General features: G+C 56.1%; 42 protein-coding genes, 2 tRNA genes and 3 pseudogenes (1 of these 47 cut by a window edge). 20 read left to right on the top strand and 27 right to left on the bottom strand.

The features are described 5' to 3' along the window. From Q1W70_RS22305 to Q1W70_RS22285, 5 genes are all read left to right on the top strand, one after another. Window positions 1–232, top strand: the 3' portion of a protein-coding gene (locus Q1W70_RS22305) for a hypothetical protein (protein WP_166593080.1). The gene continues 53 nt to the left of window position 1, outside the view; 232 of the gene's 285 nt are visible here — the last part of the coding sequence; the start codon falls outside the window, past its left edge; it ends in the stop codon at window positions 230–232. 337 nt (window positions 233–569) lie between these two features. Next, window positions 570–2,315: a caprolactamase subunit beta gene (capB, locus tag Q1W70_RS22300; RefSeq protein WP_166593081.1), complete on the top strand. Its 1,746-nt coding sequence runs from the start codon at window positions 570–572 to the stop codon at window positions 2,313–2,315. A gap of 38 nt (window positions 2,316–2,353) precedes the next feature. Next, on the top strand, window positions 2,354–4,444 hold the full coding sequence (capA, locus tag Q1W70_RS22295) for a caprolactamase subunit alpha (protein ID WP_302097968.1): 2,091 nt from the start codon (window positions 2,354–2,356) through the stop codon (window positions 4,442–4,444). A gap of 97 nt (window positions 4,445–4,541) precedes the next feature. Continuing rightward, entirely contained in the window at window positions 4,542–5,498 is a 957-nt protein-coding gene (locus Q1W70_RS22290) for an AraC-like ligand-binding domain-containing protein (RefSeq protein WP_302097966.1), read from the top strand. Window positions 5,499–5,608: 110 nt separating this feature from the next. Then, window positions 5,609–6,121: a PaaI family thioesterase gene (locus Q1W70_RS22285; protein ID WP_182340545.1), complete on the top strand. Its 513-nt coding sequence runs from the start codon at window positions 5,609–5,611 to the stop codon at window positions 6,119–6,121. A gap of 43 nt (window positions 6,122–6,164) precedes the next feature. Here the strand turns inward: Q1W70_RS22285 and Q1W70_RS22280 are convergent, their stop codons facing one another. The 4 genes from Q1W70_RS22280 to Q1W70_RS22265 form a co-directional block, all read right to left on the bottom strand. Further along, window positions 6,165–6,494: a hypothetical protein gene (locus Q1W70_RS22280; protein WP_185817898.1), complete on the bottom strand. Its 330-nt coding sequence runs from the start codon at window positions 6,492–6,494 to the stop codon at window positions 6,165–6,167. 76 nt (window positions 6,495–6,570) lie between these two features. After that, window positions 6,571–7,425 carry a phytanoyl-CoA dioxygenase family protein gene (locus Q1W70_RS22275; RefSeq protein ID WP_166592845.1) on the bottom strand — a complete coding sequence of 285 codons (855 nt, stop codon included), beginning with the start codon at window positions 7,423–7,425 and terminating at the stop codon, window positions 6,571–6,573. A gap of 10 nt (window positions 7,426–7,435) precedes the next feature. Further along, window positions 7,436–8,215, bottom strand: coding sequence for an ABC transporter substrate-binding protein (locus Q1W70_RS22270; RefSeq protein ID WP_182340549.1), 780 nt, complete (start codon window positions 8,213–8,215; stop codon window positions 7,436–7,438). 46 nt (window positions 8,216–8,261) lie between these two features. Next, window positions 8,262–9,437, bottom strand: a complete 1,176-nt coding sequence (locus Q1W70_RS22265) for a M20 aminoacylase family protein (protein WP_166592849.1) — start codon at window positions 9,435–9,437, stop codon at window positions 8,262–8,264. A gap of 193 nt (window positions 9,438–9,630) precedes the next feature. Here Q1W70_RS22265 and Q1W70_RS22260 point away from each other — a divergent pair, with 193 nt between their 5' ends. Then, a complete protein-coding gene (locus Q1W70_RS22260) occupies window positions 9,631–10,545 on the top strand; it encodes a LysR family transcriptional regulator (protein ID WP_185817895.1) in 915 nt (304 codons plus the stop codon). A gap of 16 nt (window positions 10,546–10,561) precedes the next feature. On the opposite strand, the gene Q1W70_RS22255 is transcribed toward Q1W70_RS22260, so the two are convergent. Beyond that, entirely contained in the window at window positions 10,562–11,431 is an 870-nt protein-coding gene (locus Q1W70_RS22255; protein WP_166592842.1) for a sensor domain-containing diguanylate cyclase, read from the bottom strand. A gap of 305 nt (window positions 11,432–11,736) precedes the next feature. Here Q1W70_RS22255 and Q1W70_RS22250 point away from each other — a divergent pair, with 305 nt between their 5' ends. From Q1W70_RS22250 to Q1W70_RS22230, 5 genes are all read left to right on the top strand, one after another. Further along, a complete protein-coding gene (locus Q1W70_RS22250) occupies window positions 11,737–12,591 on the top strand; it encodes a MurR/RpiR family transcriptional regulator (protein ID WP_166592841.1) in 855 nt (284 codons plus the stop codon). 2 nt (window positions 12,592–12,593) lie between these two features. After that, complete coding sequence (locus Q1W70_RS22245; protein ID WP_302097964.1) at window positions 12,594–13,238, top strand: cysteine hydrolase family protein; 645 nt, start codon at window positions 12,594–12,596, stop codon at window positions 13,236–13,238. Beyond that, window positions 13,235–14,590: a glutamine synthetase family protein gene (locus Q1W70_RS22240; RefSeq protein WP_185817894.1), complete on the top strand. Its 1,356-nt coding sequence runs from the start codon at window positions 13,235–13,237 to the stop codon at window positions 14,588–14,590. Before Q1W70_RS22245 ends, Q1W70_RS22240 begins: the two co-directional genes overlap by 4 nt. Beyond that, a complete protein-coding gene (locus Q1W70_RS22235; protein WP_182340559.1) occupies window positions 14,574–15,326 on the top strand; it encodes an N-formylglutamate amidohydrolase in 753 nt (250 codons plus the stop codon). The genes Q1W70_RS22240 and Q1W70_RS22235 overlap by 17 nt, the downstream gene beginning before the upstream one ends. 148 nt (window positions 15,327–15,474) lie before the next feature. Next, on the top strand, window positions 15,475–16,818 hold the full coding sequence (locus Q1W70_RS22230; protein WP_166592837.1) for an APC family permease: 1,344 nt from the start codon (window positions 15,475–15,477) through the stop codon (window positions 16,816–16,818). A gap of 244 nt (window positions 16,819–17,062) precedes the next feature. Here the strand turns inward: Q1W70_RS22230 and Q1W70_RS22225 are convergent, their stop codons facing one another. Beyond that, window positions 17,063–17,824, bottom strand: coding sequence for an SDR family NAD(P)-dependent oxidoreductase (locus Q1W70_RS22225; RefSeq protein WP_166592836.1), 762 nt, complete (start codon window positions 17,822–17,824; stop codon window positions 17,063–17,065). A gap of 214 nt (window positions 17,825–18,038) precedes the next feature. On the opposite strand from Q1W70_RS22225, the gene Q1W70_RS22220 reads away from it, so the two are divergent. Continuing rightward, the gene (locus Q1W70_RS22220; RefSeq protein WP_166592835.1) at window positions 18,039–18,845 is read left to right on the top strand and encodes a glycosyltransferase family 2 protein; all 807 of its coding nucleotides are present in this window, start codon (window positions 18,039–18,041) and stop codon (window positions 18,843–18,845) included. Window positions 18,846–19,005: 160 nt separating this feature from the next. Here Q1W70_RS22220 and Q1W70_RS22215 read toward each other — a convergent pair. Further along, window positions 19,006–19,099 (bottom strand) — tRNA-Ser (locus tag Q1W70_RS22215). A 431-nt stretch (window positions 19,100–19,530) separates the two neighbouring features. On the opposite strand from Q1W70_RS22215, the gene Q1W70_RS22210 reads away from it, so the two are divergent. Continuing rightward, window positions 19,531–21,086, top strand: a protein-coding gene (locus Q1W70_RS22210) for an IS3 family transposase (RefSeq protein WP_436799864.1) whose coding sequence is annotated in 2 segments (ribosomal slippage) — window positions 19,531–19,987 and window positions 19,987–21,086 — 1,557 coding nt in all. Because the reading frame shifts where the segments join, the coding sequence is not laid out codon by codon here. A gap of 64 nt (window positions 21,087–21,150) precedes the next feature. Here the strand turns inward: Q1W70_RS22210 and Q1W70_RS22205 are convergent. The 3 genes from Q1W70_RS22205 to Q1W70_RS22195 all read right to left on the bottom strand — a co-directional run bounded on the left by Q1W70_RS22205 (window position 21,151) and on the right by Q1W70_RS22195 (window position 23,976). After that, on the bottom strand, window positions 21,151–22,140 hold the full coding sequence (locus Q1W70_RS22205) for a phospholipase D family protein (RefSeq protein WP_302097962.1): 990 nt from the start codon (window positions 22,138–22,140) through the stop codon (window positions 21,151–21,153). Window positions 22,141–22,245: 105 nt separating this feature from the next. After that, the gene (locus Q1W70_RS22200; RefSeq protein ID WP_302097961.1) at window positions 22,246–23,127 is read right to left on the bottom strand and encodes an HNH endonuclease; all 882 of its coding nucleotides are present in this window, start codon (window positions 23,125–23,127) and stop codon (window positions 22,246–22,248) included. A 243-nt stretch (window positions 23,128–23,370) separates the two neighbouring features. Then, window positions 23,371–23,976, bottom strand: a complete 606-nt coding sequence (locus tag Q1W70_RS22195) for a PH domain-containing protein (RefSeq protein WP_302097960.1) — start codon at window positions 23,974–23,976, stop codon at window positions 23,371–23,373. An 874-nt stretch (window positions 23,977–24,850) separates the two neighbouring features. Here Q1W70_RS22195 and Q1W70_RS22190 point away from each other — a divergent pair. Beyond that, window positions 24,851–25,960 (top strand): site-specific integrase, encoded by a 1,110-nt coding sequence (locus Q1W70_RS22190; RefSeq protein WP_302097959.1) that lies wholly within the window; start codon window positions 24,851–24,853, stop codon window positions 25,958–25,960. Next, entirely contained in the window at window positions 25,957–28,158 is a 2,202-nt protein-coding gene (locus tag Q1W70_RS22185; protein ID WP_302097958.1) for a DUF927 domain-containing protein, read from the top strand. Before Q1W70_RS22190 ends, Q1W70_RS22185 begins: the two co-directional genes overlap by 4 nt. Before the next feature lie 222 nt (window positions 28,159–28,380). On the opposite strand, the gene Q1W70_RS22180 is transcribed toward Q1W70_RS22185, so the two are convergent. The 3 genes from Q1W70_RS22180 to Q1W70_RS22170 all read right to left on the bottom strand — a co-directional run bounded on the left by Q1W70_RS22180 (window position 28,381) and on the right by Q1W70_RS22170 (window position 30,686). Next, window positions 28,381–29,535, bottom strand: a complete 1,155-nt coding sequence (locus Q1W70_RS22180; protein WP_302097957.1) for a tyrosine-type recombinase/integrase — start codon at window positions 29,533–29,535, stop codon at window positions 28,381–28,383. A 250-nt stretch (window positions 29,536–29,785) separates the two neighbouring features. Continuing rightward, window positions 29,786–30,154: a hypothetical protein gene (locus Q1W70_RS22175; protein ID WP_302097956.1), complete on the bottom strand. Its 369-nt coding sequence runs from the start codon at window positions 30,152–30,154 to the stop codon at window positions 29,786–29,788. Next, the gene (locus Q1W70_RS22170; protein WP_302097955.1) at window positions 30,132–30,686 is read right to left on the bottom strand and encodes a hypothetical protein; all 555 of its coding nucleotides are present in this window, start codon (window positions 30,684–30,686) and stop codon (window positions 30,132–30,134) included. The genes Q1W70_RS22175 and Q1W70_RS22170 overlap by 23 nt, the downstream gene beginning before the upstream one ends. Window positions 30,687–31,164: 478 nt before the next feature. On the opposite strand from Q1W70_RS22170, the gene Q1W70_RS22165 reads away from it, so the two are divergent. Beyond that, window positions 31,165–31,515, top strand: coding sequence for a hypothetical protein (locus Q1W70_RS22165; RefSeq protein ID WP_302097954.1), 351 nt, complete (start codon window positions 31,165–31,167; stop codon window positions 31,513–31,515). A 299-nt stretch (window positions 31,516–31,814) separates the two neighbouring features. Here the strand turns inward: Q1W70_RS22165 and Q1W70_RS22160 are convergent, their stop codons facing one another. The 8 genes and pseudogenes from Q1W70_RS22160 to Q1W70_RS22120 form a co-directional block, all read right to left on the bottom strand. After that, window positions 31,815–32,522, bottom strand: a complete 708-nt coding sequence (locus tag Q1W70_RS22160; protein ID WP_302097953.1) for a lecithin retinol acyltransferase family protein — start codon at window positions 32,520–32,522, stop codon at window positions 31,815–31,817. Window positions 32,523–32,962: 440 nt separating this feature from the next. Further along, window positions 32,963–35,245 (bottom strand): nSTAND3 domain-containing NTPase, encoded by a 2,283-nt coding sequence (locus Q1W70_RS22155; RefSeq protein WP_302097952.1) that lies wholly within the window; start codon window positions 35,243–35,245, stop codon window positions 32,963–32,965. Window positions 35,246–36,256: 1,011 nt separating this feature from the next. Next, window positions 36,257–37,105, bottom strand: a complete 849-nt coding sequence (locus Q1W70_RS22145; RefSeq protein WP_302097951.1) for a hypothetical protein — start codon at window positions 37,103–37,105, stop codon at window positions 36,257–36,259. A gap of 532 nt (window positions 37,106–37,637) precedes the next feature. Beyond that, complete coding sequence (locus Q1W70_RS22140; protein ID WP_302097950.1) at window positions 37,638–38,486, bottom strand: hypothetical protein; 849 nt, start codon at window positions 38,484–38,486, stop codon at window positions 37,638–37,640. 69 nt (window positions 38,487–38,555) lie between these two features. After that, the gene (locus Q1W70_RS22135; RefSeq protein WP_302097949.1) at window positions 38,556–40,382 is read right to left on the bottom strand and encodes an ATP-dependent nuclease; all 1,827 of its coding nucleotides are present in this window, start codon (window positions 40,380–40,382) and stop codon (window positions 38,556–38,558) included. Between the two features lie 1,153 nt (window positions 40,383–41,535). After that, a tRNA-Phe gene (locus tag Q1W70_RS22130) sits at window positions 41,536–41,611 on the bottom strand. A gap of 296 nt (window positions 41,612–41,907) precedes the next feature. Continuing rightward, window positions 41,908–43,464 (bottom strand): annotated as a pseudogene (locus tag Q1W70_RS22125) (IS3 family transposase). A gap of 200 nt (window positions 43,465–43,664) precedes the next feature. Further along, window positions 43,665–43,820: pseudogene (locus tag Q1W70_RS22120) on the bottom strand (IS5/IS1182 family transposase); the annotation flags it as partial. Between the two features lie 63 nt (window positions 43,821–43,883). Here Q1W70_RS22120 and Q1W70_RS22115 point away from each other — a divergent pair. Beyond that, window positions 43,884–44,171: pseudogene (locus Q1W70_RS22115) on the top strand (LysR substrate-binding domain-containing protein); the annotation flags it as partial. A 170-nt stretch (window positions 44,172–44,341) separates the two neighbouring features. Here Q1W70_RS22115 and Q1W70_RS22110 read toward each other — a convergent pair. Continuing rightward, window positions 44,342–45,871, bottom strand: a complete 1,530-nt coding sequence (locus Q1W70_RS22110; protein WP_302097948.1) for a GMC family oxidoreductase — start codon at window positions 45,869–45,871, stop codon at window positions 44,342–44,344. 849 nt (window positions 45,872–46,720) lie between these two features. Here Q1W70_RS22110 and Q1W70_RS22105 point away from each other — a divergent pair. Continuing rightward, complete coding sequence (locus tag Q1W70_RS22105; RefSeq protein ID WP_302097947.1) at window positions 46,721–47,176, top strand: methyltransferase family protein; 456 nt, start codon at window positions 46,721–46,723, stop codon at window positions 47,174–47,176. 110 nt (window positions 47,177–47,286) lie between these two features. On the opposite strand, the gene Q1W70_RS22100 is transcribed toward Q1W70_RS22105, so the two are convergent. The 4 genes from Q1W70_RS22100 to Q1W70_RS22085 all read right to left on the bottom strand — a co-directional run bounded on the left by Q1W70_RS22100 (window position 47,287) and on the right by Q1W70_RS22085 (window position 54,236). Then, window positions 47,287–48,399: a hypothetical protein gene (locus Q1W70_RS22100; RefSeq protein ID WP_302097946.1), complete on the bottom strand. Its 1,113-nt coding sequence runs from the start codon at window positions 48,397–48,399 to the stop codon at window positions 47,287–47,289. 119 nt (window positions 48,400–48,518) lie between these two features. Then, the gene (locus tag Q1W70_RS22095) at window positions 48,519–49,952 is read right to left on the bottom strand and encodes an efflux transporter outer membrane subunit (RefSeq protein WP_302097944.1); all 1,434 of its coding nucleotides are present in this window, start codon (window positions 49,950–49,952) and stop codon (window positions 48,519–48,521) included. Window position 49,953: 1 nt separating this feature from the next. Then, entirely contained in the window at window positions 49,954–53,163 is a 3,210-nt protein-coding gene (locus Q1W70_RS22090; RefSeq protein WP_166592830.1) for an efflux RND transporter permease subunit, read from the bottom strand. Then, window positions 53,160–54,236 (bottom strand): efflux RND transporter periplasmic adaptor subunit, encoded by a 1,077-nt coding sequence (locus tag Q1W70_RS22085; protein WP_166592829.1) that lies wholly within the window; start codon window positions 54,234–54,236, stop codon window positions 53,160–53,162. The genes Q1W70_RS22090 and Q1W70_RS22085 overlap by 4 nt, the downstream gene beginning before the upstream one ends. A gap of 468 nt (window positions 54,237–54,704) precedes the next feature. On the opposite strand from Q1W70_RS22085, the gene Q1W70_RS22080 reads away from it, so the two are divergent. Together Q1W70_RS22080 and Q1W70_RS22075 are read left to right on the top strand one after the other, a co-directional pair. After that, entirely contained in the window at window positions 54,705–56,435 is a 1,731-nt protein-coding gene (locus tag Q1W70_RS22080; RefSeq protein ID WP_302097942.1) for a SulP family inorganic anion transporter, read from the top strand. Window positions 56,436–56,632: 197 nt separating this feature from the next. Further along, entirely contained in the window at window positions 56,633–57,199 is a 567-nt protein-coding gene (locus Q1W70_RS22075) for a P-loop NTPase family protein (protein ID WP_166591123.1), read from the top strand. Here Q1W70_RS22075 and Q1W70_RS22070 read toward each other — a convergent pair. Continuing rightward, window positions 57,155–57,589 carry a GFA family protein gene (locus Q1W70_RS22070; RefSeq protein ID WP_166591122.1) on the bottom strand — a complete coding sequence of 145 codons (435 nt, stop codon included), beginning with the start codon at window positions 57,587–57,589 and terminating at the stop codon, window positions 57,155–57,157. The two genes, Q1W70_RS22075 and Q1W70_RS22070, sit on opposite strands and share 45 nt — an antisense overlap. Window positions 57,590–57,671 lie beyond the last annotated feature (82 nt).

Raw genomic sequence — 57,671 nt, 5'->3', positions numbered from 1 at the left:
GAACCTGGTTTCCACCACCGAGTTTGCCCGGGTCAAATGCCGCAGCTGCCGCAACACCGATGCGTTCAAGGACGCCCGCCGAGAAGCACGCAACGCCGCCCGCCGCGCCGCCCGCAAGGCCAAGGTGGCCCCTGCCGCCCTCAACTGGCGCGCCGCCTGGGTACAACGCCTGAGCGACCTGCCCGGCCGACAACGCCTACCAAGGGGATTCAGCGGACAGCCGTTCGTTTAAAGCGCGGCGTCATCGTTGCCGAGCATCGCGAGCAAGCCGCAAGCGGGCACTCGCTCCTACAGTCAATCTGGTTGCCCGCACATTTTGCGTACGGCCTCCACACCTGTGGGAGCGCCGCCCGGCCCGCTCCCACGGTGATTCTGGCTGCTCTCAGATCCTGCATACAGCCACCACATTTATGCGGGCCGCCAGGCCTGCACCTACAAGTACCCTCTGCGTCAACTACCAGTGCACTGCCCGACAAGCCAGCCACCCGCACGCCGGCGTAGCTTGGAGGTGTGGGCGAACGACGCGATAGGCGCTCCAACCTCAATAACAACAAGACCTCTGGTGACCCATGAGTACAGTAGATCCGATCACCCTGGCGGTGGTGCGCGGCGCGCTTGAGACGGCGCAGCGGGAAATGACCCTGACCCTGGAAAAGACCGGTCGCTCGAGCGTGTTCAACCTCGCTCACGACTATTCCAATGCCCTGTTCGACCACCTCCCGGAAATGATCCTGCAAGGCCAGGACATCCCCATCCACCTCGGTTCGCTCATCCCGGCCATGAAATGCGTCGCCGGGTTCTTCGGCGACGACATCCTCGAAGGCGATGTGATTTACCACAACGACCCGGCCTACAAAGGCAGCCATATTCTCGACTGCTGCATGTACAAACCGGTGTTCTACCAGGGCGAACTGGTGTTCTGGGCCGTGTGCAAAGGCCACCTGACCGACATCGGCGGCCCCGTGCCCGCCGGCTACAACCCCGACGCCAAAGAGATCTACGCCGAAGGCCTGCGCATTCCGCCGGTCAAGCTCTGGTCCCAGGGCAAACGTCGCGAGGACGTGATCAACCTGCTGCTGACCAACATGCGCGCCCGCGCCTACCAGGAAGGTGACCTCAACGCTCAATACGGCGCCTGCACCGTCGGCGAGCGGCACTTGCTGCAATTGCTCGAACGCTATGGCGTGGAGCAGGTGCGGGCCTGCATCGCTGAACTCAAGGACATGGCCGACCGGCACATGCGCGCGCTGCTGCGTGAAGTCCCCGACGGTTTCTACAGTGGCACCGCGGTGCTGGAGGATTCCGGCCACGGCCTGGGCGAGCTGGCAATCACCGCGCGGGTGGAGATTCGCGGCGATGAAGCCCACGTGCTCATCGAAAGCCCGCCGCAGGTGCCGTACTTCATCAATTCCTATGCCGGCAACTCGGTGTCAGGGGTGTACCTGGGGCTGATGATGTTTGCCCAGGTACCGCCGCCCTACAACGAAGGCCTGTACCGCTGCGTGACGGTGGACCTCGGGCCGCCCGGCACCCTGTGCAACGCCGCGGAACCGGCGCCCCACGTCAACAGCACCACCACGCCGATGGAAACCCTCGCCGACGCGGTGCGCCAGGCCCTGGAACAAGCGGCGCCAGAGCGGGTCACCGCGTCCTGGGGGCACGCCAGCGGAATCAACATTGCCGGCCACGACCCGCGCAATGGCAACGCCGAATACGTGACCATGGTCCTCGCCTCGATCATCTCCGGCGCGGGTGCCAACCAGGCCATGGACGGCTGGCCGGCGTGCGGGCCGCTGTGCTGCTTCGGCGCGCTGATGTCCGGTGACATCGAGTTGCTCGAGTACTCCTACCCGATCCTGATCCATCGCTACAGCCTGATGACCGACAGCGGTGGCGCCGGTGAATTTCGCGGCGGCTCAGGGACCCGCATTGAAATCGAACCGCTGGACCACGGGATGACGGTGGTCGGCTTCGGCGAAGGCCGGCAACTGCCCACGGCAGGCGCGGCAGGTGCCCGCAACGTTCTGCTGGAACCGAAACTGGGGCGGCTGATCCACCGCAAGGTCGATGGCGCAGAAGACCACTTCACCTACAACGCGCAACTGACGGCCCAGCCGGGCGAGCGGGTGATCAATATCAACCCCGGCGGTGGCGGCTACGGCAACCCGTTGCGCCGGCCCGTGAGCAGCGTGCTGGAGGATGTGCGCAACGGCCTGGTGTCCCCCGAAGGCGCCCGTCGCGAATACGGCGTGGCCATCGACGGCAATGGCCAGGTCGACGACGCCGCGACCCATGCCCTGCGCACCACCCATTGATCACGCCCAGTCCCTTGAGCCATCTGGAATCCGACACCATGAGCCAACCCCAATATCGCCTGGGCATCGACGCCGGCGGCACCTTCACCGACTTCATCCTCGCCGATCGCCAGGGCAACGTGCAGTTGTTCAAAGCCCCTTCCACACCTCAGGACGGCACGCTGGCGATCCGCAACGGCCTGGCGCAGATCGCCGATGCCATCGGCCGCACCCCGGCCCAAATCATTGCCGACTGCGACCTGTGCATCAACGGCACCACCGTGGCCCTCAACGCCCTGATCGAAAAGACCGGGGTCAAGGTCGGCCTGCTGTGCACCGAAGGGCATGAGGACAGCCTGGAAATCCGCCTCGGCCACAAGGAGGACGGGCACCGCTACGACGCCAGCTACCCGCCCGCCTACATGCTGGTGCCGCGCCACCTGCGCCGGCCCATCGGCGGCCGGATCATCAGCGACGGCCGCGAGCATACGCCGCTGGATGAGCAGGCGATCCACGCGGCCATCGAGTACTTCCGCCAGGAGCAGGTCAAGGCGGTGGCGATCTCCTTCGTCTGGTCGGTGCGCAACCCCAGCCACGAACAACGCGCCGCCGAACTGGTCCGCGCAGCGCTGCCGGACGTGTTCGTCTGCACCGGCAATGAAGTGTTCCCGCAGATCCGCGAATACACCCGCACCTCCACCACCGTGGTCAACGCCTACCTGAGCCCGGTGATGGGCCGCTACATCGAGCGCATCGACGCACTGTTCGAAGAGCTGGGGGCGCGACAGCCGACGCGCTACTTCCAGTCCAACGGCGGCCTGGCCCCTGGCCTGGTCATGCGCGAGCGCGCGGTCAACGCCATCAACTCCGGCCCCGCCTCCGCGCCCCAGGCCGGCCTGTGCGTGGCCCAACCGTTCGGCATCGACAACGTGATCACCGTGGACATGGGGGGCACCTCGTTCGACATCACCCTGAGCAAAGCCGGGCGCACTAACTTCAGCAAGGACACCGACTTCCTGCGCTACCGCATCGGCGTGCCGATGATCCAGGTTGAAACCCTCGGCGCCGGCGGCGGCTCGATTGCCTTCCTCGACGATTTCGGCATGCTCCAGGTCGGCCCGCGCAGCGCCGGGGCCAACCCGGGGCCGGTGTGCTACGGCAAGGGCGGCGTCGAGCCGACGGTCACCGACGCCAACCTGGCCCTCGGTTACCTGGCCGATGGCGCGTTGCTTGGCGGCAGCATCCGCTTGAACCGCCAGGCGGCGATCGAGGCGATCCGCAGCAAGATCGCCGAGCCCCTGGGCATCAGCGTGGAGCGGGCGGCCACCGGCATCATCACCCTGGTCAACCTGAACATGGTCAGCGGCATCCGCCGGGTCTCGGTGGAACGCGGCTACGATCCACGGGACTTCGCCCTGATCGGTGCCGGGGGCGCGGCAGGCATGCACGTCATGCGCCTGGCCGAGGAGATCGGCAGCAACGTGGTGCTGATCCCCAAAGTCGCCTCGGGCCTGTGTGCCTACGGGCAGATTCTCTCGGACATCCGCTACGACCAGTTGACCACCCTGCCCATGCGCCTGGACGACGACCGGGTCGACCTGCCCCTGCTCAACGGGACCCTGCGCGAGCTGCGCGAACGGGGCATGGACAACCTGCGTGAAGACGGCTTCGGCGCTGGCAACAATGTCGAGTGCCAGTACCACCTGGAAATCCGCTACCTGGGCCAGATCCACGAATGCAGCGTCGAACTGTCCTGCGACCAGCTCGACCCAGGTGCCCTGGCTGCCTTGCGCGATGCTTTCCATACCCGGCACAAGGCGCTGTTCTCCTACAGCGAACCGCAGAGCCCGATCGAACTGGTCAACCTCGAATGCTCGGTGATTGCGCGCCTGCAACGCCCGCCCATGCCCGAGTTGCCGCCAGCCACCGACGACACCCCGGCCCAGGCCAGCAGCCACCGCTCGATGCTGTTCGATGCCCAGGCGGCCTGGCAGCAGACGCCGGTGTACAACGGTGAACACCTGCAATCCGGGCAGACGGTCGAGGGGCCCTGCGTGATCGAGGAAGCCACCACCAACATCGTGGTCCCGCCGGGCTGGCGCGCAACGCTCGCGCCGTCGGCCACCTACCGGCTGACGCGTGGCGGTTGACCCCCTGTAGACATTGGCAAATGATGGCCTCCCAGCGGCGCCGCCGGTCCTTGACTGGCGGCGCCGCCCTCAGAATAACAACAACACGAGGGCAGCCATGGCACACACCGTCTCCACCCGCCACTGGTCCGACAGCGAACGCCAGCCCCGCTGGGCGCAAGCGATCGGCAGTGCCTATTTCCCGCTGTCGCTGGAGTTTGCCGCCAGCGACCGTTTCAGCGGCAACCTGCAGATCTGGGAAACCGCCAGCACCCCCTTGACCCTGTCGCGCCTGCGTTCCAGTCAGCTCGGCTATTCGCGCAGCAAGGCCCAGGTCAGCGAAGACCAGCAAGCCTGCTACCTGGTGACCGTGCCGCGGCGCAGTGAAGTGCATTTCGAGCAGGACGGCCGCGCCCTGCATTGCCAGCCTGGCGGATTCATTTTCGAGCGCGGTGACGCGCCCTATCGCTTTCACTACGCCAGCGACAACGACCTGTGGGTGTTCAAGCTGCCGGAGCAAGCGCTGCATGGCCAACTGCGCGGCGCCGAACGCTACACGCGCTTTTGCTTCGACGCCCGGCGGGCCCTGGGACGGGTCTTCGTCGATCAGTTGGCAATGTGCGCCGCGCGCTTTGACGAATGCGACGCCAGCGCGCGCCACATGCTGCTGGAGCAGGCCCTCTCGACCCTGCTGATGGCCCTGCGCGACGATGAGCGCGTGCTCAACAGCGAGAGTTCGAACCTCGCCGCCCTGCACCTGCAACGCATCGAACGCTACGTTGAACAACAACTGGGCAACCCCGACCTCAACCCGCAGCAGATCGCCCAGGCGTGTGGGGTGTCGGTGCGCTACCTGCACAAACTCTTCAGCAGCACCCCCTACAGCCTGGGCGAGTGGATTCGCCGGCGCCGGCTCGAAGCCGTACACCGGGGGCTGCTCGACCCCAACTGTCACCTGGCGATCGGTGCCCTGGCGATGCGCTGGGGCTTCAGCGACCAGGCGCAGTTCACCCGCAGCTTCCGCCAGCACTTCGCCTGTACCGCCAGCGAAGTCCGCGCCAGCCGACCCACCTGATCCTCCGGGCGCTGGCGGGAGGCCCCCTCAAGCCCACCCGCCCCAACCGGTTCTGCTTCAGGACGAAATCCGCTAGGCTTGGTTTTTTTATCTCCAGGATGGACCCAGGTATGCCCGTGCTCGACACCTCCCTGCAAGACTCCGCCGCCCCTGAAGGGGTTTGTTATGGCTGCGGCAGCCGCAACCCCCATGGCTTGCACATCAAGAGCCGCTGGCATGAGGATGGCGTGCACGTGGTGGCCGAGCACTTGCCCGACGCGAAGTATTGCGGTTGGCCGGACCTGGTCTACGGCGGATTGATTGCCATGCTGGTGGACTGCCATTCCAACTGGGCGGTGATGGCCTACCACTACCGCGCCGAACAGCGTGAACCCGACAGCCTGCCGCGCATCAACTGCGTCACCGGCAACCTGGGCATCAAGTTCATCAAGCCCACTCCCATGGGCGTACCGTTAACCCTGCGCGCGCGGGTCGAAGGTGAAGTCGGGCGCAAGACCCGGGTGATCTGCGAGGTGTATGCCGGCGAGGTGCTCACCGCCGTCGGCGATTCGGTGTTCGTGCGGGTCGACGCCGGACAACTGGCCGCTGCCGCCCACGGCCGCGAGAGCGCTTCGGACACCTGAGGAGGATGGGCGGGCAGCGCGATGGCGATGCCCGCCCCTGGCGTTACTTGTGCGCCATCTTGTAGCGCACGCAATCCTTGTAGAAGCTCTCGCGCACCGCTGCCGGCTTGAAGCGCGACGGGCTGTCGTAGGTCTGCTCGGTAATGCCCAGGGCCATCATGCGCATCCATGACTTGTTGAACGTGTAGGTCTGGATCTTCTTCCGCGCGGCATACAGGGAAACCCCCGACAGCTTGAGCTCCTGGGCCCTGGCCGCAGTGCCGGCCCCCCAACTGCAGACATACCGGTCGTTGGCCGGCAACTCCTTGGCCTGTGCCGGTGCCGCGACGCTGACCAGGGCAACCGGGATCAGCGCGCTCAGTAGATTTCGCATTAAGTATTCCGCCTAACCGCCTGAAATTTCGGCGATTCTGACGACACATCGAATGCTCAGGGGCCAGCAAATTGCCTTATCGCTGAAGCGGGCGCTGCCACAGGGGCGGAAACAGTTCGTGCTCCATCGGCACATCGGCGGCCAGCACCTCGCGCAGGCCCGGAAATTCCGGGGACGTCGCCCAGGGTCGCGGGGCATGGCGCACGTCATCACCGATGACCCGCACCGAGAACGCCCGACGCCGATTGTTTCCGCCCACACCTGAGGACGCATGCAGGGTCAGCATGTTGAAGCACACCATGTCCCCCGGTGCCAGTTCCCAGCCGAGGATCGGGAAGTCCTCGCGATGATTTTCGATGTCCGGCAGTTCGCCCAGGGTGCCCTCGGCAAACCACTTGGCCTGGCTGTCCATGAACGAGCGCGGCATCAGCCACGGGCCCTTGTGGGAGCCGCCGATGAACTCCAGGGTCGAAGCCCTGGGCACCGGGTCGACGGGAATCCAGAAGCTCACAGTGTCCGAACCACTGATGTTGTAGTACGGCTGGTCCTGGTGCCAGGGGGTGCGCTGGCGGGTGTTGGGCTCCTTGACCAGCAAGTGGTCATGGTGCAGGCGCACCTGCTGGCTGCCGAGCAAGGCCCCGGCGATTGACCCCAGGGCCGAGCTGAAGATGAAGTCCCGGTAGTCGCGGTTCTCCTGCCAGTTGCAGAAGTCCTCGAAGAACCAGCCCGGGTCGCTGGCACTGCTGGCGACCTTGGCCCGCGGGCTGGGATTGGCCAGGTTGGCCTCGATGCCCGCGGTCAACTGGCTGATCTGCTGCGGGGTGAACGCGTTGCGGATGCACACGGCGCCCTGGGTCTGGTAGGCCTGCACCGCCTCATCGCTGATGGGGCAGGTAAAACCGGCGTCGGCAAATCGGGTCATTTCGTTCATGACGTTGGCCTCACTCACCGTAGATGTCGAAATTGAAGTACTTCTTGGCGATCTGCTGGTACTCGCCGGACTCGCGGATGCTGGCCAGGGCGGTGTTCAGTTGCTGCTTGAGCTCGGGTTCGTTCTTGCGGATGCCGATAGCCACGCCATCGCCAATGATGCTTTTGTCGGTGATCGGCTCGCCGGCGAAGGCAAAGTCCTGGCCCTGGGGTTTTTGCAGCAGCCCGGCATCGGCCTGCACCGACGCCTGGAAGGTGGCATCCAGGCGCCCGTTGATCAGGTCGGAAAACACCTGGTCCTGGGTCTGGTAGGTGTGGATGTTGACGCCCTGGTTGCCCCACTGCGCGCGGGCGAAGGCTTCATGCAGGGTGCCTTGCACCACCCCCACGGACTTGCCCTTGAGGGAGGCGGCGGTGGGCAACAGCCCGCTGTCTTTCCGGGCCACCAGCGACGACGGCGCGGTGTAGATCTTGTCGCTGAAATCCACCTGCTGGCGGCGCGCGGCGGTGGCGCTGAAGGCCGACAGGATGGCGTCGAACTTGCGCGCCTTCAAGGCCGGGACCATGCCGTCGAAATTCTGCTCGACCCAGATGCACTTGACCTGCAGTTCGGCACACAGGGCGTTGCCCAGGTCGATATCAAAGCCGCTCAGCGAGCCGTCCGGCTGCTTTTGTTCGAACGGTGGGTAGCTGGGGTCGACGCCGAATTTGATCACCGGCTGGGCCTGGGCCAGGGGCGCGAACAGTACGCCGAGCAACAGGGCGCGGTAGCGAAGTTTCAAGAGTTGCATGTAGACCTCGTCTTTTATTGGTTTTCACGGTTGGGCAGGTCGTCATTCAAGGGTTGAGCGGTAAAAAGGCCTCGGTCAGCTTGACCCAGAAACCGGCACCCCGAAGCAGGATGTCGTCGTTGAAGTCGTAGCGCGGGTCGTGGGCCATGCAGCTTTTCTCCCCATCACCGTTGCCGATGATCAGGTAACAACCAGGGACTTGCTGCAGGAAATAGGCGAAATCCTCGCTGCCGTTGAAGGGCACGATGTCGTTGAGGACTTCGTCCTCACCCAGCCAGTCGGTGGCCACCTGGCTGGCGAAGCGGGTCATCTGCGGATCATTGACCAGCAGCGGGTAGTCGGCACTGTAGTGGATATCGGCGGTCGCGCCGAATGCCTGGGCCTGGGCGTGGATCAGTTGCTTGATCTGGCTTTCCAGGCGGTCGCGGACGGTGTTGTTCAGCGCTCGCACCGAAATCAGCATCTGCGCGCTGTCGGGAATCACGTTGGAGGCCTTGCCGGCGTTGATCGAGCCGACGGTGATCACGCTCATGTCCTGGGGTGAGACATTGCGCGAGACGATGGTCTGCAAGGCCATGATGATGCTCGCGCAGACCACCACCGGGTCCACGGTCAGGTGGGGCATCGCACCGTGGCCACCCACGCCGTGGATGGTCACCGTGACCTGGTCGGCGGAAGCCATGAACGGACCGGCGCGAAAGCCCATCTTGCCCACCGGGTAGCCGGGCATGTTGTGCGCCGCGAACACCGCATCACAGGGAAACTGTTCCAGCACCCCTTCCTGGATCATCCGCCGGGCACCCGCCAGGCCCTCCTCGGCCGGCTGGAAAATCAAATGCACGGTGCCGTCGAATGGGTGGTCATGGGCCAGGGCATAGGCCGCCGCCAACAGCATCACCGTGTGCCCGTCATGCCCACAGGCGTGCATCTTCCCCGGGATCCGGCTGGCATACGGCAGGCCGGTTTTCTCCAGGATCGGCAGCGCGTCCATGTCGGCGCGGATGCCGATCACCCGCGTGCTGGTGCCTTTTTTCAGGGTGCCGATCACCCCGGTCTCCGCCAGCCCGCGCGTCACCTGATACCCCCACTGGCGTAGGCGCTCGGCGACCAGGGCACTGGTCTCGACTTCCTGGTAGCCCAGTTCGGGGTTGGCGTGGATCTGATGGCGCAGCGCGCGCATCTCCTGTTCGATCTCTTGCAACAGCGGCAGGGGCTGGGTCATGGTCAGCAATTTCCTTGTTGAACGTCAGGCCGGGATTGCGCACAGTGCCAAGGCGTTTTCTGCCAGCTCCTGCAGCTCCCTGGCACAGGTGCAGGGCTTGGGCGCTATGGGTCCGAGCTTAGAGCCAGGGAGCCGGCGCCAACAGGCAATCGAAAGTCAACAGGGCAACCCAGGGTTAACAGCGGTGGACACCATGAAGTTCTATCAACTCAATGCACTGGTGGCCGTGGCCGACGCGGGCAGCATCCGTGGTGCCGCCAAGCGCCTGGACACCTCGCCGGCGGCGGTGACCAAGGCGATCCAGAAACTGGAGGCCGACACCGCGACCCAGTTGCTGATCCGCAACACCTCGGGGATCGTGTTCACCGAACTGGGCAAGAAGCTGTTGATCCAGGCCCGCCTGCTGGTGGCGCAGATGCTCAACGCACGCCAGGTGCTGGCCGACAGCAACGGCGAACTGGTGGGACGCTTGTCGGTGGCGGTCACCCCCTGGCTGGCGATGACGCTGATGCCCAAGGCGGTGGTGCGCTTTCGCCAGTTGTTCCCGCAGGTGCAACTGGAGTTGTATGAAGGGCTCTCGTCGGTAGCGTGCCCGCTGCTGCGCGATGCCAGCGTCGACCTGTTCATCGGGCGCCTGGACACGCGTTTTTCCAGCTCCGACCTGACCTACCTGCCGCTGTTTACCGCCGACTGTGCGGTGGTGGCCCGCCGGGAACACCCGCTGGCGGACAGCCGACGCATGGAGGACCTGGCGGCGGCCGACTGGATCATGGCGTCGCAGCAGGACGGCACGATCTCCACCCAGGGCCATGTGCACTTTGCCCATTCGCTGTCGATCATCCTCAGCCTGCTGCGCGAAACCGATATGCTCAGTGTCTTTCCCTGGCCGCTGGTGGAGCTCTGCGCTCAACGCGAAGGCCTGTGCGCCCTGCCCTTGCGCGAGCCGGTGGGCAGCGCCTCGGTCGGCGCCATCAGCCGCAGCGGACAACCCCTGCGGCCAGCGGCGGAGCGGTTCCTGGAATGCCTGATCGAAACCATTCACTTCGAGATGGGCCACGCCCACTCGCCGTATCGACGCATGTTGCAGACCGTCGATTTGCTGGTTTGAGGCGGCTCAAAGGGAATCAGGTGATGCCCGTTGCAGACCTGTGCCTTTTGACCCGGTACATCTCGCCGTCCGCATGACTGAGCAACGTATCGGCATCTTGGCCGTCAGCGGGATAGCAGGCCACGCCAATGCTGCACGACGGCATGTCGATCGCACCAAACTCGGCACCCAGCGGCTCGGCCATGACCGCGAGAATCTGCGCCACCTTGTGCGCCACCGCGTCCGGCGACTGGATGTCGGTCAACAGCACCGTGAACTCATCGCCCCCCATCCGGGCCACCGTGTCCGTCTCGCGGACACAGGCTTGCAACCGCCGGGCAACCGTACAGAGCACCCGATCGCCGGCGGCATGGCCATGGATGTCGTTGATCTGCTTGAAGTCATTGATATCCAGGAACAGCAACGCCAGTGTGCTCTGGTGCCGGTGGGCGGCGTGCAGCGCGGCGTCCAGCCGATCATTGAACAGCGAGCGATTGGTCAGTTGGGTCAGCGGATCGTGATGGGCGAGGAACCGTAACTCCTGCTCGGCCTGCCACAGGGCTGTCACGTCCCGAGCCACGCCGATCCGTGCCCCCACCTCCTCGGACCAGAACGCCGCCCACAGGATGTGGACGATGGCGCCATCCTTGCGCACATAGCGGTTGCGAAAATCCACATGGGGCTGACCATTCATGACCCGGACAATCGAAGCCCGCGTGGCCGCCAGGTCGTCAGGGTGCATATAGCCGGTGATCGGTGTGCCGATCATCTCGTCGGCCCGGTAACCGAGCAGCGTCTCGCAGGCATCGCTGACAAACGCAATCTGGTTATCCCGGTCAACGACAAACACGGTGTCCAGCATCAGGTGGATCAGTTTGGGATAGAGCGCTTGCAGGTCTAAGGGCATAGGTCAGTGCAACTTGGTTCGAATCGCTTGATCATGCCCGATCATCCGGGGCGCCGGCTAGGAATCCTTGAGCAGACAGATTCACGCACGGATGACCTACCCCGGGCGTACGCGGGTCGGGCACCTGCCACGCGGCAACCCCTCTGGAAAAGTCTCCTGCATTCAATGGACAGAGACAGCTCGAATGACGACCTTTTACGGTTTTCAGGGCGCACTACAAAAACACTAGACTGTAGTAAACACTACACATACACTCGATAGCGACAATGTGAAGCAAATCAAACAAACCCATAAGAACTGCACACATGACCAATTTGCGAGAACGCCTCACCGATCCTGCGCTGAACCCGACGCCTTCTGAACGCAAGGTGATCCGCGCATTGCTCGACCACTATCCGCGCAGCGGCCTGGGGCCCATGGCCAAACTGGCTGGGCATGCCGGCGTCAGTGATCCCACCATCATGCGCCTGGTCAAGAAGCTGGGGTTCGGTGGTTATGGCGACTTCCAGGAGGCGTTGCTCAGTGAGATGGACCATCGCCTGCGCTCCCCCGTCACCCTCTTGCAACCACGCGCGCACTCCTCCCAGGACGACTCCTGGACCAAGTACCTGGATGAGAGCAGTCGCAGCCTGCAAGAAACCCAGGCCCTGACTCAACCTGAGGATGTGCGCGTACTGGTTGAGCTGATACTCGATACCCGTCACCAGCTTTTTTGCTTCGGTGGACGCCTCAGCAGTTTCCTGGCCGGCTACCTGGTCGGTCACCTGCGTCTGCTGCGCCCAGGCTGCCATGCACTGGAAGACAACGCTCAACTGCCGGATCGCCTGTACGACGTCCAACGCCAGGACGTTGTCCTGCTGTTCGACTACCGCCGTTATCAGACCCAGGCCCTGCGCGTGGCCGATGCAGCCAAGGCCCGTGGTGCGCGCGTCGTCCTGTTCACCGACATCTATGCCTCGCCGTTGCGCGAGCTGGCCGACCTGGTCATCAGCGCCCCCGTTGAGTCGATCTCGGCCTTCGACACGATGGTCCCGGCCCTGGCGCAGGTTGAAGCCCTGATTGCCGCTCTCACACTGCGCACCACGGACCTGGAAGATCGCCTGGAAGGCATCGACAAACTGCGCACCCGTTTCGCCGCCCACCTGCTTGAGGAAAAATAACAATGTTCACCCTCCCTCATCATTCGCCACGCGCCCTTCCCTACGTGCACGGCCACACCGCCCTGCTGCTGGTGGACATGCAACGTGCCTGGCTGGACCCGCAGTTCGATCAACATTTGCACGGCCCTGAGGCGCAGTATTTCCTGACGCGCACGCAGGCCGAGGTCATCCCCAACCAGCAGCGGCTCCTCAAGGCGATGCGCGACGCCCGGCAGAATGTGCTTCATACCATCATCGAAAGCCTCACGGCCGACGGGCGTGACCGCTCCCTGGACCACAAGCTGTCGGAAATGCACTTGCCCAAGGGCAGCTACCCCGCTGGCATCATCGATGAGCTTGCCGCCAGTGAAAACGAAGTGATCCTGCCCAAGACCTCATCCGGGGTCTTCAACTCCACCAACATCGATTACGTGCTGCGCAACCTTGAGACCCGGCACTTGATCATCGCGGGCATCGTCACCGATCAATGCGTGGACATGGCGGTCCGCGATGCGGCGGATCGCGGCTACCTGGTGACGCTGGTCGAGGATGCGTGCGCCACCTACACATCGACCCGACACCAGGCCTGCCTGCAAGCCATCAAAGGCTATTGCTGGATCACTGACACCGAGACCGTGGTCCAGCGCCTGCAGGAGATGCAAGCATGAGCCGGCCCACAGCTGACACGGGCATGATCGGCCCTGTTGCGATGACCACGATCGTCACCACCGACTTGATCGGCATCACCCGCGGTCGCTCATTTCCCACCGACGAACTTGCAAGCTATCAAGCCAGCGGCTGTGGCTGGGTGCCCGCCAACAGCGCACTGACCCCACAGGATGCAGTGGCCGACAACAATCCCTGGGGCGCTTACGGCGACTTGCGACTGATCCCGGACATGCACACTCGCGTGCAGGTACCTAACGGTCCCGACGCCAATGCACCGGGCCTGGATTTCATTCACGCCGATATCTGCGAAACCGATGGTCGGCCCTGGGCGGCATGCCCGCGCACACTGTTGCGCAATGAAGTCGAACGCTACCGCGAGCAGTTGGGCCTGGAGGTCACGGCCGCTTTCGAACACGAGTTCAACCTCGGCGAGCTGGATGCGCCGCTCTCGCACCGGGCATTCTCGCTTGGCGCCCAGCACCACGCGGCCAGCTTTGGTGGCTGGCTGCTCAGTGCCTTGAGGGCCGGCGGGGTCGAGCCTGAAATGTTCCTGCCCGAGTACGGCAAGGCACAGTACGAAATCACTTGCCGCCCGACCCAAGGCGTTGCCGCGGCCGACCGGGCGGTGAACGTGCGCGAAATCACCCGCGAAATCGCTCGCCAGATGGGCCTGGCCATCAGCTTCTCACCCAAGCTGCAAGAGGATGGCGTCAGTAACGGGGTGCACCTGCATATCAGCCTGCAGGACCAACAGGGCAACCCGGTGATGTACGACCCCGACACCAGCAATGGCTTGTCGACACTGGGCCAGCATTGGGCTGCCGGCGTGTTGAAGTACTTGCCCGCCTTGTGCGCCTTCAGCGCGCCGACGCCGATCTCCTACCTGCGCTTGAAACCCCATCACTGGAGTGCCTCTTACGCCTGCCTGGGGCAACGCAACCGTGAAGCCTCGCTGCGCATCTGCCCGACGATCACCATTGGCGGCAAATCACCGGCAAACCAGTACAACCTTGAGTTTCGACCGCTGGACGCCACCGCTTCGCCGCACCTGAGCATGGCAACGGTGTTGATGGCCGGCCGGCTGGGCATCGAGCAGAAACTGGCGTTGAACGCCACCACCGACGAAGAGCCCGACACCCTGAGCGAAGCACAACGGCAGGCGCGCAACATCGTCGCGCTGCCGGGCTCCCTGGGCGAAGCTCTGGAGTGCCTGCGCCACCACGATGAGCTGTTCGACGCGCTGCCCAAACCGATGATGGAGACTTACCTCGCGATCAAGACCCAGGAGCTCAAGTCGACAGATTCACTCACCCCTACCGAACTCTGTGACCACTATGCCCGCATCTATTGAAACCCCGGAGCTGGGCTTGTACAGCGAGCCGGTTTACACCCTGAGCCAAGAGGATTCCGGGCATCCGGTGATTCTGGTGTGTGAGCATGCGAGCCCCTACATCCCGCAGCAACTGGAGCGCCTGGGGCTCAGTCGCGAGGCGGCACGCGAGCACATTGCCTGGGACATCGGCGCCCTGGACCTGGCGCAACAATTGTCAAAAGCCCTGGGGGCGACCCTGATTTCGGCGGGTTACTCGCGCCTGCTGATTGACCTGAATCGCCCCCTCGATGCCCCCGACAGCATTCCAGCGCGCAGTGAGATCTATCCGGTGGCCGGCAACCAGAACCTCGACGAGCGCACGCGCCAGTATCGACGGGACTGCCTGTTCAGCCCTTTTCATCAACGACTCAGTGCCCTGATCGACGCCAGGCTCGCCGCGGGTCGCGCCGTACGGGTCGTGGGGATTCACAGCTTCACCCCGATCTACTTCGGCCAGCCACGCCCCCTGGAAATCGGCGTGCTGTACGCCCGCGCCCAGGCCTATGCCCAGCGTTTGCTCGATGGGCTCGCGGCCCAGGGCCTCAAGGTGGCGGCGAACCAGCCGTATGAAATCAACCCTCTGGAGGACATGACCGTCCCCTTTCACGGCGACCGGCGCGGCATTGAGGCTGTGCTGATCGAGGTCAGGAACGACCTGCTACGCAGCCCGCAAGCCGTAAAGGCTTGGTCGGATGCCTTGGCTCCACTGCTCTGAACGCTGTTGCTTGGTAAATCGGTAATACAACTATAAAAACACCGCTTGGGCGCTTTTAAACCTGCCGGGTTCAAAAACTTGCTTCAGTCACCGCCGTTGCCCGGCAGTGACTGGACATCCGCCTTACTCGCTTACGGAGTACCCTGTCATGGCCGTCGAAAATTTTGGATATAAACAAGAATTAAAACGCAGTTTGTCGCTCGCCGACCTGGTGGTCTATGGAATGATCTTCATGATTCCCATCGCCCCCTTTGGCGTGTACGGCTATGTCAACCAGGAAGCCCCCGGAATGGTTCCGTTGGCCTACATCATTGGCATGGTTGCGATGCTGTTCACGGCATTGAGCTACGGCAACATGGCGCGGGCCTTTCCCATCGCCGGTTCCGTGTACTCCTATGCGCAACGGGGCGTGCACCCCAACCTTGGGTTCATTGCAGGCTGGCTGCTGTTGCTGGACTACTTGCTGATTCCACCGTTGCTATACATCTACGCCGCCATGGCGCTCAACCACCTCTACCCTGATATTCCGAAGTTCGGTTTTATCTTCGCCTTTCTGATCAGCGCGACCCTGGTCAACCTGCGTGGCATCACTTTCACGGCCCGCATGAACATCCTGTTTCTACTTGCCCAGCTCACGGTCCTGGGTATTTTCCTGGCCTGTGCCTGGCAGGCACTGCACGCCGGTGGCGGGAACGGGCAGCTCACGTTGGCTCCCCTGTACAACCCGGCGAACTTCAACTTTGGGTTGATGATGCAGGCGGTGTCGATTGCGGTGCTTTCGTTCCTGGGCTTCGATGCGATTTCCACGCTGGCCGAAGAAACCAAGGGCGATGCCGGGCGCAGTGTTGGCCGCGCAGCCCTGATCAGCCTGCTGATCATGGGGGGCATTTTCGTCGCACAAACCTGGCTCGCTGCGGACCTGGCCGCGGGCATGGGCTTCACCTCGGCCGACACCGCGTTCTACGAAATAGCCGCCATCGCCGGGGGTGATCGCTTGGCCTCCCTGGCCGCCATCGCAACAGCGCTGTCGTGGGGGGTGGCGGTGTCCATTACCTCGCAAGCCGCCGTTTCGCGGTTGCTGTTTGGCATGGCCCGGGACGGCAAGCTGCCAAAGGTCCTGGCGAACGTTCACCCCAAATACCACACGCCGCACGTCAGCATCTATCTGGTGGCGATACTGTCAGTGGGCATTTGCTACTTGTTCATCAATGCCGTCGACACGTTGACGTCGCTGGTGAACTTCGGCGCTTTAAGCGGCTTTATCATTCTTCATATCACCGTCATCAACTACTACTGGCGCCGCCAGAAAACCGGAAGAATCCTCGCCCACCTGATATTCCCGCTGACGGGGTTAATCATCACCAGTGCAATCATGTACAACATGGGCCTGGACGCACAAAAACTCGGCGGCGCCTGGATTGCTCTCGGCCTGGTCTACTTGTGCATCCTCAACCGCAAAGGTGCAAACCTGGTGTTATCCAAAGAGATTTGATGCACCTGCGCGGTGCGCTGCAGGATGAGAAACGGCGCAATCACACTGATCAAGCCCGCCACCCGTGCGGGCCCCTGCGAGGGGTCACACAGTGCCCCCAGCGTTGGGATCAGAGCGAGATGTCGGCTCAATGACCAGGCCCATGCATCCGCCCGATGCGTTGGCAGTCGGTACCCGGCCTTTGGGCAATTCGACGAAACACTGTGACTCGTCTTCTCCCCTGCTACACCGGAGCCCGCTAAACCTAGGTCAGGTTCAACCCGCCGTCCGAGAGGAGTATCTCGCCGGTTAAGTAGTCCGACTCGACCAGCAAAACAACCGCTTTTGCGATGTCGTCTGGGCTAGCGGCCCTGCGCATAGGTGCGCGAGTTCGCCACAACTCCTGGGCACCTGTCCACTCGGCGGTCATAGGCGTGTCGACCAAGCCAGGCGCCACTGCATTTACGCGAATTTCCGGTCCCAGCGTTACCGCGAGCAAGCGGGTCATGTGATTGAGCGCCGCTTTGCTGACCGCATAGGGAATCGATGCCCCCTTGGGACGGACACCGGCATGGGAGCTGATGTTCACGACGCAACCTGCTCGACGATAACGGGCGGCATCGCGCAATGCCGACTCGGCCAATGCGACCAGGTGGAACGGCGCCACGACATTGACCTCGTTGAGCTCGTGCCACACCGCCGAGTTGGCCGAGGCCAGGTCGTCGTGCGCAATGACTCTGCTAATACCGGCGTTATTGACCAATACGTCGAGCTGCCCCCACGCGGCAATCGCCTCGTCAATAAGCCTGACCCTGTCAGCTTCGCAAGCAAGATCCGCTTGCACGTAAACAGCCTGCTTCATTTCGGCCGCCATAGCGCGTCCCGTGTCCGCAGAATTTCGCGAATGCAGCACCACCGCATAGCCTGCCTGACTGAGTACACGTGCAATGGCTGCGCCGATACCGGAAGTGGATCCGGTCACCAACGCAACGCGTAATACGTTGTCGATTGTCGGATTGGGGTTCATTGGGATATCTCGAATGGGATGCTAGAAAGCCATCACCGTAGCACCAAGCGGGCAATGTCGGCATCAGGCGGCCACGATCATCCGGTCTCCATTTGCAAATCAGGGACGCCTGGAAGTCCTGACGATCGTTGGCCAACCCGCACCGGGAGAAATTAAGTTTGAAATAAGGTTGGCCCCTTATCTTGGGATTTTTTGGGATCTGAGCATTTCGAGCATGGGCACCTTTAACGCGGAGTCGAAACCACCTTTCAGCATCGTTCTGGTCAACTATAAAACCCTCGATTTGACCAGGGTATGCCTGGAGCTTTTGCATGCACATGCACAAAAAGCCGGCATTCCTGTTTGGGTAGTCGATAACGGATCGGCGGATGCCAGCACTGACTATTTGCGCTCACTCGATTGGATCAACCTGATTGAACGCAAGTCGCTCACCCCAGAGCCAGGTCACATTGCCCATGGCAACGCCCTGGATATGGCGCTGGAAAAGGTTGATAGCGATTATTTGTTTCTGATGCACACCGACACGTTCGTCTTTGATCCGCACGTATTTACGATGATGATGGAGCACTGCCGTCAAGATCCGGCCGTCGTCGCCGTCGGTTGCACCGAGCAACTCAATCGAGGCGTGCCCAGGACACTTTGGCGCTTCACTTCGCGCCTGTTGAAACATCATTTCAGACGTCTGAAGTTGTCGTTGGGTTTGCGATCCAGAGAACCGAAACCTTACAGGGAAACTCACCTGAAGAGCTTTTGCACGCTTTGGAACATCAACATCATGAAGCAGCACGGCTTGCATTTTCAGCTCGATGATCGAGTCCCTGGTTATGCATTGCAGGACTGGCTGACGGATATCGGCTACAAAGTTGTGTTTCTTTCACCGCGAAAAATCTTCAAGTATCTGGACCACATCCAGGCGGGAACAGTCGCCGCCGCCGGAGGTTATGGTCAGCACCACCGACGCACAAAAATGTACGAGAGTATTCTCAAACGGTTCAATACGTTGAACTCGCCCATCGCCTGAACTTCGCTCCTCCCGGCTATCGGCTGGGCGGAACGAAGGGGGGTAGCTGAATGTTGTGCCTGACACGACAACGGCAGGAAACCGTAGACAACAAAAAACCCGCACTAGGCGGGTTTTTTGGGTGTTTCGGATGGTATTGGAACCACCAGAAAACAAAAGGTGGTGCCCAGAGACGGAATCGAACCGCCGACACGGGGATTTTCAAAACCTGTGAAAGCCCGGCCGCATGTCAAAAGCGCCTGGATTTCCTGGGCCGATCTGGATTACGGGGCGGTCAATTCCGGCCAGAAACCGGCCAGATAGCTCGAAAGTGTTCCGTACGGTCCGGAGGAGTACCGGAGCGGGGCGGGTTGATTTCTACTACCTTTCGACCCACCGCGCGTACCGCGTGACATTCGGGTGAAGCAGATTTTCAGTTGCGTAAGGGCATACACGGGCGTGCAGGCGGTCGCCACCTTTTCAGATCGCGACTACTGCAATGGCTCAGCCTATGACGAGACAGGGTTAAGCGCCTGCCAAACACACCTTCCTGATTCCTGCGTTTAGGGCGATGGTGTCCAAACTTTGGGGGCAAATCAAATTGAGTGGACACCATTTTCAAGCGAGACGGCCCCCGGTGTCAGGATAGTTGTCGCCTCGCCAGACTTACCTGAAACCAGACCCCGGGGGCGGAAAGAGAGCCGTTGTGCCGTACTATTCCTCTGAGCGCAAAGCCGAACTGCTCAAGATGCTGGGCCCTCCACTCAACCTGACGATGGCCGAAGTCGCCAGGCGCGAGGGCGTTACTGAAATGTCGCTGTATACCTGGCGCAAACGAGCCAGTGCCGAAGGATGTGTGGTGGTGACCGATCCCAAACACCCGACCGAGAGTTGGTCGGCAGAAATGAAATTCGCGGCTGTCGCCGAATGTGCCAGCTTGTCCGAGATTGAACTGGGTGAATACTGCCGTCGCAAAGGCTTGTATCCCGAGCAGATTGCTGCCTGGCGGCAAGCCTTCCTGAGTGGGATGGCCCCTCAAAAAGCGCAGCCCAAGGTTGATCGGGAGCAGGCCCGTCAGGATCAGAAACGTATTAAACAGCTTGAGCGCGAACTGCGCCGTAAGGATAAGGCGCTGGCTGAAACAGCCGCGTTACTGGTGCTGCGAAAAAAGCTCAACGACTACTGGGGAGTAGACGACGAGGACAATTGACCGCTCTGCCGGAACGGCAACTGCTGGTGGCGTGGCTGACAGAGGCGATCAATACCGGCGCTCGAAAATCGATGGCGTGCCAAGAAGTTGGATTGACGCTCAGAACGTTGCAGCGTTGGACTCAAACGGAAGAGGTGGTGGCGGATGCGCGTACTACTACAGTTCGCACAACCCCGCCCAATGCGCTGAATGAGCATGAGCGAATAGCGATTCTCAACCTGTGCAACAGCGCTGAGTATGCTCACTTGCCACCCAGCCAGATCGTGCCGAGGCTGGCCGATAAGCAGATCTACGTAGGCTCGGAGTCAACGTTCTATCGTGTGCTTCGAGCTGCCGGGCAGAGGCAACACCGAGGACGCGCTCAGCGCCCTGGACGTAATGCCGAGCCAACCACGCATGCGGCTCATGCACCAAATCGTGTGTGGTCGTGGGACATCACGTACTTGCCGTCTTCGGTGCGTGGAAAGTACTACTACCTGTACCTGATCGAGGATATTTACAGCCGCAAGAGCGTCGGCTGGGAGGTGCATGAGGATGAGGACGGCGCCAAGGCCGCAGTGTTGCTGCAAAGGAGCGTGATCAGCGAACAATGCCTGAGAGAGCCTCTGGTACTACACTCGGACAACGGCGCGCCGATGAAGTCGACCACGTTGCTGAGCAAGATGTATGAGTTAGGCATTACGCCATCAAGGGGCAGACCGCGTGTCAGCAATGACAATCCGTATTCGGAGGCTCTTTTCAGAACGCTGAAGTACTGTCCGCAATGGCCGACCAAGGGTTTCGAGACCTTGGATGCTGCAAGATGCTGGGTGCGTGATTTTATCCGCTGGTACAACCACGAACACCGACATAGCGGGATCCGCTTCGTCACACCGGCAGAGCGTCATCGTGGTCAGGATAGGCAAATCCTTGCCCTGCGCCATGAGCTGTATGAACAAGCTCGAAGCAGGAATCCAGAGCGATGGTCAGGACGCACTCGTAACTGGGAGCCAATTGGTACGGTGCTGTTGAACCCTGATCGGGATCAACAGCACGCGAAGCAAGCCGCATAGCTGGATGGTTGACGCGACAACTACCTTGAAAAACGCCGACGGCTATGGAGGGCCAGTGCCGTTCCTATGATCGCGAGCTTAGATCATTGTGTCTTCGCCAGGCCAAGAAATCATTCAGCGGACGGCACAATGCTCCCTCCGAGTAGGCATCCTCTTTGTCTAAAGCTTCAAGCCAAGGTCGAAGAAGCTTGGCGAACTCTTTTTGGTCGGTTGAAGAGAACGACCAGTCAGAGACTGTGTTTTCCCTTTGAAGCATTTTTACTCTGGGTTTGTCTAAGCTAGGGATGCGCCTCCATGCATTTTGTACTTTAATTGCACCACCATTCCCGTAGTAAACAATGATGATCGTCCCGTCATTAGGCAAACTGTTTTCTTGCCCATCAGGCCAGTCTTCAAAACAATCGAACGCCTGGCGACGCTGTTGCTCCGTGAGCTTAAATGTCTCTTGGACCTCAGCCAAAGCCGCGTCGGCCACCTCTGTAGAGTTCTCCCAGTATACGGCAAGGTAAATGTGCCTATCTTTTAGTGCTTCGCTTGGGGCATTGATAAAGCGGATATCACCTTTACTTGCCGGCCGCTCGTGGCGACGGGCTTGCCAGTCCTTTTCTGCAGCACACAAGGCCTTTTCATCGATCTCGAATGCCTTATTCCAGACCTCTTTATACCAGGCGTCAATGCTTTGGATCTGTGTGGCCTCATCTGTAAAAACGCCAGCCTCAAGCCAATGGCGTGATTCGCTACCCTCGAGCCCAAGACCATTGCTTGAAAAATTGGCCGATCCTATAACCGCACCACTGTTTCCGCGTATGACCTTGGCGTGCAGATTTTCCAGGCTACGTAGTTTGACGTTTTCAAGCCGCTGCAAGCGGCGAATTACGAACGGATTTGTGCCTCCGCTAGCAAGGTTACAAATGATGCGAAGGTCATTACCATTCCAATGGTCAAACAAGGCTTCTGACCCCTCCCCCCAAAACGCTACAGCTATCGCTAACTCCTGGCTGTTCTCCACTAACTGGCGGACTTGGTCCAGATACTGTCCATTGGATAGAAACATGACGTCCTCACTGTTGACTGCTACAAACTATAAATTGAATGACGATAGATTGGAGTGCGCGGGGGCTTCAGGCGCTATCAATCCCCCTCTCGGGCTCCTACAAGCTTACTTCCTGAACAAATAGTCACGGTGCCAGGCAAGGTAAACACGATGGCGCGGCTCTAGTTGGCGCAAACGTAGATGTGGCCACACATTAAGCGCACTGCAACTTTGCTCGTCTAGTTGGTTGCTGATGAGAATTTGGCCGTCGTCGTTGAAGCTGATCAGCCCTTGGTCGAAGGCTAAATCGAGGTTTGGGGTTAACAGCAGCCCATTGAATGGATCGAGTCGCTCATATGATGTAGCTGCAAACCAAGGCTTGGCATGGGAGGCACGGAGCATATTCAGATTTGCGCAACCTGTAACTGAGCAACTGCCCCAATAATCAATCAGGGCAGCGCGGTACATGCCTTGGCCAATACGCGCCTTGATTATGGCTTCACGCTCCGTTTCGGTTAGCGGCAGCAGTGAGTCCTGCGTGGGGGCCGCATGCCTACCAGCCACCGACGTTGCGTCACTTGCTGAATCAAACGACCGTTTTGCCGTAAGCCAGTCCACAAACTCATCGAGCGCTGCTTCATGCTCAAAACCTAGCTCGATACCATGGGGTTCGGGCACCTGGCCCGGCTTTCGGCCATTCCGAGGTTGATCATTTATTTTTTTAGGAAACGCCTCCATGTTGCTACTGAAGGCCAAAAGGTACTTACCAAAAAAAACGCCAGCAATTGTTCTTAGCTCTGCAAGCTGATCAGAAAAACTTGGATGGATGATCAAAGGGACTTTTTGAATCGGGTTCAGACTAACACTCTGCTTCAAATAAACCGGATAAGTTGCTAGCACATGATCAAAACGCATGACCTTACCATCAGAGACGCTCTGCTTTACGTGGAAAAATCCGCGTCTTTCAAGGGAAATCTTTACATCTCGGATACTCAATAATTTACCCATAAAGCTTACTCTCCGATTCATGCGCACCTTAGCGATAACGTCGTGCCGAGGATACCGGAGCAGGGTGGGCTGTTTGCTGCTGCGTTTCGACACGCCGCGCGTACCGCGTGACATTTGAGCAGGAAAGAAATGCTTTCCAGTGGTCGTACCGCGCTAGGCACTTGCAAAGGGTATATTCTCATCAGCGCTCCCCCTCCGAATCCGACTACTTTTGCCACATGCCTTCGCGGCGACCGAGATCGACTAAAACTGAGTGATGATTTTGGCTTTCACTGTATTAAATTCTTCTTCGGTGAGGGCTCCCATTGCACGTAGGTTTGCGAGCTTGGTGAGCTTATCTAGCGGGGACTCTTGTTGAACTTCTACCCGAGGGGATGATGATTGGCGTCGTGTGTTGAGTTCCTGTAACCACCGGTTAGCAAGCGTGGCCATTACTGAAACGGTTGCTTTCTGGCAATTGTCGATTGTGAGAACCCTACTACCTAAGTCAACCATGATCTTTCCTAGCAGAAATCCTTGGGACGAGGAAACAGCCTGAACACGATCGTGGCGGATGCTTTGAGTATCTACTGAGCTGGTCAGCATAGCGCAATCCAAGAATAGAAACCGCTGATCGGTGAGGACAGCCAGCCAAGTATTGCTGCCAAAGTCGGACGAGTTAGAGCTGTCTGAGTGCTTGACGATCCCAGAAGTTAGTGCGAACACAACCTCCTCAGCTTCAAGATGATTGGTTAGCACCTTTATCTCTTTTTTTGTTCCAAACGAATCTAGCCTTACGTCGTTTAGTTCGCAAATGGCTTCCCAGTCTGCTTCACGTGTTAGTTCTGCGTACTTCTCTAAATTTTCCAAGCAAATTTCCTTAACCGTAGATTTATTCCTGGGCGTCAAGCCGCCATTGATCCATAGGGAGGCGTTTTCCCAGACCTCCCTGCTCCGCAAAGTGGACGATAGCCCAGTGCCATCTAGTCGTCTATGGCGGCCAAGACTCGATTGATCGTGATCTCCACAAAACATAAAGCCAAGATCTCCACGTGGGTACGCCGGAGTCAAGCGCCGGGCATCCAGTTGAGTTCGAATCCTGGAAAATGAAAAATAGCAGTTATCAATCTTATGATTATTTGGAATTAAAAACGTAATTTTTATTCGATTTTAAAATTGGCAATCGAAAACGTGTTCCGTCTTTTCGCCTATAGCTCCTGGGCAGAATGAGTCAATTCCGATTTGCACAGGAGTTATAGGAGATTTCGATAGAAAATAGTTTTTAGCCTAGAAGTCCTGGAGATAACGGATTTTTGAATTGTAAATAAGACGGGCGAAAGGATTAGTGCGATTTTGGTGACGAAATATGCGTCTTGCTTAAATATTTTTGGTTGATAGTATTGGTCTCAAGTCATCGCTCAGATCGTTAATTTAGTACGGGTTGTATGACATAGCACTTTAAAGCTTATTTCAATATGTCGTTGTGACAGCTTTTGGCCTGATGGCTAGGGCAAACTGCAACTTGAATTCAGCTGGGTGGTCGCTCTTTAACAATTTGGTGACGTTGGTATAGCCTCAACAAGGTTCTATGTATCAACGTCTTGCTTTTAATGGCGCTCTCAGCGCTAGTTTTTCGCGTCGCTCTTTGTTCTAAGTTAATTTTGAATGCAAGAGTCTAATTCGCTTACTTATAGGTGTAAAAATATGAAGCAAAAAATATCTCATAGTTATCTAAGGAATTTTAATGTCTATTTCAAAGTCTGCAAAACAGATCGAAGTCAGAGATTCAGTTGTTGAAGGCCTGATTGTCGTTAATTACCTTGCAACGGGAAATTCGACTTACTACACGCGTGGAACGACCAAAAAACGTCGGCGTGTAAAGTTGGGGACCTCGCATGACTTGACGCTCAAGCAGGCGCGAAAGAAAGCTGCTGAAACTTTGAGCTTGGGGTTCGCGCCTCACCCTTTGACGCTGACACAAGTCTTCGAGTTGTATGCAAAGTCGGGGGAGTACAGCGGTAAGCTCTCGATAAACCTTGAGCGGCTGCGCTTTGAAAAAGCGTTTAAGCCAATGTTGGGTGGCAAAAATGTGAAGGCCATCAGCTTAAAGGATGTTCAAGCGGTCATGGGTTCGTTGGACCCCTCCTTTAGTGACGCCACTCGAAATCGATACTTATCCGGTTTGCGATCAGTTTTCCGATTTTCTGCTGATCAGGGGTATAGCGATAACGACCCAAGTCGCAGCATTAAATTGCGCGCGGAGGTCCAAGCAAAGTTGTATGAGGTCACCGATGAGTTCATCGGCCGTCTCCGTGACGCAGTGCGCTGGTTAGAACAAGCTGATTCGAGGGCCGCTTGCCTCGTTGAATTGTTATTATTAACCGGCATGCGGATAGGCGAGGCGCTGCCCCTTCAGTGGAGCGATGTTAACTTTTCGACTCGGCAGATCACCCTGAGACTTACCAAAAACGGAAAAGTCAGGCATGTTCCTATCAACGATGACTGCATGACGCTTCTGCGTCGGCGGGTCGAGATGAAGGCTGATTTCTCACGGGATGGCTGGGTGTTTCCCTCGTCACGTGGCCATTCGCACATGACGAGGCCGGTTCGACCCTGGAAACGAGCCTGCCTGGCCGCGGGGTTGCCGTTATCGTTACGCTTTCATGATCTTCGCCATACTTTCGCCTCGGCGTGCGTCAAAGATGGAATTCCACTGTATACCGTACAAGGATTACTGGGGCACTCGTCAATCAGGATGAGTGAGCGATACTCTGCGCTGGCTTCCGAAGACTTGCTCAAGGCCAGCTGTCGGTTATCAAGTGCCCTTGGCCTCTATAAAAGGGGCGCGAAATGAAGCGGTTTTATTCGAGCGATATTTTGTCATCTGATATGGTTGACGCTGCATTACTGGCCGGTGCGGATATTCTTGACGGAGATGCTTACTCGCTATCTGATGTCAAAAGCCTACAGTTTACTGAAAAAACCATTATTTTCTCGATTGCAAAAAATCACCCTGATTACAGTCATATAGTGCCGATCCTGTTAAAGCATTTTCTGGTTTTTCGAACAAGCGCTGGGGTGTTTGTCCCGTTGTCCAAGAGCTTCATTCAGGACAGTAAATTGCTGGTGTTCCTGCGAGAATCCTTAGCTAAGATCAAGTTGCACGTGGACGCGGGAGAGAGCCAAGAGGATCCGGTGCACGGCCAGTGGTTGACTCCTGCAAATGGAGAGATGCCAAAGTCGCATCCGTTCGATTTTTTGGACGTAATTGCAACGCGTGAGATCGGATTGATTGAAGCGATGTATGGATTCAGTACCCTTGGAAACTTTGAGTTTTCACTGGATAAGGTACGCCGCCGCAAAAAAGATAATGTTGAAGAAGTTGCACCGGCTCTCTGGATTGATAAGATCCTGCAGGATCCGCAGACCGGGCACATATCGACCCGCATTAATATTCTGAGCCGTACGGGAATGAAGTGGCGGGTGACATCGCAAGTCATTGCCAATGGCACCATGCAGGACACCAAAAAACTCACGGAGTGGGTGGTTTCAATGGTGCCCTGTGTGGTCGATCGTAAAGGCTTAGGGGAGCTGGTAAAAGAGCTGCTCCGACATGCCTTTGATACAATTGACAGTCAGATTTGGATAAAAAGTGAAGGATGGATTCGAAGTATTGATTCCAACATCGAGGGCTGCGTTTGCGGTCAGGAATTGTTACTCGCTCCAGGTGCCGACGTGCAGCAATTTTACGTTGATGTCGCCGCACCGAGGCTTGCGCAATCGGGCACGCTTGAGCGCTGGAATCAAGAGGTCCTTGTCCCGGTAAGTAAGAGCCATATTCTTACTGGCGCGCTACAGATTGGCTTAGCGGCAACCATGCTCGATTTGGTACCTGGTGTTTCTTCTTGCACGTTCAACTTCTTCGGAGGTGCTGGCCGAGGCAAAACATTACTGCTATCGACGGTGGCCAGTCTGTTCGGAAACACGACCGCGCCTGGGCATGGCAGTGCCGGTCGCAATGGGCGATCAATCATTGAGACCTTCGCCTCCACCGAACTCGCGCTTCAAGCCAAGGGACAGGCAACCTCGTTAGGCCCCATGCTGATCGATGAAATCGGCAGTAACAATTACGGTGCACTAGACAAGTTCATTTATGTGACCGGTAATGGCAACAGCCGTACTCGACTGAGCAGTAACGGAGATGTCCAAGAGTCGCCGCCGAAGGCCTTGTTCTCTATGACCACAGGCGAAGTTCCGATTGGCTTGCTGTTGAGCCGTAACGCGCAACAGGGCGTGTTGGATCGGGGGGTGGACATCAATATCGGCAGTGGGAGGATAGGCTTTAACGGTCAAGTCGCTGAAGAGCACGCCTTTCTGTCTGAAGGGGTAAAAAAAGCTGTCTCTGCGGCGATCCCGCATCAGTACGGTACTGTGGCTCCAGCCTACATCAAAGCCATTTTGTCTGAGATGGACGGTCAAAACTGGAAAGCGGAACTTGACGAAATAAGGCAACAGCTTGTCGATGCTTGCCCAGGCTACGTGAGCAATGATGGACCGGTCCGAGTTTTAACTCGGTTTGCTTTAGCGGTGTTGGCGGGCAGGATTGCCCTGAGAAACAAGGTGTTTAGCGAGGATTTTGTCGACGAGATTACTTTGTTCAATGGTGTGGCCGCTTGTGCTGAACGCTGGATCAATACACGTTGGCATTACCTGGAACGTTTGTCTGCGGCCTTAATTCAGCAGAAACGGATACCTGAAAGTGCGCCGAGGTTTGGCTTGCCGCTCTACCGTCATCATGAAGACAGTGGTGATATGCCCACGCTCATGATCACCAAAGAGTTCCTTCAGAAGGTCTTTGCAGGGGCGGAGGAAGTGGAAGTTATCGGCAAGCGATTTAAAGATGATGGGCTGCTTGTTCGGGCCGACGCGGGTCGCAATACAGTTGGGAAACCCCCTCACTATCACCTGCGGACGGAGTGGCTGAAAGATCATGGCATTGAATGGTCAGAGGATTTGGAGCGCTTCGTAGAGGTGGCGTCGGATGACGACTGAAACGCCAAAAGTGCACAGGTCATGGGAGCTACTCTGACGGTCGAGCTGGACCGTACAGATGGGCCAAAAAAAACCCCACCGGTGGCTGGGTTTTTAAGTTGTCGCAACACGTGCTAGCCAATTATTTTACTCTGTTGTCACACTACTTTAATTTTTCATTAGTTGGTTAGTGCGCTTCTTTAAAAAGAGGTATGTCGCTGGCGAAGTGTTGGATGATGCAGTTCAGTCAGTTGGTACAACAAGCGCGCCAACCCGTGCCGACGCCTTTCTCAGGTTATCAGATGCCAAGTGAGCGTATCGTTGGGTCGTCGTATTACTTGCATGCCCTAACAAATGCTGCACCTCATACAGCGTTGCACCGTTATTGATTGCCAACGAGGCAAACGTGTGACGTAAATCATGGATCCGAAGATGAGCAAGGCCAGCCGCTTTTAGTGCTCGCTGGAAGCATTTTCGAGCGTTATTCAGCGGCTTGCCTGGCTTACTCCCAGGGAAGAGGTAACTAGCGCCTCCTTTATTTGGTAGTTCGCTTAGTAATGATAGCGCCGTTTCGCTGAGCATGACGAAGCGCTGGCGACCGCTTTTAGTCATAGGCAGACTCCAGAGTAGTCTTTCGTGATCAATATCCTCCCAGCGTGCTTGCAGCGCTTCTTCGCGACGGACCCCGGTCAATAGCATCAATTTGATGGCACTTGCTGCTATTTGGTTTTGCTCAGTGCTAAGTACCTTCCATAGTCGCTTAGCCTCATCAATGTTTAAGAAGCGCTGGGATTGGTTGTTCTCCGTGTGCATACGAATGCCGGTCGCCGGGTTGCTATCCATGTAGCCCCATAAGATGGCGAGGTTGAAACACCGCTTCAGAAGGGCGAGATGTCGATTAGCAGTTGCAGGAGCCCGCCTGCTGATTAATTCGTCATGGTAGCGCTGGATCTCCTGTCTGGTGATGGAGGCTAAAAGTCGTACGCCAAACATTTCAAAGAGGTGAGTTTTAAATTTTGAATCATCGCTGTTTGCACTGCGTTTGCTTGCATACGCATGCGGCAGGTAGTGGCCATCAATGAAGCGGCGAAACGTCATGCCTGACTCGGTTACGATTTCTTGCGGATCAATTCCACTCGAAAGCTGGGCCCGGTGCTTCAGAGCGAGTAAACGGGCTTCGCCAACGTCTAACTCACCATAATTTCCGAGCTTCATGCTTCGCTGACGCCCAGCATGTCGGTAGCGCAGATAGAAGAACTTTCTACCTTGGCGATTGATCAGGAGTTTGAGGCCCGAGACCTCTGTATCTGAATATTCGCACTCTCTCGCTTTGGCAGTTGCGGGTTGCGGTGGCAGTGCGTCAATCACACGCTTGGAAAAGCGAATGAGCTTGCTCATAGGGCACCTTTTAACGACACGAGTTTGGACTATCCCTGAGTCAGCTCAGAAAGCTGAGCCAGGGTAGCCATCAGCGGTCATGGTTGTTGGGTTGATGGATTGGTGAACTTGAGACTGTTGATTACGTCCGTCGCTCCGGTTCATTTCCGGTGCTTTCGGTGTCAATGCCGGAAATGCCAACAGCAGCGGAAGCTGTTGTTGCCTGCGACGGTCATCCGTTGATATACGGATGGGAAATAGCAGCGCTAAATCAAGGTGAAATCCACTGCGCGAGTATCCTGTTCATTTCCGGTTGAAGGGTTAAGCCTTTTGGAATGAGCACGGCCACCGAGAGCAGGTCGGAAAGCAGGATCACGACCTCATAGAAGTGACCGTGATCTTCGACGATCTCAAATGAAATATTTGGATCATAGGGACTTTGTAAAAGGTTTCTGACTCCGAGGAAAAGCCCTTTGTCGTAGGGGTCGTCTCCTTCGCCCCAGACTGCAAACCACCCGAGCTCATCAGGTAGCCACTGAGAGCCATACTCCCGCAGCACCTGATACTGGTCCTCTACCCACTGGCGTATGCCTCTGTCCTGGATTTGAACGGTAGCTTTACTCTGGCGAATCAGCAGCATGGTCTGCCTCCTCGATTTGCCGTTGCTCGTTGCTAGGATCAGATGGCCGATTACTCTCCTCAGCGGTAGACACGATTGGCTTTCCATCAAGTCGAACACGAATTGGCTTACCTTTAAGCGTAAGAACACCTTTTCTCCATGTGGCACCATCGTCAGTTACCCGTAGTTTGGTTTCATGCTTCCCATCTCGCCCCAGTAAATTTTCAGCCAGCAAAGCGGCGGCAAGGAACGGGGCATTATTGCTTGAGCGTCCCACAAAGACGGGTAGTAGTACCTTGCTAGGGAATGCCTCTGCTCGTTGACCCAGACCTTCCAAGATTTCGAGAATGGCATCGGTGTTAATCCACTCGCGACTGAAGTAGCCCTGGCTTCCACTATCGACCAAAGCGATGAAGATCTGCTTTTTGTCAATTGATAGTGCTAGTTGGTAGGTGATCTTCCCTTCGGCTCCGAGACTTAGCTTTGGTGCATGCCCTTCTTTTACAGCTAGTAGCTCCATATAACTTGGTTCAACGGCTTTGTTTCTGCTCATGGTTTTTCCGTAGTAATAATTAGGTGATGACCTTTGCCCTAGCTCAAGCAGAACGAACGCACTCACCGAAGTGAAGGTACTTTTGATACGCTCCAATAATCTGGGCGGGGGTTAAAGAGTTTTAATCTTTGAGGTGTGTGTAGCTGGCTTCAGTGTTGGTGCAGTTAGTTGACTACTTTTCGTGACACAGCGTACAGAGCAAATCGTAAATGCTGATTGCAGTTTGAATACGCGGGTCAGGAATATGTCTGCCCGTATCAACAGCACTGGAAATCCAAGGGTTTTTACATGAGCACATAGATATCTCCTAAGTATTCACCCGACACAGTGTTGGGGTCATAGAAATATATCTGCTTGTTTTTAGTGCTGATACAGTTTGCTCAGGGTTTAAAGTGGTGTGTGGTGAGGCAGTTTATCGTTGTTTTTAGTGATGTTGTTGGCCTTATAAAGAAGAGCCAGCTATGAGAGAGGTTAGGATATGAATGGATTTATGATTTATGAATTGGTAGATACTAAAATGCGTGATTCGTTTGATTTGAACTCTGTTCAGAAATTTATTTTAGAGGCGATTGCTGCCGTATATTCTGAAGCCACACATATTAGGGTTTTTGATAGTTTCTATTCTTTTAAGCCTCCGGTGCTTTCGGATGCTGAACGCAATAGACGAGTACGGAGTTTGGGTCGAATGTTGGCGAGAAATATGCCAGCGCTTACCCGGCTAGCCATGCGCAGCTACGACTCAGGAAAACACGCAAGAAGTAATCAGCTATTTAAGGCTGTGAAAGGAAAGAAGCGTTTAAGCTACTGTCTGGAATTGCTGGCAAAATAATTTAGGTTTAGAGGTGGACGAGTGTTGTTGAGCCCCTGAGTACGTCTTTGGCTGTCTGTCCTCTATGCGTGACTTATTAAAGGAGGTGATTTTCTGTGAGATTCTAGGCTATTGATCGCTGGAAAACTTTGTAAAGAAGCGAGTACGAGCATGAGGTTTTTTACTCATGCTCGGTTTTTTACTAGGACTAACTCATGCATCGGCTTCGATTGTTTTGTCTTTTGAGGGGTGTCACAATGATATTGATTTTTGGCTAATTATTATTCGTGATTTTTCTGTGCCTGGTATTGATCGGTGAATTAAATAGTTTTAGATGTCCTCTTGTCGCTAAAATGAAGGCGTGCTGAACGCCAAGTTAGATCATCGAATTCATGCTCGAGAGTGTCGGCGAGCGTAGTGAATTGCGTGATTTCATACCAAACACCAGTTGCACAGTAAGCGGTGAACCGATGACAGTTCTCATTGATTAAGTCGTAATTTCGGTTTAATCCAACTATTGCGCGAGCACGGCGGCTAATAGCAGGTGATGATATTATCTTGTCGTGAGCACATGCTACATAGAGATTAACTCCAGTTCTGAGCCCTGATGAATTCATAAAGTCATCAATGGAAACGCTTTTTATTGAGCCGTCGCCATTGCGCTCGATTACTCGGTTCCTGCCGACATAAATACCTGTGTGTTCAATAAGCCCTCCTGCTAGGTCACAGGCTACTATGCAGCCTGGGACAAGTTTTTGTTCTTTGTTGGACATCTGGTCAGAAAAAGCGGAGCCTAAACTTCTAATATATTTAGGCGGCAGGGTAATTCGTTTGGGGCTACGGTTGGGTATTATCACTTCAATTAATGTGCTAAAAAATGATTTTGTTTTTTCAGGTTTTCTAGGTTTTTTAGGTGGTTTACGTATTTCCAGTTGCGAGCACGATACCCTCATTTCAGCGCTGTTTTTCCGCATTAAGCTTTGCAGTTCCGCCAGACTCAAATTTGAAAATTCATCTTGATTTTCCATGTTGACCGTTTCCTTGGTGTAAAGTCTTATAGATTTACGTGCTGCATGTATTCGACTGAGCTGAAAGAGAGGCTAGTTACCGACAAGTTAAAAAATTAATGTCTAACACCACCGTTAGGCATTAATTTTCAGAGCAAGCGGTTCGGCTTTTAGACTCGGATCTACACCGGTATCAAAAATGATATTTAGCGAGTCAACGTTTGAATGCTTCAGCTGATCCTTCCATTATATCCAAAACAGCGCCTGTCGTTTCACTGTTGTCCAAGCCTCTCTCAGCTGAAGCGACTCTATGCGTTTGAACCTGACGGCTACGAGCTTCGCGCTGACGGAGAAAAAAGCCTAAGCGTTGGTAACCGTGCTGACGGGAGGTTGGTTCCAGCGACTAGCCGAGGTTTGGATAGTCGCTCTAGAACAGATGAGGGTCCCTAAATCGAATTTTACTAATCTAAGCTGCTCAGTGTGTTGAATAGTTCGTCAATGGAGGGCCCGGTGTCATAGTGTGAGCCTCTGTTATCCTGCCAGTTATCATGTGCATGTTCGGTTTGCTCTGCGTTATAGGCCTCAATTTCACCGATTTTCTCTGCGATGTATTCACGCTCTGTAGAGACATCGACTTCTATTGCTTCAGACAAAGTAAGTATGTCTTGTTCAAAAGACTCGCACTCTGACACTGAGCCGAGGTCGGATAATTCATCTCTGAAGCCTTCATCCAAGAATTGCTCTATCGCGGTTGCGAGTAGTTCTGATCGCGAGGAGCTAGGAAGTTTATTGGTGATGTTCAAGAGTGAGCAAAGTTCGTCCGAGCGAGGCTCGCTCAAAGAGTGGGTTATTAGAGAGTCAATAATGTGGTTCAGGAAAAAAACTTTATCTTTGATTGGAATGAACTTGCTTTCGTGCAGTTGTTTGAATGCGGCCGCCCCACTAATGATGTTGGGAGCCGATCGTTGCCATGAATTAGTGAGGGTTCTAAGGGCTTCGAGCGCGATTTCTTGCATGCACGGGGCGGGTATTGATGTCGCTATCTGCAGTATAATATCGGTTCGTGTTTCCAGGGAGTTAGAATGGTAGTGAGAGAAGTCTCCATTGTACTCAGCGACCGTAGGAGTGTGGAGTAGTCTCTTCAGTGCTTGTGCTAGATGATCGGATTCGCGCACTAGACAGTCTAAAACCACAGTTTTTTCTTGCGCTTGGGCAAATATCCAAATGCGTCGGATTTGGGGAAAACTATATGCGGAATCTATCAGGTCGATCAAGTTGGACAAGTCTTGCCTAACCACTTCGTTCAGCATATCCAGAACGGAGGGATTAATGAGTTCAAACTTGTCACCAGGCCGGATGAAAGACCCGTTCAACTCCGCTAACGCCCTGCGCCAATCAGACGGCTGGCTGCGGAATCCATACCGTTGTGATCTGCGGGAGTGTAAGGCGGAGTACGATTTTTCCAAGTTTTTTAGATCAGTTTTGCCGCCGCATAGATACAGCGCCAACAACACGCTTCTGGCTGCATCACTAATCTGATTTTCATACGCGTGAGACCAGATTTCCGCAGGATTGGCTAATAAGCTTGTAACAAAATCTTGATATTGATCAGCAGAAACTGATTTTAGTCGGCCAAACGATGATAACCATTCTATTAGTCGAGGATTGAATTTGGCATGTTGCACGATGGCGGCGTAGAAACGATCCTTCAGTAAAGCTGATCTATAGCTTTTGGGTAGGTCGCTGAAATATATATGATTGTACAAAATCAGAGCGCGCTGATGTTGAGTGTAGTCCGATATTTCCAGGATGCAGTGCTTATCAATAATTGTAGAGTGCTTTAGTTTTTCTGAAATCGTGATCGCTTGCCTGAGAATGTGTTCACGGGTGGTCAGTATAAGTCGTGAGTAAGGGGAGCTTTGTACCAACTCAATGAAATCGAGGATCTCTCTGTCTTCGTTCCGTGTAAAGGACGATCCGCTTTCGCCTAGAAACGTGGCTCCGATGAAGTCGTCATAATAAAAAATCTGTTTTTTTCCCTGTTGATACCGTTCTCGGCCAACACGGAAGCTATCAACGATAGATACAACTTCGTAACCCTGCTCAAGGTGATTGAAAAGCAACATTTTAGCCAGGCTGGTTTTGCCAACCCCCGGTGCGCCTGAAATGATTGCGACATGCTCATTGTCTAACATTCTTAGAGCTCTGGGGAAGGCGGCACTGCTTACGTAGCGTTGTATATCCCTGTGCACACGATGAACATCGAACTCGCTTTGAGTAATAGATGCGTTATGGATAACGCGATCTAGAACAACTTTGCTTGCGAGCCACAGTTTGTAGTGGGTCATCTCTACACTCGGGAAAAGAGTGAGGAGATTGTTTAAGTCGTCCTGGCCAATTATGTCGGCGGTGGATAGCACTGGGCTGAATAATTGCGCGATGCTTGCTTTGTTTTCTGGGGTTAAACCAACTGATGTTACTAAAATATAGCGGGTGGGGTTTAACTTTTGAGCTTTAATGCTCTCTTTGTTAAGGCTGCTTAAAAGCCCAGCAAACCCTGTGCCGCTGTAGTGTTTGCATTGTACTATTGTATTGAGCGAGGCGCGTGCGATACGAAAATCAATCCCCCCATCTCTTCCGGACTTAAAAGATTCAAGAGTTATCTGGTCTCGTGCCTGGATGAGATCTCGAGCAAGCTCCTCGAAGTCGTTAGGGGAAAGCTGTTTGAAATCATAGCTAGGCATTGTTTGCTTCCGTCCAGCCGGTCTTTATTAGCGTTGCGCAGATCGTTGGTGCTTGATTTAGGGCGCAGCCTTCGTTTGCCAGTAACGAAATGTCCATAGCCCCAGCCAAATCTTCCGGTTTGAAGCATATCACCATCATCATAGAGGGGGGAGCTGAAGGGGTGCACAATGCCACCATAGCTCCGTGAGACTTATCTTAAAGGGCCTCTGCCCGCCTATTACATCCCGAAAACGTCAACTGGCGCTTGCCGTCGTCAGCCTGCATGTCGGTAAGCGAACAGTTGCGCACGCCGGTGCTGTGTTCGCTGTGCCAATGAGCTGAAAACGCGTGTTCATCGAGGAGGTAGCAGTCACTCGTCCAGGCACCCTGAAGCTCAGCGGTTGAGTATTATTGAAGCGCGTTGAATGACTGTTGACGCTGATCCACTTTTAACCTAGAACGCCAACTTTAACTGACACGCCTGAACACCCAACAATCCGGCCAGTAGTGACGCTTTTTGACGTCTGAGGTGGATTAATCAAATTCCGGCAGGGGGGTCAAAAGCGGATCGGCGTCAACAATTTGTTGAGTGCCAGCGATGCTGCTTGCGTCAAGTAACTTCTTTTGGAGGCTTCCTCTGTGGGACTCTCAGATCACCAGGCTTTTCTGAGGTTGGGAGTGGCCTGGTACCGGGGCGTATGCGCCGCCTTTGCTGCCTACAAAGCTGACATTCCCGAATGGATACCCCATTAATTGGCCTCGGTTCGCTAGAGGCCTGTCTAACACGGCAGGAATGTCTGCTCTTGCCCATTTCTGCCTATCGTGAGGGGCTGCTGTCCCCCCTCAACGTGGAGGACAAGCCATGAAAGTCTTTGATAGATATAGCCATCAGCCTTGGAACAGGGGAAAGCACCGACTTGAACATTGCGCCCAAAACGACTAGCGAACGACCCATTCTGCTGAAAAAATGAATGTGATGCCGTCGTCCGCTATTCTCTTTAGCGCTCACTTGATCAACGTAGAGACGTTGTTCACGTCTCAGGCCAATTAAAGGCCTGCAGATTCAGGAAAGTCTCGTAGTAGGTCCGGTGAAGATATTCCAGATCCTCTTCCCAATCGCAAATCGCCTGTGTGAAATTCCCCGGCGATCGTTTGGCATTTCTGCAAAGAGCGGCAATCGTCCTGGCCATTTTCATTAACCGCTCGAGGCTGGACGGTTTAGCCCACTCAGAGAGATAGCTTTTGTCAAAGTAATGAATCGTCAAGGTTGCATTGAATAGCTTATCGAGAATATTTATCCTCATTGCTGATGGCTGCCCGCTCATTCCGACGTGATATCCAAAGTGGCTTAGCAAGCCAGCCTTAATCCAACCAACTTTGACTAATTCAGAAAGCGAAGCGGGCGCATCAGTGGTGGGCCATTTCAAGAACGACTCGAGGTAGGCCTTCCAATTCGTCGTCACGAGCCGGACCTCGAATCTGATGTCATTAAGCTTATCGAAGGTTACCTCCACCTTGGCATCTGTCAGCCGCTTGTAGAGTTCAAAATCGATTAACAGGGCCTTGGTTTCTTCTCTCGGAAACTCTTCAACCTTCTTAGGCTTACACTTTTCCAACTCCACGTTGGCGTACACAGGAAAGAACAAATGTAGATAACCACGTATTAGGTCCTTATCTCTCTTCGATTTTACTATCCTAAGAATTTCTGGGATTGAATTAAGGTTGCGGTGAAACGATTGTTGAATGAGGTATTCGTAGTTTTCGTAGAGGATTTGGCCGGCGCATGATCCGGCATCTTTGAGGTAGCCAGCCTGCTGGACGAGTCTGACTGATTTAATGATCGCGCCAATCGTTAGCTTATCGTTTCCAGCAAGGGACATTCCATTCTCCGCATCTTAGCTCGTGGGTAACCTATAACATAGGACGCGACAGTATTCGGCCTATGCCCATGAAGGCATATTACTATCAACGACCGTTTTCCAGTATGCACTACCTGAGTTGCATCAGATTTCTTAGACGCATCTGACTGGCTGCTTGTGGACCAGAGTGTGTAAAAACGCAGGTACCGTTTTGACGTCTGCGTTGCTACGTAAAATCTGCAAGTGCTTGGCTAATCAGCAGACCTGAAATTTACGTAGGAGCGCGATTTTCGTCCCGATTGCTGCCTGCCGCGACCGACTGCAAAGGCGCTATAGGTCGGCATGAGGCGCTTTCTAGGTGGGCTAAAAAGATTAGTCGGGAGTGGTAGGAGGTGGTCTTTTACAGCGTATCTCACCACTGCCGCAGTAATCTGAATTAGTGACGTCATCCGATTGTTTAAATCGGCTACGTGTAATTATATCAGCGTTATACTAGCTATATCTTGTAAGCCCTTCATGCGAAAGAGTTCCTAACCAAATACTAAGCCCTTGATCAACCCTGCTTGTCGCTCTCTTCTTTTGAGCAAATGCTACCCGGATGCTCTAAATAGAATTCGTCAGGGTTTTTAGTTCCATTGATTTCATTTTCAAAAGCAAACATAAAGGCATTCAGTTCGTTGAAAGCTTTTCTGAAGACATTACCGTCATCCGTTTTAGTGTAGTCACATCTGTCATCAAACAAAATTTCATATCTAAAATTGTAGTGTTCGTTAATTGGGTTGCAATAACCAATCACCAGTTCGACAACAGAAATGCCTTTTTGAGTCGGACGACCTTCTATTACATACTTTTGTAAAGACTTCGCAAAACAGCTCCTAGGCTGCTTGACCCAAACTGTAGATAAGGCGATTTCTCTGCCATTTAGATATAGAGCGGCGCCATAAATAAATTCAAGCGAAAGTTCGTTGAAAATCCCGTACCCTTTATGCATCACTTTGGAATGATAGCTTGTAAAATCGGTGAACGATACAAATCCGAACTTTGACATTGAGCTTTTGCAGATATTCCCTCTCGCCAACTTAAGCTTTTGCTGGTAGGTAATAACTTCTTTACGCCTGTCCTCAGTCCCAGCTTCCTCGGTGATATATTCGATTCGAGGATAGAACTCGTCGGCAAAGTCACCAATATGCAACTTTCCGCTAGCTTTTGAATATATGATAAAGTTGCGACAATATTTATTCGCCAGTATGAGTCCGTCAGGATATTCAAAGGAATATTGGTCGCGCATGGCCTGTCGGAACGAGAGTAACTTTACCTCGCGATGTTTGCGGCATGCGTCATAGTCGAAAATTGACTGCGCTCGTTCACGTTTTTCTTTACTAAATATATCGAAAATACCCACTACAAAATCATCCCTAGCGCAGAAATACTGTTGCTCACCATCGGAGCTTGCCTTTATTGCGAATGGTTTTTAGTCATTCAAATAAAGGGTTCTCATATCCCAATCAGCCACTCGCTGGTCTATTTCTTCAATTGTTGTCCATGCGATGGCTCCATCGGGAAGATCAACGCCATTGAGCTCTAATACACCGTCAAGTAATTGTTTCGTCACATTATATGCGGCTAGTTCTGATTTTAGATGGTTTATGCAGTTTTCAGGCTTCTCGCTGTCAACAACCTCCGCGAAATACGCCTCTTCGAAATTGACGATTGATGCGACTACGCGAGAGTTTCTAGACATTTGGTTTAGTATTTTTTCGTTATTTGTCCAAGCGGGATTCCTTATATCTGTAACCCGATAGACAGTCCTTCCATCAACGCTTGCTGCTCTGTCTTTGACTTTGGACTTTGTGCGTTGACGATCAGTGTCGTGAAGTACGAAGTAGCGAGCTTGAAAATGATTCAAAATTTTCATCATCGAAGCTACTGTGACTTTACCTCGTGCACGTATAACATTTAGGTCATGGTAGAAGTTGTTGCCAGCTTCTAACTCTTTTTGCTTTATGTAGTTGAATGCAGCGTATTCGGTGTCCCCTTCAACTACTAATATTTTGCCCCCGAAAAATGCATCAGAAACGTGTGAGTCAAATAGATTTATTAGTTTTAGGTTTTCTTTATCGTCTGCATCCAGTTGGGCTTGGGCTGGACGGAATAGGGTGGTGGCTTCAATGTTGTCCTGTGAGTTCTTCTCTACCCTAATGATTGTTGTATGATCTTTGCTTAAATCAATAAAGCTAGGAGAGTGGGTTGTTATCATCACCTGCCAGTTTTCATTGTCTGGTAGGGAATATAGGACGTCACGCGCATTTTGAATTGCTTTGGGATGAAGACTAACTTCGGGTTCATCTAATAGGAGAATGTGAGCTGTGTTTGGGCCTACAGGTTCGTGAGCCTTTGCTTTGCCAGAGGCGGGCCTTGCGCGAACACCTTTGTCGGCTAGTAATTTTAGTATTGTCCACAAAGCTGTTCTGCGAGTTCCACTACCTTGTTTTTCTAGAGGCAGTGAAACGCCGTCGATGAGTCCCATTTCGATGTCGAATTCTTCACCTAATAGGTCTATTCCAATTGGAGCTGTACTCTCAGGTGAAATAATCTTCAGTTCATAATTAGGGAATATTTTTTCTAGGATTTGATTGGCTTGCGCTTGAATTGCATCCACACTTGTCTTTTGGGATATCTTAGATTCATTGCGTAGCGTAATGAGGTTTTGAACAATTGTATCGAATCGAGAGAGTTCGTCGTCTTCGTTTAGCTTTAAAGTTTTTATATTTTCTTCGAGAACGGTCTTCAATAAAGAGGTGATTGCCTTCGCTTGTACTTCGGGATTGTCAAATGTATTAACCCTGCGAGGCTTCGGTCGACGAGACTTTGCGACGTTATTTGCTCCCCATGGCATAGTTTCGCCATCTGCTGTGATAGCCCATCTTTGGTGATTAATATTGTAGCCGACCCTTTTGGGTTCGGTGTTGACGTTGGTCCAGGTCCATTTCTCTTTTATTAAGTATGTTCCATCACCCAACACGGTGCACCAATTATCACCAGGTTTGTTTTCGTCGGTGGCTATAGAGTGAACTTCAATTTCAGGTGGGCTGTCTGGAGAAACTATCCTGTTGTGAAACTCATCTTCGTTTAGCTTTAGGCTATCAGCCACAACTTCAAACGCCCTGAGGATTGTGCTTTTTCCAGCGTTGTTGGCGCCAACCAAGATTACAATTTTATCAATGTCGATTGAAATACCTTGCGGGCCAATGCAACCAAAGTTCTTGATTTTAAGAGTAGTTATCTGGGGAGTTGGCATTTCTACATCCTTGTTAGGTTTCGAGGTGCTTGGGGAGCGAATTAATATGTCCGAGGCTATTACTTTGACATCGTGCTGTCTACCGTCCTTCGCCCTCAGTAAATTGATACTTGGGTTGTTTTGGTGATGGTTTGGAAGGGTGGATGGAACGCTCCACCGCGCGCACCGCGTGAATTGGGGAGGCAAATAGGGGCGCTGAGCTAATGAGTAAGCATGTGCACTGTGCGCCACGGCTACCGAGATAGATTGTTGGGCTCCCAGTTCATTCCGGGCTAAAAGCGGGCTCCTCAATCCCCAGGAGCTGATGGCGCTGTTACGGGTGCCCTAGCATCTGTTCAGCCTGTCCAATGAGCAGATGTCGATCGCATGAGTTTCCAGTTTTTCCCCGGCTGTGGGGCTCTGGTCGTGTTCTATATCGATACACAATTTGGGTCTTCATGAGCAACTGGTATAAACGAAGGTTCAGCACCTGATTTTCGACAAAGTACAACGCTCGCTTCATCATCAGCATGGTTTCAAAGCGGAGAGGGGGCAGATCATCGACGCCAGCTTTGTTCACGCAGCGACCCAGCACAGAGCTACATTGAGGGGCGCGCGTCGGTAACGGTTAAAGCGTTGCTCGTCGAAAGTTCACGAGCCAAACGCAGGCAGAAGATGTTAAGGCGCGCTGGACGAACAAGCGTGACATCTGCCCAATAATGTCTGTAGTAGTTTGCGTTCAGCGAGTATGGGAAAGACTTTGCGCCAATGTCTCATCAGTCTGCTCTGTTTTTGTAGGCGCTCCATGAGGAAGTACTGGCAGGATGCAGGCGCCGGATTGTGACTGCCGCGCATACCACGTGACTTTTATCTATTCAGACGTGGGAGGGCACGGGGCGCGCGCAGGGCCCCTGGGGCGCTCCATGGGAGACGAGACGACTATGCCTGGGCGGACTGTATTGCCGACGTCTCAGCTTGTCTGAGTGAGGCTCTCAGCCTGACAATTTAAATCAGATTAAAACTATTCAGTTTTTGGTCCGGTACCGAAAGTCCGTTGGACGCCTTTCAATCACACTGCCGAAGCGCCTTGGTCCAGAAATGGTCCAGAGGCCATTAAATCGCAGGCAATAAAAAACCCCAAGGACACATTGTTCCTTGGGGTTTCTCGGTATTTTGGTGCCCAGAGACGGAATCGAACCGCCGACACGGGGATTTTCAATCCCCTGCTCTACCGACTGAGCTATCTGGGCTGCGGCGCAATTAAACGTTTTTTACCACTGGGGCGTCAAGCACGAAAGCAAAAAAAACTTAATGAATACCTACGCTTATGACTGTCTTTGAGGTGAAGACGCATTACCTAAAAAGCCGTGAACTGGAAGTCGGCACTTGGCTCAGGTCATGCGCCAATACCCTATTGCAGCCAGGAAACGGAATCGCTCTGCCGTTTAAAGTGAACGTCCGCGGTTGGCTGATTCTGTTGAAAAAGTCGAAATTTCAGACTGAAAGACCGGCGTTTTTCAAGGTAGTTGTCGCGTCAACCATCCAGCTATGCGGCTTGCTTCGCGTGCTGTTGATCCCGATCAGGGTTCAACAGCACCGTACCAATTGGCTCCCAGTTACGAGTGCGTCCTGACCATCGCTCTGGATTCCTGCTTCGAGCTTGTTCATACAGCTCATGGCGCAGGGCAAGGATTTGCCTATCCTGACCACGATGACGCTCTGCCGGTGTGACGAAGCGGATCCCGCTATGTCGGTGTTCGTGGTTGTACCAGCGGATAAAATCACGCACCCAGCATCTTGCAGCATCCAAGGTCTCGAAACCCTTGGTCGGCCATTGCGGACAGTACTTCAGCGTTCTGAAAAGAGCCTCCGAATACGGATTGTCATTGCTGACACGCGGTCTGCCCCTTGATGGCGTAATGCCTAACTCATACATCTTGCTCAGCAACGTGGTCGACTTCATCGGCGCGCCGTTGTCCGAGTGTAGTACCAGAGGCTCTCTCAGGCATTGTTCGCTGATCACGCTCCTTTGCAGCAACACTGCGGCCTTGGCGCCGTCCTCATCCTCATGCACCTCCCAGCCGACGCTCTTGCGGCTGTAAATATCCTCGATCAGGTACAGGTAGTAGTACTTTCCACGCACCGAAGACGGCAAGTACGTGATGTCCCACGACCACACACGATTTGGTGCATGAGCCGCATGCGTGGTTGGCTCGGCATTACGTCCAGGGCGCTGAGCGCGTCCTCGGTGTTGCCTCTGCCCGGCAGTCTCGAAGCACACGATAGAACGTTGACTCCGAGCCTACGTAGATCTGCTTATCGGCCAGCCTCGGCACGATCTGGCTGGGTGGCAAGTGAGCATACTCAGCGCTGTTGCACAGGTTGAGAATCGCTATTCGCTCATGCTCATTCAGCGCATTGGGCGGGGTTGTGCGAACTGTAGTAGTACGCGCATCCGCCACCACCTCTTCCGTTTGAGTCCAACGCTGCAACGTTCTGAGCGTCAATCCAACTTCTTGGCACGCCATCGATTTTCGAGCGCCGGTATTGATCGCCTCTGTCAGCCACGCCACCAGCAGTTGCCGTTCCGGCAGAGCGGTCAATTGTCCTCGTCGTCTACTCCCCAGTAGTCGTTGAGCTTTTTTCGCAGCACCAGTAACGCGGCTGTTTCAGCCAGCGCCTTATCCTTACGGCGCAGTTCGCGCTCAAGCTGTTTAATACGTTTCTGATCCTGACGGGCCTGCTCCCGATCAACCTTGGGCTGCGCTTTTTGAGGGGCCATCCCACTCAGGAAGGCTTGCCGCCAGGCAGCAATCTGCTCGGGATACAAGCCTTTGCGACGGCAGTATTCACCCAGTTCAATCTCGGACAAGCTGGCACATTCGGCGACAGCCGCGAATTTCATTTCTGCCGACCAACTCTCGGTCGGGTGTTTGGGATCGGTCACCACCACACATCCTTCGGCACTGGCTCGTTTGCGCCAGGTATACAGCGACATTTCAGTAACGCCCTCGCGCCTGGCGACTTCGGCCATCGTCAGGTTGAGTGGAGGGCCCAGCATCTTGAGCAGTTCGGCTTTGCGCTCAGAGGAATAGTACGGCACAACGGCTCTCTTTCCGCCCCCGGGGTCTGGTTTCAGGTAAGTCTGGCGAGGCGACAACTATCCTGACACCGGGGGAGACATTAAGCTTGGCCGTCACTTCAGAACCTGTTCACCACGCTGGGTGGTTTTTGGGTTCTGCGTTGATCTTTGCAGCTTGGTCAGTGGGTTAATTTGAGGGTTTTTGCTGATTCCGGGCGTACCTATCCCGGGGCCGGCGGCCCTTGTGAGGTCAGTTTCGCCAGTCTTCTTAAATTCTGTACCGCAGCGGCCAAGGTAAATTCGTCGTTTGCACCGGTCATTTCTCGTAGCCTTAATCGATCCAGTTTCAGGATTCGTTTGAGGTGAGCGAACAACATTGCGTGCCGCCTCATGGACGCTACGGGCGATTCATCAGGCCGCCGCCGGAAAACATCAACGCAAGACCCAATGTGGTGGCGCCAAACCAAGCTGTCACCAGTTCAGTCGAACCGGTGTGCAGCATGGTCGCCAATGGCAGCGGCGTGGCAATCCTCTCGAATCTGCTGCTCCACCTCTGGTCACTGGAAGGCAATCGCATCGAAACCCTGACCGTCACCGACAAGGTGACGCCCATGAGTGTCGGGCTGGCGTGGCATCGCGAGCGCAAATTTGGCCCGGAGATGCAGGCGTTTAGTAACTGTTTCCACGATTCATTTTTGGCCCCGCGACAGCTGTCTGCGCGACGCTGAAACAGCGAAAAACATGCCCATTCATCAGTCTATTTATGCCCATCACAACCAGCGACAGGCTGCCTTTGCCATTCGAGCCCGGTTCACCTGTGCAGGCCAAACGGACTCTCCTGTGTGAGGTGTCCATTGCTCATTGATAAAAAGGCTGCCGTATTGTGGAATCAGCATTTTCAGCAGACTCCATTCAATAGGAAACGCGCAATGCGTTCACCGACGACAGCGCTGGGCAGTGCCGTCGTACCGCGCGGCACCTCAGGAAACACCGAGGCATCGGCGACATGCAGTCCTTCCAATCCATGTACCTTGCCGGTGTATTCAACAACTGCGTAGGGGTCGGACGAAGGCCCCATGCGGCAGGTGCCAACCGGGTGCCAGTAGTGGCGATGATTGCTCCGTACCCACTCGATCCGTTCCGTTTGCTGCTGGGGCGGGATGGCCAAGGGCGCGCCGATGAATGCAGACATGGCCGGTGAGCGGATCAGCTCCTGGGTCCACTGAATCCCGAACAAGATTGGCGGAATATCGTCGGAATCAGCGAAGAAGCCCGTGTCGATAGTCGCGGCAACGTTTGCGTCACTGGAGGTCAATTGTAGGTGTCCGCGTGACTTGGGACGTAGCAGGCCGACCGGAAAAACACAGCGCCAACCCTGTTCGAGGGAAGGATCGCGTTCAATCCAGGGAAACACGTGCAAATCATACGGGGCGCTCCCTGCGTAAGGAGAACGCAATTTGATGATGGTTTGCTCCTCCATCAGCACCCGATCGGCTTCGAATGCAGTAAGCGCCTCGGCCAACGCTTGAGTGCCCTCATACTCCAGATTGGCGGTTGGCTGGTCGTGCAGATTGTGTCCAACACCCGGCAAATCCAGGGTCACGGGGATTTGCAGATCGGCCAAATGTTCCTTGGGGCCGATGCCCGAACGAAGCAATATTTCCGGGCTTCCATAGGCTCCCGCGCAAAGCACTATCAGCTTGGCAGGTATGCGTTGTTCAACGCCCTGATGAATGATGTGTACCGCTTGAGCGATCCCGTCCTTGAATGAAATTCGCTCCACCAGCGTGTCGCACAGCATTTGCAAATGCCCACTGTCACGGACAGGGTCCAGATAGGCGAATGCCGCATTGAGGCGAACACCCTCCAGCGAGCTGTTGATCGGGGCACAACCCGCACCGGCACCGCCGGCAAGCAAATGGAAGTCGCTTACCAGCGGCAACCCCTGAGCGGAAGCGGCCCCCAGGACCGCTTGGTGAAAGGGCTGGATCTCGTCGGGCAGATAGTGTCTGGCCCAATAGCGGTCTAACGCCGATTCAAACAGCGGTGCAAGAGACGCCGCATCCCAGCCGGGACAGCCCTGGGCAGCCCATTGGTCATAATCGCCGGCCCAGCCGACATTTTGGGTCGTGCCATTGTGACTTGAACAGCCACCGATCACACGGCAACGGTCCAGCGCGAGTGGCTGGCCGGCGCTTCCGGGACCGGTGTAGCCCCAGTCGTGCGATGTGGGCAGCGTGCGTGCGTTGAGTAGATCGGCGGGCCAATCGGGTGAAGTCCGCGAACCATAGTCAGGTCCCGCCTCGATCAGTAGTACCTGACGGCCTGCCGCAGCAAGCCGGCCCGCGATGGTACAGCCTGCCGAGCCTCCACCGATCACTACCACATCAGCGTTACGAATAGTCTTGATCAAAATGATGCCCTCCATGTCAAGAAACGTCCCTGTGCTTCAGGGCCGAACAGGGTGCATATCGATTTTGCTGAATACGCTATTCATTACTCTTCCTCCCCGCCCGAAAACCGAGCGGGTCTTGCCTTGATCATCAATAGGAGACCGGCCATTGAGGCGATGCGGATCATCATCACGATGGCCGCAGGTCTAGTGGAGCGATGCGAAGCGCCCGATCAGTTGAAGACGGCAGGAGGTGAGAAAGTAAGAGCGAAGAACGTACTGCGGCGACGTCGAAGCAACACAATTCCCGCCTGCCTGAACGTCCAGCATTGAGCGCAGATTTCAAGAGCAATGGGGAGATTGTGTAGCGATTGACTCATGGGGGCACGCTGGGGGAAAAGATGGTCTATTTGAATAATAGGTCGCGACGCGCGCCAAAGGCAACCCGCATCATGGCTGGTTTTCAGGAGCAACTGTTCAACCAAAAGCAGCCGTTGGTTACGGGATTGGTATAGATGAGGCACGTAATCAATGCTGCGAATGGCAAAAATCAAAAAAGGCCGCCAACGGCGACAGCCCTACCCCGTCTGAACGTCCGCTATTGGCCGATTCTGTTGAAAAAGTCGGCCATGGTTTCCACGGTAGAGAAGTATGCGCTTGAGATTGAAATCTTCACGTTGAGCAGAGGATTCGCGGCTCAGATTTCGCATAGCGACGCGCAAAAAGGCATGTTGAGCAGTCAGTACGTAGGCAGTCTGGAAGTACCGACTTTTTCAACAGAATCGGCTGAAAGCGGCCTCCCGAGAAAGCGCCACCCAGTGCTTGACCCTCTAGTGGCTATAACCCTCACACTGATCGCCCGTTCGTCTCTAATAGGAATTGATCATGGACAACCGCATCCCTCCGCCGCTGGTTGCTGCCCTGTTCGGTCTGTTGATGTGGTGCGCAGCTCGATACTTACCGGGCGCCGTGGCGTTGACTATCGAGTGGCGCATTGGCCTGGCGCTGGTGGTGTTGCTGGCAGGCGTCGCCATTTGTCTAGCCGGTGTGCTGTCCTTGCGCCGCGCCCATACCACGGTCAACCCGCTGAAGCCGGAAACAGCGTCGGCCCTGGTCAGCTCGGGCGTCTACCGATACACACGCAACCCCATGTACCTGGGCTTCGCCACAGTCCTGATAGCCTGGTCAATCCTCCTCGCCTGGCCACCGGCACTCCTCGGCGTGCTGGGCTTCGTGATGTATATGAACCGCTTCCAGATCGGGCCTGAGGAGCGGGCCCTTGCCAGGCTTTTCGGGCGTGAGTTCACGCAGTACTGCAGCCAGGTCAGGCGTTGGCTCTAGAAAGGAGCACGGCGCAGCACCGTGCTGGACCAGGGCCAACACCAATCCTCCCCTTTCCCTTTGGCGTGCGGCCCTCTTCTCGAGTGTCAGCCAGGTTGCGACGCGAAGGCTTAGTTTGCGGGCACGGTGATCACCGGCGTCTGCGGTGCCACGCCCGTTTCGGCCAGCGAAAACAGTACGAGCACAAACAAGAACTCCGACTTTGATTTCATGTCACGGTCATCGATCCAGAACCAATAGTCGCGATAGCGAACAGCGGCATAGGCATCGCTGGGTTGTTCCCGGCTTGAATAAATACGCACCAATGGTTCGTCCCATGGGCTGGGATGCGCAGGCGCAGCAGGTGCCGGGTTTGCACGCCCTTCCTGCAAATGTGCAGGTGGAACCTCGATGGTTGCGGCCAGTTCCACGAAGATTTCCGACATGGAACGAGTCAGTAGCGCGACCTCGGTATCGTGCCGTTGCACCATGCCGAACGTTAGATTCAGCTCACTGGCACCGCGCCTCAAGTGAAGGAGTTCGCGCACCCTTTGGCGATCGTTCTCGACATCGTCGGAGACATCACGCGAGATCAAGACGAGCATGCTTTCATCGCTGCTTCGCTGACTGATGCGCATGCCCAGCGACTCAGAGCGCTGGATCCTTCTGAAGGCCTCCAGTAACTCGTAGAAACGCGGATCGGCTGCTCGAAAGCGTGAGGGGGATGTGGACCGGTTGTAGACACCGTTAACGGCGCTGGTGGTCAATTGCAGGACACGATCGATGGGGTAGCCTGCCTGAATCAAGGAGAACACCGCGGCCGGCGACAGGGGCTGCAGTAAATAACGAGAAAATCTCTCCCCGGAAAGCGGGGTGTAGCTGATCGTCGGACGATCCGTGTACACCCCGGAAGCCCCTATGGCCTGGTTGTTTCCATCGCTGGGAAGTCCCGAATACCAACTCGCCGCAAGGTTGACCTGGCTCTGCATCGCGCTGGAGGCGATGACCGAGGAAACCTCGAGGAACACGGGCGCATCTGCGTAGCGCAATTTGACGATGTTGAGCAGTGTCTGCTCTTTCCAGGTCGAGGCGATGACCGCACTGTAGTCTGTACGGTCACGCTGAATCGAGTTCGGTCCCATCGTTGTGCACCCGGCGAAACAGCACGCCACCCACAAGAGCGCTACATGACGAATATGACCCGGCAATAGCCGGGTCTTCGCCATTGAAAGATCGTGGTCCATGACCTTGCCTCACAACGTAGTGTGCTGTTGCACCTGGCATTGGGGTTCAGCATGCGAGGTAACTGCTGCGCTGGATCGGCTTCATCAGTGTTCTTCTCTCACGTGTTGATGCGCCCCGATCAGGGTTCCTTTGCGGCGGTGGTTGCCGTCAGTTGGTCCGCCTGATTCACCCAACCTCCGCCAGTGGCCTTGTACAGATCAATCATGCTGGTGAACACCGAGCCACGGGTGCGGGTGTAGTTCAACTCGGCGTCAAACAGGCTACGTTCGGCATCCAGCACCTCTATGTAGCTGGTGTAGCCGTTGTCGTAACGCAGCCGAGCGAAATGAGCGTAGGTACGCAGTGCCTCGACCTGCCTGGCCTGGTAGGCCATCTGCTCTCTGGATTTGCTCGACGCGACCAAGGCGTTTTCCACATCCCTGAACGCCGATTGAATCGACTGTTGGTAGATCAGCAGCGCTTGTTGTTGGAAGGCTTCGGCTTGTTGCACCTGGCCGGCGATACCGCCGGCCGTGAAGATCGGCATGCTCGCCGCAACACCATAGGACCAGGTCGAAGCGGGCCCGGTGAACAGGTTAGACAGCTGGTTGCTGGCAGAGCCCAACAGCCCGGTCAGGGAAATGGTCGGGAAGTACTGGGCCTTGGCTGCGCCGATCTGGGCATTGGCCGAGATCAGGTTCAGCTCGGCCTGACGCAGGTCAGGTCGACGTTCGAGCAAATCCGACGGTAAGCCGGCAGGCACCGATGGCAGATTCAGTTGGGCCAGCTCACGCCCGCGAATGATCGGCCCCGGGTTGCGCCCAAGCAGCACGGCCAAGGCGTTTTCCTGTTGCGCGACCAAGGGTTCGAATTGCGCAACCGAGGCCTGGGTGCGCTCGAATTCGGATTGGTTCTGCGCCAACTCCATTTCGGAAATGGTGCCAGCACCAAAGCGTAGTTTGAATATCTCGAAGGAGTCACCGCGCACCTTGGCGGTCGTACGGGCGATTTCCAGTTCCCGGTCGAGATCGCGCAAGGTCACGTAACTCGATGCGACCGAAGCCACCAGACTCAAGATAACGCTTCGACGGCCCTCCTCCGAAGCCAGCAAATCGGCACGGGCGGATTCGTCGAGGCGGCGCAAACGGCCCCAGATGTCCAGCTCCCAGTTGACGCTGAGAATGGCCTGGTAGTTGTTGTACACCGGGTCCACCGATGAACCCAAAGGCACCGGACCGGAGTCGCGCGGCGAGCGGGACCGCTGCCCCTGGGTGCCCAGCCCGACTTGTGGAAACAGCAGGGAACGGGTCTGGCCGTATCGGCCCTGGAACTCTTCGACCCGCGCGGCGGCAATCTTGATGTCTTTGTTTTCGAGCAACGCGGTGCGGATCAGTTCATTCAGGACAGGGTCCTGGAACTGCTCCCACCATAGCGTGTTCGACAGATTCCTGGCTTCCTTGTCCGCGTAGCGGTAGGCCGCGGGGGTGTCGATATTCGGGGGCTGGTAGTCAGGCCCCACCATGCAACCCGCCAGGCCCAGGCACATCAACAGAGCAAAAGAGGGCTTAGCCATCTCAATCCCCCTCCTGTCGGTTTTGTGCCGCGCCGTCGGGAATCTGCGCAGCCTGAGTCAATTCGGCCGGCTTGGCAGCCTTTTGGGCGGTGTCCTTTTCCCCGAACATACGCTCCACCAGGTAATAGAAGAGCGGGATGAAGAAGATCGCGATCGCCGTCGCCGCCAGCATGCCGCCAATCACCCCGGTACCGATGGAGTGACGGCTGTTCTCGGACGCACCGACGGCAATGGCCAGCGGAACGCAGCCGAGGATAAACGCCAGGGATGTCATCACGATCGGGCGCAGTCGCTCTTTCGCGGCGGTCATGGCGGCATCGTAGGCGGACATGCCATTTTCCCGATTCAACACCGCAAACTCGAAGATCAGGATGGCATTCTTGGCAGCCAGCGCCACCAGCATGGTCAAGCCGATCTGGAAGTAGACGTCGTTGCTCAACCCCCGAAGCAGGACTGCGAGCAAGGCGCCGAACAAGGCGAAAGGCACCGCCAGCAGCACACCCACGGGAAGCGACCATTTTTCGTATTGTGCGGCGAGGATCAGGAACACCATCACCAGGCCAAAGATGAACACCTGGGAGGAGGCGCCACCGCTCTTTTTCTCCTCGAACGCCTCGCCGCTCAGGGCGAGCGCGTAGTCGTTGGACATGACCTGCTCGCTGATCTCTTCCAGGGCCTTGAGTGCCTGGCCGGAGCTGTAGCCCGGCGCCGGATTCGCCGTGAGCTTGACCGCTGGAAAGTTATTGAAGCGGGTCAGCAGGTCGGGGCCGGTGACGTAGCGGGTGGTCAGCAACGCCTTGAGCGGCACCATTTCAAGGTTTTTGCTGCGCACGAAGATCTCCTGCAGGTCCTCGGCCTTCAAGCGATAAGCCGGTTCGGCCTGCAAAATCACCTGCCACAGGCGACTGAACTTGTTGAATTGCGAAACGTACAGCGAACCGAACATGGTCTGCATGGCGCTGTAGACATCTTCGACCGGCACCCCCAGCGATTCCGCTTTTTCCCGGTCGACATCGACCATCAACTGCCGGGAAAACACATTGAAGGTGGAGGTAATGGCGCCAAGCTCGGGACGCTCCTTGGCCTTGGCCACCAGATTGCCAACCACTTCAGCCAGTTGATCGACGCTGCCGTCCCCCTTGCTTTGAATCCAGACTTCCATGCCGCCGGTGGTCCCCAGGCCGGGAATGGATGGAGGGTTGAGCGGCAGGATGATCCCGCCTTGAACGGTGGAAAACGCCTGCGTGGCTTTCTGGATCACCGCAGGGGCGCTCTGTGCCTTGATGGTTTCAGAATCCTTGTAGCGCCCCTCGAAATCCTTGAAGCCGACGAAAAACGCACTGGCATTGTTCTTGTTCTGGCCGTCGAGCAGGCTGTAACCGTTGACAATCGCGACGCCTTCGACGGCCTCGTCGTTCATGAAGAAGTCACTGGCCACTTTGCCCACTTCACCGGTGCGATCCAGGCTGGCGGCGTCAGGCATGATCACCGCACCGAGCAAGTAACCCTGGTCTTCCGGCGGCAGGAACGCACTGGGGATGCGCTGGGCCATCAACAGCATCAGCACGATCATCCCGGCAAAGAGCAGCAACGCCAGGACGAAGCGCTTGATCATGAAGGCCACGGAGCGGGAATAGCCTTCGGTCATCCGTTCGAAGCTGCGTTCGAACCAGCGGAAAAACGCGTTCTTTTCACCGTGCTGCGGCTTGAGCAGCAAGGCGGCCAGGGCCGGGGACAGGGTCAGGGCGACCAGGCCGGAAATCACCACGGAGATGGCGATGGTGATCGCGAATTGTTTGTAGAGCTGACCGGTGATACCGCCCATGAACGCCACCGGGATGAACACCGCGCACAGCACCAGGACGATGGCCACCACCGGGCCGGCGACTTCATCCATCGCCCGTTTGGCCGCGTCCTTGGGCGTCATCTTGTGCACATGCATGTTGCGCTCGACGTTTTCGATCACCACGATCGCGTCGTCCACCACGATACCGATGGCCAACACCATGCCGAACAGCGTCAGCATGTTCACCGAAAACCCGAGGGCGGCCATGCCGATGAACGTACCGACAATCGACACCGGCACTGCCAGCACCGGAATCAGCGTGGCCCGCAGGCTCTGCAGGAAGATGAAGACCACGATGACCACCAGCACCAGGGCTTCGAAGAACGTGTGGATCACCTCGGAAATCGAAGCCCGGGTAAAGGCCGTGGTGTCCATCACGATCTTGTATTCGATGCCTTCGGGAAACGTGGCCTTCATGTCCGACAGGGTCTTGGTCACCGCCGCCGAAACGTCCAGAGCGTTGGCGCCGGGCTGCTGGTACACGGCAATCAGCGTCGCCGGCCGGCCCTGATAGGTGCTACGCAGGGAGTAGTCCTTTTGCCCGAGTTCGGCGCGACCGACGTCCTTGAGTCGAACGATGGCCGCGCCGTCATTGCTGGCGCGCAAGATGATGTTCTCGAACTCCGAAGGCTCGGTCAGGCGTCCCTTGGTGGTCACGGCAAAAGACTGCTCGACGGGTTTGCCGGTTGGCGACTGGCCGACCCGGCCGACGGCGAACTGCTGGTTCTGATTGGCGACGGCTTGCTGCACATCGGCAGCGGTGATGCCCAACTGGGCCATGCGGTCAGGCTTGAGCCAGATCCGCATGGCGTAGTCGGGCGTGCCGAAGATGCTGGCCTGGTTCGCCCCCGGAATCCGCTTGATCGCATCGAGGATATAAAGGTTGGCGTAGTTGGCGACGTAGGTGCTGTCGAAGCGATCGCCGGCGGAATACACGGCCAGCACCATCATGAACGCCGAGGATTTTTTCTGTACCTGGATGCCCTGGCTCTGCACGGCGGAGGGCAGTTGCGGCAAGGCCAGGTTCACCCGGTTCTGCACGTCGACCTGGGCCAGGGATGGATCGGTGCCGATTTCGAAGAACACGTTGAGGGTCATGTTGCCCGTCGCGGAGCTCGACGAGTTCATGTAGATCATGTTGTCGGCACCGTTGACCTGCTGCTCGATGGGCGCCGCCACGTTATTGGCGACGACCTGGGCATCGGCACCGGGGTAAGTCGCGGCCACCGTGATCTGCGGCGGCGTGATGTCCGGGTACTGCGCAACAGGCAGCTTGAGCATGGCCACAGCACCGGCCAAGGTGATAACGATGGAAATCACCGAGGCGAAGATGGGCCGGTCGATGCAATAGTGGGAAATACTCATTGGCTTTTCCCACCATCGGCTTTTGCCGGTTGCCCATCGGCGGCGCCTGTGGATGCGGCGCCGGGGGCGTCGACGATGTTCAATGGCCCGCCCGGCGTGACCCTGATCGCGCCATCGACCACGATACGCTCGCCGGACCGCAGGCCCTTATTGATGAACCAGTTGTCACCTTGCCAGTCGCCCACTTCAACCACCCGTTGCTCGGGTTTTCCTTCGGCATTGAGGACCCATATGAAGTGACTCTTGGCCCCCTCCAATACCGCCTTTTGCGGCACCAGAATGGCGTTGGGCCGGGAGGCGCCTTTGGCCAGGGCCCGCACAAACTGGCCGGGACGGAGCAGGCCATTGGGGTTGGCGAGCACTGCGCGGACCAGGAAAGTGCCCGTGCCCTGGCTATAGGAAGGCGCCAGAAAGTTCACCGTGCCCGTGTTGGGCACCACGGTGCCGTCCGCCATGACGACCTCTACGATCAACTCACTGCGCGGCGGAAAAATGAGATGGCCGGCGGCGACATCGTCGCGGTACTTCAAGGTTTCGTTTTCCGAGAGGCTGAAGTTGACGTACATCGGGTCCATTTGTGACACCGACGTCAGCAGTCCCGACTCGCCTGGCGTCACATAACTGCCTTCCTGCTTCTTGGAATAGCTTGCAAGCCCGGTGAGGGGAGAGACGATGGTGGTGTAACTGAGGTTCAGTTGCTCGGTGCGCACATTCCCCTCTGCGGCCAACACGGCGGCACGTGTCTCACGCTCGTTGCCCACGGCATTGTCCAGGTCCATCTTGCTGACCGCATTTTGCGCGGCCAGGGGCCGGACCCGAGCCAACGTAGCCTTGGCCACTTCCCAGCGGGCCTGTTGCTGGGCCAGTTGGCCCTGGGCCGAGAGCAGCGCGGCCTCAAAAGGTTTACGGTCCATCTGGAACAGCTTCTGCCCGGTTTTCACCAGATCACCTTCGGTGTACAGCCGCTGATCAAGGAAGCCGGCCACGCGAGCACGGATTTCCACCTCGCGGGAGCTCTGGGTCTGAGCGACGAATTCGAAGGTGACTGGGGTGTCGCGGGCAGTGACTGTCATGACCGTCACTTCAGGCGGCTTGCGAGCCGGGGAAACCGGTGCCTTGTCACACCCGTAAAGCTGGCTCAAAACCCCTGACAAAAGGACCAATGCCATCACGGCACCCTTTCTAGCATTGTTCATGTTCCCCCCCCTCCCCGGCTTCGGAACAGATACTCGAGCCGATGCGTAGCCATTTTTTGCTAAACGCTAACACCAGCCGACATTGGCATTTCTGACAAAAATCAATGCAAGTGCCAGGACAGCCCTGCCACCCATCGATTGGCACTCAAACCCTGCGAAGCGCGATGAGCAAACCGGTACAAACCGCCACTGTTGAAGGTTTGGCAAACAAACGACATTGAACTGGATGGCCTGGATTGGCGAAGAATAGTTGATTTAAAGCAGACCACGACGACCGCCGCGCTTTCATACTGATTTATTCGAGTGCATTTGCTGAAAACAGTGAGTCTCGTCCTGGAGTTTTCAATGAGTCCGCGCCCCTCTGAATCAGAGTCCCCCCCACACACTGCCCCGCCGGACGTCGCGCACGAGCAGTCCCGCCGCTCGCAAAAACGATTGCCGGAATGGATACGCAACTATCGGCAGAGCTGGCTCAGAGGCGATACGGTCGCGGGTCTGACCACCGCGGCCGTGGTCATCCCCAAAGCACTGGCATACGCCACCATTGCGGGTCTGCCGGTTCAGGTAGGGCTCTATACCGTGATGGTGCCCATGCTGATTTATGCCGTGCTCGGCTCGTCGCGGCCACTGAGCGTGAGTACGACAACGACACTCGCCATCCTGGCGGGTTCGGCACTTGATCAGATTGGTGCGTCCGGCGATCCGGCAGCCTTGATGGCAGGTTCAGCCACATTGGCCTTGCTGGTAGGGGGATTCCTCGCGCTGGCGGGACTTTTGCGCATGGGCTTTGTCGCCAACTTTATCTCCGAACCTGTACTCGTAGGATTCAAGGCAGGAATCGGCATCGTGATAGTGCTTGACCAAGTGCCCAAACTCATCGGCATCCATATTGATAAGGGCAACTTCTTCCATAACTGTTGGGCCACGTTACAGGGGCTCCCCGATGCGTCGTTGATTACCGTTGCAGTCGGGCTGTTCATGGTGCTTATCCTGATCACAATGAAGCGTTTTACGCCGGCCATACCAGCACCATTGGCAGCAGTGGCCATCGGGATTCTGGGGGTGAGCTGGCTAGGGCTGGATACCCATGGTCTTTCGGTAGTCGGTTATGTTCCCACCGGCTTACCTGCCTTGACGTTGCCCAAGTGGGAACTGGTAGCAACGCTCTGGCCTTCTGCTGCGGGCATTGCCTTGATGAGTTTTACGGAAACGATCGCTGCGGGGCGTGCCTTTGATCGCAGTGATGAACCCTCGCCTCAAGCAAACCGGGAGTTGATCGCAACAGGCATGGCCAATATAGGGGGAGCCTTCCTGGGTGCCATGGTTGCCGGAGGGGGCACGACGCAGACGGCGGTGAACCGCCTGGCGGGGGCCCACACTCAGTTGGCGGGATTGATCACCGCCATTCTGGCGTTGGGGGCCGCTCTGTTATTGGCCCCCTATATTGGCTTGATGCCCAACGCCACATTGGCTGCCGTGGTGATCGTCTATTCAGTTGGGCTGGTTGCCCCTTCCGAGTTTCGAGAAATTCTCAAGGTCCGCCGCACAGAGTTTGTTTGGGCTCTTGTCGCGACGTTGGGCGTCATGATGCTTGGCACATTACAAGGTATCCTCGTGGCCATCATCGTCTCTCTCCTGGCCTTGGCTCATCAAGTTTCCGACCCACCGGTGTATGTGATCGTTCGCAAGCCAGGCACTAATGTTTTTCGTCCAGAGAGTGATGCCAACCCTCTTGATGAGCATTTCTCGGATTTACTCCTATTGCGCCCCGAAGGCCGTATCTTCTTCGCGAATGCTGAGAGGATCGGGCAAAAAATGCGCACCTTGATCGACCAGGCGAGACCACGCTTTGTGGCGCTTGATTTCAGTGGTGTGTTCGACCTGGAATACACCGCGCTCAAAATGCTGACCGATGGTGAGCGCCGACTTCGCGATGAAGGCGTGACACTCTTGTTCGTAGGCATGAACCCAACGGTACTGGCGATGATGATGCATTCGCCCTTGGCGGAATTGAGCCGCACACGAATGTTCTTCAACCTTGAGCAAGCGGTTGCGAATTACCAGACGAGTCAATAGGGGCCAAGGCTGTGTGCTGGGGGGGGCGCGGCGCCTGTATCAACCCCCTCCCCCGGCATTATCCGCGCCCCGCTGGCCAGCGATGCTTGAGCGGCCCACGCGGCAAAGGCGATCTGACGCCTGCCTCGTTTTTTAGCTGCCAGTTGCTGCAGAATCCTGCACAATCGCCGGCTTTTTTCGCGACAGGCAGTGGGACCATGCAACGGATTGTAATTCTCGGCAACGCCGGTAGCGGCAAATCTACCCTGGCCCGCGCCCTCGGCAGCCGCCTTGGACTGCCCGTGGTGCATTTGGACAGGCTGTTCTGGGAGCCTGGTTGGGTCGAGCCCGACGCCGAGCAGTTCCGCACCCGCGTCAGGGCCGCGGTTGCGCCAGAGGCCTGGGTCTGTGAAGGCAACTATGCCCGGCGCACCTTCGACCTGCGCCTCCCCGGTGCCGACCTGATCATCTGGCTCGACACTGGGCGGCTCACCTGCCTCACCCGGGTGATCCGGCGCAGCGTCATGAACCGCCCCCGCCCCGACCTTGCAGCAGGCTGTAGCGAGAAAATCGATCGGGCGTTCCTGACCTTCCTGAACTTCGTGTGGAACTTCGACCGTGGCTACCGTCCCGGCATCGAGGCGGTGCGCCAGGCCATCGGCCCGCAGATCCCTACCCTGCACTTGCGCGGTTCCCGGCAGATCCGCGCCTTTCTCGACAGCCTGCCGGCAACGCCGCCATCAATCAGCGTCGACCTGCAATGCCTGCAAAATAAACTCGAGTGATTCCGGCGCCGCACGGTGACTGTTCGGCGAGCGGTGCTGATCCCAGGGCATGGCGTCATCGGTGCAGAAATCGCCGATGCACACACTGCTCAGTTCGACGTCCAGCAGCCCCAGGGGAATCCAGAAGTACGGGGTCTGGCGCAGAGGATTAGGCACCGTGGAGCCACATGAAGAGCAAAAGTCGTTCCTGTAGCCGCTGGGTTTTTGCCAACTGCTGATCAGCGCCTGTCCTGCGAGCCAACGAAATTCATCCGCCTTGACCAGCGTGGCGAGGTTATGGCCGACCCCGGTTTGCTTGCGGCACAGGCTGCAATGGCAGCGATAGAAGTAGCGCGGTTCAACCTCCAGGGAGAAACGTACAGCCCCGCACAGGCATTGCCCGGATGTCATGGATAGCTCCTTTGCACAACGATAATCGGCATTTCTACAGGCTGGACTGGGCGAGGGCCAGAAAAAACACCGGTCGAACTCC

The sequence above is a fragment of the Pseudomonas kielensis genome, assembly GCF_030505375.1.
GTDB classification, from domain to species: domain Bacteria; phylum Pseudomonadota; class Gammaproteobacteria; order Pseudomonadales; family Pseudomonadaceae; genus Aquipseudomonas; species Aquipseudomonas kielensis.
Note: the sequence above shows the minus strand (reverse complement) of the source record. Positions and strands in the feature narration are given on the sequence as shown.

Bases quoted from the DNA above. Each gene is read 5' to 3' on its own strand.
- Q1W70_RS22085 (WP_166592829.1), bottom strand. From the start codon at position 54,236: ATGACAGTCACTGCCCGCGACACCCCAGTCACCTTCGAATTCGTCGCT.
- Q1W70_RS22280 (WP_185817898.1), bottom strand. From the start codon at position 6,494: ATGCGAAATCTACTGAGCGCGCTGATCCCGGTTGCCCTGGTCAGCGTC.
- Q1W70_RS22260 (WP_185817895.1), top strand. From the start codon at position 9,631: ATGAAGTTCTATCAACTCAATGCACTGGTGGCCGTGGCCGACGCGGGC.
- Q1W70_RS22105 (WP_302097947.1), top strand. From the start codon at position 46,721: ATGGACAACCGCATCCCTCCGCCGCTGGTTGCTGCCCTGTTCGGTCTG.
- Q1W70_RS22160 (WP_302097953.1), bottom strand. From the start codon at position 32,522: ATGGAAAATCAAGATGAATTTTCAAATTTGAGTCTGGCGGAACTGCAA.
- Q1W70_RS22080 (WP_302097942.1), top strand. From the start codon at position 54,705: ATGAGTCCGCGCCCCTCTGAATCAGAGTCCCCCCCACACACTGCCCCG.
- capA (WP_302097968.1), top strand. From the start codon at position 2,354: ATGAGCCAACCCCAATATCGCCTGGGCATCGACGCCGGCGGCACCTTC.
- Q1W70_RS22180 (WP_302097957.1), bottom strand. From the start codon at position 29,535: ATGAGCAAGCTCATTCGCTTTTCCAAGCGTGTGATTGACGCACTGCCA.
- Q1W70_RS22170 (WP_302097955.1), bottom strand. From the start codon at position 30,686: ATGAGCAGAAACAAAGCCGTTGAACCAAGTTATATGGAGCTACTAGCT.
- Q1W70_RS22265 (WP_166592849.1), bottom strand. From the start codon at position 9,437: ATGACCCAGCCCCTGCCGCTGTTGCAAGAGATCGAACAGGAGATGCGC.
- Q1W70_RS22225 (WP_166592836.1), bottom strand. From the start codon at position 17,824: ATGAACCCCAATCCGACAATCGACAACGTATTACGCGTTGCGTTGGTG.
- Q1W70_RS22185 (WP_302097958.1), top strand. From the start codon at position 25,957: ATGAAGCGGTTTTATTCGAGCGATATTTTGTCATCTGATATGGTTGAC.
- Q1W70_RS22075 (WP_166591123.1), top strand. From the start codon at position 56,633: ATGCAACGGATTGTAATTCTCGGCAACGCCGGTAGCGGCAAATCTACC.
- Q1W70_RS22165 (WP_302097954.1), top strand. From the start codon at position 31,165: ATGAATGGATTTATGATTTATGAATTGGTAGATACTAAAATGCGTGAT.
- Q1W70_RS22155 (WP_302097952.1), bottom strand. From the start codon at position 35,245: ATGCCTAGCTATGATTTCAAACAGCTTTCCCCTAACGACTTCGAGGAG.
- Q1W70_RS22285 (WP_182340545.1), top strand. From the start codon at position 5,609: ATGCCCGTGCTCGACACCTCCCTGCAAGACTCCGCCGCCCCTGAAGGG.
- Q1W70_RS22110 (WP_302097948.1), bottom strand. From the start codon at position 45,871: ATGGAGGGCATCATTTTGATCAAGACTATTCGTAACGCTGATGTGGTA.
- Q1W70_RS22090 (WP_166592830.1), bottom strand. From the start codon at position 53,163: ATGAGTATTTCCCACTATTGCATCGACCGGCCCATCTTCGCCTCGGTG.
- capB (WP_166593081.1), top strand. From the start codon at position 570: ATGAGTACAGTAGATCCGATCACCCTGGCGGTGGTGCGCGGCGCGCTT.
- Q1W70_RS22240 (WP_185817894.1), top strand. From the start codon at position 13,235: ATGAGCCGGCCCACAGCTGACACGGGCATGATCGGCCCTGTTGCGATG.
- Q1W70_RS22070 (WP_166591122.1), bottom strand. From the start codon at position 57,589: ATGACATCCGGGCAATGCCTGTGCGGGGCTGTACGTTTCTCCCTGGAG.
- Q1W70_RS22100 (WP_302097946.1), bottom strand. From the start codon at position 48,399: ATGGACCACGATCTTTCAATGGCGAAGACCCGGCTATTGCCGGGTCAT.
- Q1W70_RS22245 (WP_302097964.1), top strand. From the start codon at position 12,594: ATGTTCACCCTCCCTCATCATTCGCCACGCGCCCTTCCCTACGTGCAC.
- Q1W70_RS22235 (WP_182340559.1), top strand. From the start codon at position 14,574: ATGCCCGCATCTATTGAAACCCCGGAGCTGGGCTTGTACAGCGAGCCG.
- Q1W70_RS22270 (WP_182340549.1), bottom strand. From the start codon at position 8,215: ATGCAACTCTTGAAACTTCGCTACCGCGCCCTGTTGCTCGGCGTACTG.
- Q1W70_RS22095 (WP_302097944.1), bottom strand. From the start codon at position 49,952: ATGGCTAAGCCCTCTTTTGCTCTGTTGATGTGCCTGGGCCTGGCGGGT.
- Q1W70_RS22255 (WP_166592842.1), bottom strand. From the start codon at position 11,431: ATGCCCTTAGACCTGCAAGCGCTCTATCCCAAACTGATCCACCTGATG.
- Q1W70_RS22145 (WP_302097951.1), bottom strand. From the start codon at position 37,105: ATGTCCCTTGCTGGAAACGATAAGCTAACGATTGGCGCGATCATTAAA.
- Q1W70_RS22200 (WP_302097961.1), bottom strand. From the start codon at position 23,127: ATGGGTAAATTATTGAGTATCCGAGATGTAAAGATTTCCCTTGAAAGA.
- Q1W70_RS22205 (WP_302097962.1), bottom strand. From the start codon at position 22,140: ATGTTTCTATCCAATGGACAGTATCTGGACCAAGTCCGCCAGTTAGTG.
- Q1W70_RS22220 (WP_166592835.1), top strand. From the start codon at position 18,039: ATGGGCACCTTTAACGCGGAGTCGAAACCACCTTTCAGCATCGTTCTG.
- Q1W70_RS22230 (WP_166592837.1), top strand. From the start codon at position 15,475: ATGGCCGTCGAAAATTTTGGATATAAACAAGAATTAAAACGCAGTTTG.
- Q1W70_RS22290 (WP_302097966.1), top strand. From the start codon at position 4,542: ATGGCACACACCGTCTCCACCCGCCACTGGTCCGACAGCGAACGCCAG.
- Q1W70_RS22175 (WP_302097956.1), bottom strand. From the start codon at position 30,154: ATGCTGCTGATTCGCCAGAGTAAAGCTACCGTTCAAATCCAGGACAGA.
- Q1W70_RS22275 (WP_166592845.1), bottom strand. From the start codon at position 7,425: ATGAACGAAATGACCCGATTTGCCGACGCCGGTTTTACCTGCCCCATC.
- Q1W70_RS22250 (WP_166592841.1), top strand. From the start codon at position 11,737: ATGACCAATTTGCGAGAACGCCTCACCGATCCTGCGCTGAACCCGACG.
- Q1W70_RS22135 (WP_302097949.1), bottom strand. From the start codon at position 40,382: ATGCCAACTCCCCAGATAACTACTCTTAAAATCAAGAACTTTGGTTGC.
- Q1W70_RS22190 (WP_302097959.1), top strand. From the start codon at position 24,851: ATGTCTATTTCAAAGTCTGCAAAACAGATCGAAGTCAGAGATTCAGTT.